General features: G+C 29.7%; 54 protein-coding genes, 1 pseudogene and 1 other annotated feature (1 of these 56 running past the window's edge). Of the genes and pseudogenes, 11 read left to right on the forward strand and 44 right to left on the reverse strand.

Translation table 11 applies throughout. The features are described from left to right. Positions 1 to 142: 142 nt before the first annotated feature. Positions 143 to 2710 carry a YhgE/Pip domain-containing protein gene (locus EDD60_RS10995; RefSeq protein ID WP_066449664.1) on the reverse strand — a complete coding sequence of 856 codons (2568 nt, stop codon included), beginning with the start codon at positions 2708 to 2710 and terminating at the stop codon, positions 143 to 145. A 153-nt stretch (positions 2711 to 2863) separates the two neighbouring features. Between EDD60_RS10995 and EDD60_RS11000 the strand changes: the two genes are divergently transcribed. The 4 genes and pseudogenes from EDD60_RS11000 (at position 2864) to EDD60_RS11015 (ending at position 7085) form a co-directional block, all read left to right on the forward strand. Further along, complete coding sequence (locus EDD60_RS11000) at positions 2864 to 3286, forward strand: Rrf2 family transcriptional regulator (RefSeq protein WP_066449668.1); 423 nt, start codon at positions 2864 to 2866, stop codon at positions 3284 to 3286. A 122-nt stretch (positions 3287 to 3408) separates the two neighbouring features. Continuing rightward, positions 3409 to 3879, forward strand: a pseudogene (locus EDD60_RS11005) (M42 family metallopeptidase); the annotation flags it as partial. Positions 3880 to 3959: 80 nt separating this feature from the next. Continuing rightward, entirely contained in the window at positions 3960 to 6134 is a 2175-nt protein-coding gene (locus EDD60_RS11010; protein ID WP_066449673.1) for a bifunctional diguanylate cyclase/phosphodiesterase, read from the forward strand. A 15-nt stretch (positions 6135 to 6149) separates the two neighbouring features. After that, positions 6150 to 7085 carry a M14 family metallopeptidase gene (locus EDD60_RS11015; RefSeq protein ID WP_066449674.1) on the forward strand — a complete coding sequence of 312 codons (936 nt, stop codon included), beginning with the start codon at positions 6150 to 6152 and terminating at the stop codon, positions 7083 to 7085. On the opposite strand, the gene EDD60_RS11020 is transcribed toward EDD60_RS11015, so the two are convergent. The 7 genes from EDD60_RS11020 to EDD60_RS11050 form a co-directional block, all read right to left on the reverse strand. After that, positions 7082 to 8056 (reverse strand): alpha/beta hydrolase, encoded by a 975-nt coding sequence (locus EDD60_RS11020; protein ID WP_229105434.1) that lies wholly within the window; start codon positions 8054 to 8056, stop codon positions 7082 to 7084. The genes EDD60_RS11015 and EDD60_RS11020 overlap by 4 nt on opposite strands. Before the next feature lie 75 nt (positions 8057 to 8131). Further along, positions 8132 to 9697 (reverse strand): ABC transporter permease/substrate-binding protein, encoded by a 1566-nt coding sequence (locus EDD60_RS11025; protein WP_066449682.1) that lies wholly within the window; start codon positions 9695 to 9697, stop codon positions 8132 to 8134. Next, positions 9697 to 10818 carry a betaine/proline/choline family ABC transporter ATP-binding protein gene (locus EDD60_RS11030; RefSeq protein ID WP_066449687.1) on the reverse strand — a complete coding sequence of 374 codons (1122 nt, stop codon included), beginning with the start codon at positions 10816 to 10818 and terminating at the stop codon, positions 9697 to 9699. Before EDD60_RS11030 ends, EDD60_RS11025 begins: the two co-directional genes overlap by 1 nt. A gap of 168 nt (positions 10819 to 10986) precedes the next feature. Further along, entirely contained in the window at positions 10987 to 12225 is a 1239-nt protein-coding gene (locus EDD60_RS11035; protein ID WP_066449688.1) for a PTS sugar transporter subunit IIC, read from the reverse strand. A gap of 137 nt (positions 12226 to 12362) precedes the next feature. Next, positions 12363 to 13118, reverse strand: coding sequence for a MurR/RpiR family transcriptional regulator (locus tag EDD60_RS11040; RefSeq protein ID WP_066449689.1), 756 nt, complete (start codon positions 13116 to 13118; stop codon positions 12363 to 12365). A gap of 103 nt (positions 13119 to 13221) precedes the next feature. Beyond that, entirely contained in the window at positions 13222 to 17442 is a 4221-nt protein-coding gene (locus EDD60_RS11045; protein ID WP_066449693.1) for a 2-hydroxyacyl-CoA dehydratase, read from the reverse strand. Positions 17443 to 17534: 92 nt separating this feature from the next. Then, complete coding sequence (locus EDD60_RS11050) at positions 17535 to 17957, reverse strand: MarR family winged helix-turn-helix transcriptional regulator (protein ID WP_066449695.1); 423 nt, start codon at positions 17955 to 17957, stop codon at positions 17535 to 17537. A gap of 211 nt (positions 17958 to 18168) precedes the next feature. Here EDD60_RS11050 and EDD60_RS11055 point away from each other — a divergent pair, with 211 nt between their 5' ends. After that, positions 18169 to 19488 carry an amidohydrolase gene (locus EDD60_RS11055; RefSeq protein WP_066449698.1) on the forward strand — a complete coding sequence of 440 codons (1320 nt, stop codon included), beginning with the start codon at positions 18169 to 18171 and terminating at the stop codon, positions 19486 to 19488. On the opposite strand, the gene EDD60_RS11060 is transcribed toward EDD60_RS11055, so the two are convergent. From EDD60_RS11060 to EDD60_RS11075, 4 genes are all read right to left on the reverse strand, one after another. Beyond that, positions 19489 to 20715 (reverse strand): DEAD/DEAH box helicase, encoded by a 1227-nt coding sequence (locus EDD60_RS11060; RefSeq protein ID WP_132226412.1) that lies wholly within the window; start codon positions 20713 to 20715, stop codon positions 19489 to 19491. A 79-nt stretch (positions 20716 to 20794) separates the two neighbouring features. Continuing rightward, entirely contained in the window at positions 20795 to 21589 is a 795-nt protein-coding gene (locus EDD60_RS11065; RefSeq protein WP_066449702.1) for a YwqG family protein, read from the reverse strand. A gap of 25 nt (positions 21590 to 21614) precedes the next feature. Further along, positions 21615 to 21857 carry a cell division protein SepF gene (locus tag EDD60_RS11070; protein WP_066449705.1) on the reverse strand — a complete coding sequence of 81 codons (243 nt, stop codon included), beginning with the start codon at positions 21855 to 21857 and terminating at the stop codon, positions 21615 to 21617. 1 nt (position 21858) lies between these two features. Then, positions 21859 to 22509 (reverse strand): YggS family pyridoxal phosphate-dependent enzyme, encoded by a 651-nt coding sequence (locus tag EDD60_RS11075; RefSeq protein WP_066449707.1) that lies wholly within the window; start codon positions 22507 to 22509, stop codon positions 21859 to 21861. A gap of 113 nt (positions 22510 to 22622) precedes the next feature. Here EDD60_RS11075 and EDD60_RS11080 point away from each other — a divergent pair, with 113 nt between their 5' ends. Then, positions 22623 to 23579, forward strand: a complete 957-nt coding sequence (locus EDD60_RS11080) for a hypothetical protein (RefSeq protein WP_066449710.1) — start codon at positions 22623 to 22625, stop codon at positions 23577 to 23579. An 11-nt stretch (positions 23580 to 23590) separates the two neighbouring features. Here EDD60_RS11080 and EDD60_RS11085 read toward each other — a convergent pair whose 3' ends face one another. From EDD60_RS11085 to EDD60_RS11115, 7 genes are all read right to left on the reverse strand, one after another. Beyond that, positions 23591 to 24127 (reverse strand): S24/S26 family peptidase, encoded by a 537-nt coding sequence (locus EDD60_RS11085; protein ID WP_066449716.1) that lies wholly within the window; start codon positions 24125 to 24127, stop codon positions 23591 to 23593. 54 nt (positions 24128 to 24181) lie between these two features. After that, complete coding sequence (locus EDD60_RS11090; protein ID WP_066449717.1) at positions 24182 to 24676, reverse strand: hypothetical protein; 495 nt, start codon at positions 24674 to 24676, stop codon at positions 24182 to 24184. A 135-nt stretch (positions 24677 to 24811) separates the two neighbouring features. Further along, the gene (locus tag EDD60_RS11095; protein WP_066449720.1) at positions 24812 to 25729 is read right to left on the reverse strand and encodes a LysR family transcriptional regulator; all 918 of its coding nucleotides are present in this window, start codon (positions 25727 to 25729) and stop codon (positions 24812 to 24814) included. 100 nt (positions 25730 to 25829) lie between these two features. After that, entirely contained in the window at positions 25830 to 26420 is a 591-nt protein-coding gene (locus tag EDD60_RS11100) for a hypothetical protein (protein ID WP_066449722.1), read from the reverse strand. Between the two features lie 72 nt (positions 26421 to 26492). After that, positions 26493 to 28415: a methionine--tRNA ligase gene (gene metG, locus EDD60_RS11105; RefSeq protein WP_132226413.1), complete on the reverse strand. Its 1923-nt coding sequence runs from the start codon at positions 28413 to 28415 to the stop codon at positions 26493 to 26495. Between the two features lie 37 nt (positions 28416 to 28452). After that, positions 28453 to 28648 (reverse strand) — a binding site (T-box leader). 588 nt (positions 28649 to 29236) lie between these two features. Next, the gene (gene pfkA / locus EDD60_RS11110; RefSeq protein WP_066449793.1) at positions 29237 to 30196 is read right to left on the reverse strand and encodes a 6-phosphofructokinase; all 960 of its coding nucleotides are present in this window, start codon (positions 30194 to 30196) and stop codon (positions 29237 to 29239) included. A 13-nt stretch (positions 30197 to 30209) separates the two neighbouring features. Beyond that, positions 30210 to 30965: a cell division protein FtsQ/DivIB gene (locus EDD60_RS11115; protein WP_066449734.1), complete on the reverse strand. Its 756-nt coding sequence runs from the start codon at positions 30963 to 30965 to the stop codon at positions 30210 to 30212. A gap of 176 nt (positions 30966 to 31141) precedes the next feature. Between EDD60_RS11115 and EDD60_RS11120 the strand changes: the two genes are divergently transcribed. The 4 genes from EDD60_RS11120 (at position 31142) to EDD60_RS11135 (ending at position 34521) form a co-directional block, all read left to right on the forward strand. Beyond that, positions 31142 to 31600 carry a hypothetical protein gene (locus EDD60_RS11120; protein ID WP_066449735.1) on the forward strand — a complete coding sequence of 153 codons (459 nt, stop codon included), beginning with the start codon at positions 31142 to 31144 and terminating at the stop codon, positions 31598 to 31600. Positions 31601 to 31613: 13 nt separating this feature from the next. Further along, positions 31614 to 32783: an iron-containing alcohol dehydrogenase gene (locus EDD60_RS11125; RefSeq protein ID WP_066449737.1), complete on the forward strand. Its 1170-nt coding sequence runs from the start codon at positions 31614 to 31616 to the stop codon at positions 32781 to 32783. After that, on the forward strand, positions 32773 to 34143 hold the full coding sequence (locus EDD60_RS11130) for an aldehyde dehydrogenase (protein WP_066449740.1): 1371 nt from the start codon (positions 32773 to 32775) through the stop codon (positions 34141 to 34143). The genes EDD60_RS11125 and EDD60_RS11130 overlap by 11 nt, the downstream gene beginning before the upstream one ends. A 75-nt stretch (positions 34144 to 34218) precedes the next feature. Beyond that, on the forward strand, positions 34219 to 34521 hold the full coding sequence (locus EDD60_RS11135) for a PTS sugar transporter subunit IIB (RefSeq protein ID WP_066449742.1): 303 nt from the start codon (positions 34219 to 34221) through the stop codon (positions 34519 to 34521). A 48-nt stretch (positions 34522 to 34569) separates the two neighbouring features. On the opposite strand, the gene EDD60_RS11140 is transcribed toward EDD60_RS11135, so the two are convergent. Continuing rightward, positions 34570 to 35982, reverse strand: coding sequence for a polysaccharide deacetylase family protein (locus tag EDD60_RS11140; RefSeq protein WP_066449744.1), 1413 nt, complete (start codon positions 35980 to 35982; stop codon positions 34570 to 34572). 195 nt (positions 35983 to 36177) lie between these two features. On the opposite strand from EDD60_RS11140, the gene EDD60_RS11145 reads away from it, so the two are divergent. After that, positions 36178 to 37380 carry a DUF401 family protein gene (locus EDD60_RS11145; RefSeq protein ID WP_132226414.1) on the forward strand — a complete coding sequence of 401 codons (1203 nt, stop codon included), beginning with the start codon at positions 36178 to 36180 and terminating at the stop codon, positions 37378 to 37380. Between the two features lie 28 nt (positions 37381 to 37408). On the opposite strand, the gene EDD60_RS11150 is transcribed toward EDD60_RS11145, so the two are convergent. The 24 genes from EDD60_RS11150 to EDD60_RS11265 all read right to left on the reverse strand — a co-directional run. Then, on the reverse strand, positions 37409 to 37786 hold the full coding sequence (locus EDD60_RS11150) for a winged helix-turn-helix transcriptional regulator (RefSeq protein ID WP_066449747.1): 378 nt from the start codon (positions 37784 to 37786) through the stop codon (positions 37409 to 37411). A gap of 97 nt (positions 37787 to 37883) precedes the next feature. Further along, positions 37884 to 38612 carry an N-acetylmuramoyl-L-alanine amidase family protein gene (locus EDD60_RS11155; RefSeq protein WP_066449750.1) on the reverse strand — a complete coding sequence of 243 codons (729 nt, stop codon included), beginning with the start codon at positions 38610 to 38612 and terminating at the stop codon, positions 37884 to 37886. 105 nt (positions 38613 to 38717) lie between these two features. Next, entirely contained in the window at positions 38718 to 39122 is a 405-nt protein-coding gene (locus EDD60_RS11160; RefSeq protein ID WP_066449753.1) for a F0F1 ATP synthase subunit epsilon, read from the reverse strand. Next, a complete protein-coding gene (gene atpD / locus EDD60_RS11165) occupies positions 39109 to 40515 on the reverse strand; it encodes a F0F1 ATP synthase subunit beta (protein WP_132226415.1) in 1407 nt (468 codons plus the stop codon). Before atpD ends, EDD60_RS11160 begins: the two co-directional genes overlap by 14 nt. Positions 40516 to 40526: 11 nt before the next feature. Next, a complete protein-coding gene (atpG, locus tag EDD60_RS11170) occupies positions 40527 to 41378 on the reverse strand; it encodes an ATP synthase F1 subunit gamma (RefSeq protein ID WP_066449755.1) in 852 nt (283 codons plus the stop codon). Between the two features lie 4 nt (positions 41379 to 41382). Beyond that, positions 41383 to 42906 carry a F0F1 ATP synthase subunit alpha gene (atpA, locus tag EDD60_RS11175; RefSeq protein WP_066449756.1) on the reverse strand — a complete coding sequence of 508 codons (1524 nt, stop codon included), beginning with the start codon at positions 42904 to 42906 and terminating at the stop codon, positions 41383 to 41385. A 9-nt stretch (positions 42907 to 42915) separates the two neighbouring features. After that, positions 42916 to 43446 carry a F0F1 ATP synthase subunit delta gene (locus EDD60_RS11180; protein WP_066449758.1) on the reverse strand — a complete coding sequence of 177 codons (531 nt, stop codon included), beginning with the start codon at positions 43444 to 43446 and terminating at the stop codon, positions 42916 to 42918. Beyond that, positions 43446 to 43949 carry a F0F1 ATP synthase subunit B gene (gene atpF, locus EDD60_RS11185; RefSeq protein ID WP_066449761.1) on the reverse strand — a complete coding sequence of 168 codons (504 nt, stop codon included), beginning with the start codon at positions 43947 to 43949 and terminating at the stop codon, positions 43446 to 43448. Before atpF ends, EDD60_RS11180 begins: the two co-directional genes overlap by 1 nt. A gap of 24 nt (positions 43950 to 43973) precedes the next feature. Then, the gene (gene atpE, locus EDD60_RS11190; RefSeq protein WP_066449764.1) at positions 43974 to 44216 is read right to left on the reverse strand and encodes an ATP synthase F0 subunit C; all 243 of its coding nucleotides are present in this window, start codon (positions 44214 to 44216) and stop codon (positions 43974 to 43976) included. A 50-nt stretch (positions 44217 to 44266) separates the two neighbouring features. Further along, complete coding sequence (locus tag EDD60_RS11195) at positions 44267 to 44953, reverse strand: F0F1 ATP synthase subunit A (protein ID WP_066449772.1); 687 nt, start codon at positions 44951 to 44953, stop codon at positions 44267 to 44269. Then, positions 44943 to 45314, reverse strand: coding sequence for a hypothetical protein (locus tag EDD60_RS11200; protein WP_066449776.1), 372 nt, complete (start codon positions 45312 to 45314; stop codon positions 44943 to 44945). The genes EDD60_RS11195 and EDD60_RS11200 overlap by 11 nt, the downstream gene beginning before the upstream one ends. Further along, positions 45307 to 45483, reverse strand: coding sequence for an AtpZ/AtpI family protein (locus EDD60_RS11205; protein ID WP_243646671.1), 177 nt, complete (start codon positions 45481 to 45483; stop codon positions 45307 to 45309). The genes EDD60_RS11200 and EDD60_RS11205 overlap by 8 nt, the downstream gene beginning before the upstream one ends. A 151-nt stretch (positions 45484 to 45634) precedes the next feature. Next, positions 45635 to 46261: a uracil phosphoribosyltransferase gene (gene upp / locus EDD60_RS11210; RefSeq protein WP_066449780.1), complete on the reverse strand. Its 627-nt coding sequence runs from the start codon at positions 46259 to 46261 to the stop codon at positions 45635 to 45637. 14 nt (positions 46262 to 46275) lie between these two features. Next, positions 46276 to 47517: a serine hydroxymethyltransferase gene (locus EDD60_RS11215; RefSeq protein ID WP_066449783.1), complete on the reverse strand. Its 1242-nt coding sequence runs from the start codon at positions 47515 to 47517 to the stop codon at positions 46276 to 46278. Between the two features lie 2 nt (positions 47518 to 47519). After that, positions 47520 to 47960: a ribose 5-phosphate isomerase B gene (gene rpiB / locus EDD60_RS11220; RefSeq protein ID WP_066449785.1), complete on the reverse strand. Its 441-nt coding sequence runs from the start codon at positions 47958 to 47960 to the stop codon at positions 47520 to 47522. After that, complete coding sequence (locus EDD60_RS11225) at positions 47957 to 48559, reverse strand: L-threonylcarbamoyladenylate synthase (RefSeq protein ID WP_066449787.1); 603 nt, start codon at positions 48557 to 48559, stop codon at positions 47957 to 47959. Before EDD60_RS11225 ends, rpiB begins: the two co-directional genes overlap by 4 nt. Positions 48560 to 48683: 124 nt before the next feature. After that, positions 48684 to 49001: a hypothetical protein gene (locus tag EDD60_RS11230; protein WP_066449792.1), complete on the reverse strand. Its 318-nt coding sequence runs from the start codon at positions 48999 to 49001 to the stop codon at positions 48684 to 48686. 145 nt (positions 49002 to 49146) lie between these two features. Then, the gene (locus EDD60_RS11235) at positions 49147 to 49698 is read right to left on the reverse strand and encodes a PD-(D/E)XK nuclease family transposase (RefSeq protein WP_132226416.1); all 552 of its coding nucleotides are present in this window, start codon (positions 49696 to 49698) and stop codon (positions 49147 to 49149) included. Between the two features lie 143 nt (positions 49699 to 49841). Beyond that, complete coding sequence (locus tag EDD60_RS11240) at positions 49842 to 51935, reverse strand: hypothetical protein (protein ID WP_132226417.1); 2094 nt, start codon at positions 51933 to 51935, stop codon at positions 49842 to 49844. Continuing rightward, positions 51925 to 53043: a hypothetical protein gene (locus EDD60_RS11245; protein WP_132226418.1), complete on the reverse strand. Its 1119-nt coding sequence runs from the start codon at positions 53041 to 53043 to the stop codon at positions 51925 to 51927. The genes EDD60_RS11240 and EDD60_RS11245 overlap by 11 nt, the downstream gene beginning before the upstream one ends. Positions 53044 to 53047: 4 nt before the next feature. After that, positions 53048 to 53896 (reverse strand): ABC transporter ATP-binding protein, encoded by an 849-nt coding sequence (locus EDD60_RS11250; RefSeq protein ID WP_165973147.1) that lies wholly within the window; start codon positions 53894 to 53896, stop codon positions 53048 to 53050. Positions 53897 to 54010: 114 nt separating this feature from the next. Beyond that, positions 54011 to 54964, reverse strand: coding sequence for a hypothetical protein (locus EDD60_RS11255; protein WP_066446009.1), 954 nt, complete (start codon positions 54962 to 54964; stop codon positions 54011 to 54013). Between the two features lie 461 nt (positions 54965 to 55425). Beyond that, on the reverse strand, positions 55426 to 57228 hold the full coding sequence (locus EDD60_RS11260; RefSeq protein WP_066446011.1) for an ABC transporter ATP-binding protein/permease: 1803 nt from the start codon (positions 57226 to 57228) through the stop codon (positions 55426 to 55428). Further along, on the reverse strand, positions 57228 to 57671 hold the end of the coding sequence (locus EDD60_RS11265; protein WP_066446019.1) for an ATP-binding cassette domain-containing protein. The gene runs 1671 nt beyond the window's last position; only the last 444 of its 2115 coding nucleotides appear in the window; the start codon falls outside the window, past its right edge; the stop codon is at positions 57228 to 57230. The genes EDD60_RS11260 and EDD60_RS11265 overlap by 1 nt, the downstream gene beginning before the upstream one ends.

Below are 57671 nucleotides of genomic sequence, written 5' to 3' on the forward strand. Positions count from 1 at the left end.
TGCAAAGTCTCATTTTTCTTCTTTTTAAGGCAAAAAAGTTGAAAAAGTTTTTGATACACTCTTATTATAGCACAAAGCAAACATTTATCAATTGCCTTAAGCAATTTTTGTATTCAAAAAATAACATGGAATTATCTCCATGTTATTCTTCATTTACTTTTTCAAAGGCTTGAGGAATGATATGTTTATCTTCTTTATGTTTAAATTGATAATAACAAATAGTTAAGATAGAACATACAACAAAGATTCCTACAAATACCCATATTTCTGTTGTTAATGATGCATTTGCCATACTAATCACTTTTCTAAATCCATCTACACTATAAGTATATGGAACAAAATAGTGAATAGATTTAAAGAATGAAGCAGATGTTTCTAATGGATAAGTTCCAGCAGAACCACCTAAGTTAATAATCATAAACACTAACAATAAGAATTCACCAATAAATCCTGTTGTTAAGTTCAATAAAACGATAATTGACATAAAGGCAGCTGATACAATAATCGCAAATAGATAAGTCATCAATAATTGTTGTGGTTCAAATCCATTAATAAACCTCAAGCAACTAATCATAACAACTGCAGCTAAAGTAGAAACAGTATACATAACTGTTGCTTTAGAAGCCCAATATTTAACACTAGACTTAGCTTCTTTAATCCCATATCTAATTGGATACATCAATGTAAAGGCTAATCCACAAACATATAATGCAACACTCATCATATATGGTGCCATTGCATGCCCGTTGTTTTCTACAACAGATATTTCTTTATGAGATGTGTCAACTGGTGATGCCATCATTTCAAATGTATCATCATTTGTTGAAATCTTACTTTGTTCAGCTCCATCTTTTAAGCTTGTATTTAATGTTGTTACACCATTTTTAACTTCATTTAATCCTGATCCTAATGTAGAAGAACCATCTGCTAATTGACCAGCTCCACTACTAATTTGTCCTGCCCCACCACTAAGTTGTGCAGAGCCACCAACTAAAGTTCGATTGTTAGATACTAACTGAGAAGTTCCCATATACAATTGACTTGCCCCAGAATCTAATGCTTTTACACCACTAATTAATGTTGGAGTTTGTTTTTGGATTTCAGCAGTTCCATTGGCTAACTGACTAGCTCCATTTATTAAAGTTGAATTATTAGCAGTAATTGTTTTTAAACCTTCATTTACTTGATTTGTTCCAGCTAAATAAGCTGTTACTCCACCAACTAAACTATCTTTTTTATCAATAGTTATTTTAATAGGCTTATTATTTTGATTTAATGTTGTAAAACTTCCACCATTTACTGAAGCATCTACTTTATCAAGTCCAGCTTGCATAGTTTGTAATGCTTGTATCAATCCCATTGTTTCAGGAGTTGTTCCTTGTTGAGTTAAAGATTTTTGGATTGATTGAATTGATTGAGATAACTGATTGATTGTTTGATTGTTTGTTACAATTAATTTTTGAGGACCTGAAACATCAAATTTCTCAATATTTTTATTAATTTCATTTGAAGTTGATAATGCTGTCATTAATTGTGTTTTTAATGTTTCATCAATTTCTGAATTATTTTTAATACTATTAATTAATTCTGTATTTAATTGACTAGAATTAGTTGCAGCCTCTTTAAGTTTATTGAGTTCGCCTAAATCTGCACTCAACTGATTATTCAATAAAACTAACGTTTGAAGCTTTTCGGCATTATCAGCTAACTCTTTACCCATTTGAGCAGATAAACCTTGAACTTTTGTTAATAGTTGTTGATTAGAACTTTTTAATAAAGTTGTTCCTTCTCCTAATTCATGAACACCTTGAGATAATTGTGCATTGTTACTTACTAATTGTTGACTACCTAAGAAAGCTTGATTAACACCTAAAGTATAAGCACTAATTCCTTTATTTAATGATTGAGCCCCTTCATTTAATTGAAGAATACCACTTTCCAAAGCACCTGTAGAACTATTTAAAGTATCTAAACCATTCTTTAATGTATAAACACCATTATGAACAGTTAAGACTCCATCAGTATAATCCTTTAGTCCTTTATTAAGTGTATCAGCACCATCTTTAAATGTTAAAGAACTTGAAGCCAAAACTTTTAAATTATCTGAAATCGTATGATTACCATCAACTAATTGATTAACCCCATCAGATAATTTATTCGTTCCATCACTTGCTTCACCTAAACCATCAGATAAAGTCCCAATTTGTTCAAAGATTGTTTGAGCATAAGTCTTTGTTACTGATGAAGAAACTTCAGCTTTAATCTTAGCAATTGCTGAATCATCCATTTTAGAAGCAATATAGTTTGTTCCTGGATTCGTTGTATAGTTGAGAATCATTTTTTGTGGTTGATCATCCAATAATGTTGTTGCATTTTTAGAGAAATTTTCTGGAATTGTAATGACCATATAATAATCACCTTTTTCCAACCCTTTATTTGCATCCTCAGCATTAACAAAATGGAAGTTCATAGAATCATTATCTTCAAGATTCTTCACAAGTTCCTCTCCAACTGCTAAAGACGAATCATTGTAAGTCACCTCTTTATCTTCGTTAACGACTGCCACAGGAATTTCTCCTGTATTTCCATATGGGTCCCACATTGATCCAAGGAAAACACATGAATAAATACTTGGAATTGCAATAATAGCTATAATAACAACGATAATCCAAGCATTGTGGAAAATGTTTTTCCATTCTTGTCTAACCATAAGAAACCTTCTTTCTATATTTTCTATAGACATTTCATATCTATGGATATATAATGTCTATAGAGTATTATAGTTAATTCAATATAAAAGTCAACTCTTTTAGATACAAATTTAAAAAAATTTGTTAAAATAAGATATGAAGGTGAAAAGGATATGAAAATAAGACAAAGTTTTGAACAAGCAATTTGTATACTATTACTCATTGGAGCAAGTGATTCTCCTATTAAAAGTCATGAATTATCTCAAAAATTAGGTGTATCTGATTCTTATTTAAAAAAAGTAACAAGACAATTAGTTGTTTCTGGATTAATTACTTCTAAAGCAAGTAAATTAGGTGGTTTTGTTTTAAATAAAAATTTAAAAGATATTTCTTTATTTAATATCTTTGAAGCTATTGAGGGAAAAGAAAAATTTGTTGAAACAACTCATTTAGTAGAAAAAGTATTTGATCCTAAACTAAAAGTTAAAGAAACAGAAGATGTTATTGTCAATTATTTAAATACCGCTGAAGAACAATATAAAGCAAAATTAAAAGAAATAACTTTAGCGCATATAATTGAAGCTGCACAAGAATAGCCCTATGGCTATTTTTCTTATATAATAAAATATTGTCTCTAAGGGTATATTATGAATAAATAATTAATAAAATTACAATTCTTTTTCTAGATAAGATATGATAAAATAAATCACAGGAGAGTGAGAAAATGAGTGTTGCTATTTTATTTGGTATGTTAAAAACATTAGCTGATAAACAAATCAAACCTAAACATAATTTATTATTAATGATTTCTACTTTTGAAGAAGTTGGTCATGGTAGCAGTTATGTTCCTGAATGCATTAGTGAATTAATTGCTGTTGATATGGGATGTATTGGTTTAGATTTAGTATGTAGTGAGTATGATGTAAGTATTTGTGCTAAAGATGGTAGTGGTCCTTATGATTATGATATCACTAGTCAATTGATTCAACTTGCTAAAGATCATCAATTACAATATGCAGTTGATATTTATCCATTCTATAGTAGTGATGTTTCTGCAGCTTTAAGAGGTGGTCAAAATATCAAAGGTGCTTTAATTGGTCCTGGGGTTGGGGCTTCTCATGGTATGGAAAGAACTCATATTCAAGCAGTAGAAAACACTTTAAAACTTATCTTAGCTTATATTGCTTAGCTCTTTCTTTTAGAAAGAGCTTTATTTTCGTGCTTTTATTGTATTTCTTCGTTATAATGATAAAGAGAGTGGTGATATAAATGAAGGTATTGTTGAAAAGATCGATTATCGTGGGACTTATTTTATTATTAGTATGTAGCGGGGTTGCAACAATATATATTAATTCCTTATCAACTAATCTTTATGATGAAACAAATGAATACTTACAAGATATTACCATCCAAACAGCAACAGCTATCAAAAATAAAATCAATGAAAATCTAACCCAACTCAAAAGTATTAGTTTGATTATTCATCAACAAGATATGAGTCAAAAAGAATTACTTAACTATCTTGATGAATTAGCTCAAAGAGATGGTCTGAAAAGATTTGGTATTGCCAACAAAGATGGTGATGTTATAACGTCTGACAATAAAACTTTTAATATTAAAGAGCGTCAGTATTTTAAAGATTCTTTAGCTGGAAAAGCAGCAACCTCTACATCTTTAATTGATTATGTTGATAATAAAAAGATTATTGTTTATTCAGTCCCTATTTATAATCAAAAAGAGATTGTAGATGGTGTATTATTTGGAACTTTTGAGACTGATAAATTATCTGATATTCTTTCTACAGCAGCTTATAATGATGTAGGATATTCTTTTATCTTTAATGAACAAGGACAAATTATTATTTGTTCTGATGATCATTTAGAATTATCAAATATTGAAGATTTAAATAAAATTTATTTAAAAGATATTGATGTAAAAGGTGATGGAATTATATCCTTTCAAGATTTAGATGAAACAGATAAGTATTTAAGTTATGCTAATATTAAAAATAACGATTGGTTAGTCGCTTCTGTTTTTCCTCGAGAAATTGCAACTAAAAAAATCCAGAACTTTATTCAAAGTGCTCTGGCAACATGGTTACTTATTGGGGTAGGTGGAGCTTTATTATTGACGTATTTCTACTTTACTCAAGGAAAAAATAAACTACGAATTACTCAATTAGCTTATGAAGATGCTGTAACTCAACATTATAATTTTAATAAGTTCTTAGAGTATTGTCATAGTACCAAACGGCTTTCTCGTTATGTATTAATTAATTGTGATATCAAGGGATTTAAATGGTTTAATGAGATATATGGTGAAGATATTGCAAATCAATTATTAAGAACAATTATTCAATGTATGGAAGAAATTTGTCATGAAGATGAATTTTGTTGTCGTGAATCAGCTGATCATTTTGCTTTATTGCTTTATAAAGATACACATGAACATCTAGAACAAAGATTATCTGATTTAACTCAATGTATTCGTGAAAAATTTACTGGTGAGTACTCAACTTCACAGTACTTCTTCCATTTTGGTATATATGAGATGAGTGAAGCTGATAATGATATTAAAAATGCTTTTAAGAAAACACAATATGTTAAAAATGATATGAAACAATTATCTAAAGATGATGTTATATTCTATCAAGAAGATGTTTTCCAAAAAGGGCTTTATAACCAACAAATTGAAAAAGAATTTGATTCTTCTCTTAAACAAGAACATTTTAAAGTTTATATTCAACCTAAAGTTAATTTAAAAACTGGTGAGGTTTCTAGTGGAGAAGCACTTGTTCGTTGGCATCATCCTCATCAGGGACTTATTGCTCCAGCGGCTTTTATTCCAATTTATGAGAAAAATGGTATGTTAGAAAAATTAGATTCTTATGTTTTAGAAAGAACTTTAAAGACCTTAGTTTATTGGAAAGAAAAGTATGATAAAGAGATTTCTATTTCTATTAATGTTTCACGTACTTATTTATTTAATGAAGGATTTGCTGAACATTTGATTGAATTAATTGAATCCTATCCAATCAATCCACAACAAATAGAAATTGAAATTACAGAAACAACTGCTTTTAATCATCAAGAGGAATTAATCCTTATCTTAAAAGAATTTAAAAAACATCATTTACGTATTGCTTTAGATGATTTTGGTAGTGGTTATTCTTCTTTAAATATGTTAAAAGATTTTCCAATTGATGTTGTAAAAATAGATCAAGAATTCTTTAGAACAAATACTTTTACGCAAATGAGAGGACATATTATTATTGAACAAGTCATTGAACTTTGTCATAGACTCAATATTGAAGTTGTTGCTGAAGGAGTAGAAACTAAAGAACAAAAAGATTTCTTAGTGAAGCATCATTGTGATTATGTTCAAGGATATTATTATTATAAACCTATGCTTATTAAGGATTTTGAGAAACATTTTATTAAGTAACAGAAGGAGATAAATATGAATATATTGGATATAACAATATCTCAAGGTGAGAAAAAACAAGTCTATATCAAACCTGATGTTGATGAGTATGAAATTCCAACAACCATAATATGTGGAAAAGAACCAGGAAAAACTTTATTAATTACTGCACAAATTCATAGTTGTGAATATCCTGCAACACCAGCAACAATTCGTTTAGCTCAGGATCTTGATCCACAAAAAGTAAAAGGACAAATTATTATTATGCATTGTGTGAATGTTAATGGGTTTTATCAACATGTTTCTGGTGTTATTCCTGAAGATCATTTTAATCTTAATAGTCATTATCCTGGTAAAAAAGATGGTACTGTGGGTGAGAGAATTGCATATTTCTTTGTTGAGAAGGTCTTTCCTCATATTGATTTTATTATTGATATGCATAGTGGTGGGATTCGTGAAACATTAACTCCATGTTTATTCTATCCAGTTGTTATGGCAAAAGAATCATTAGAAGTGGCTAGTGCTTTGAGTATTCCTTATTTGATTGCCTCACATGCCACAACGGGTGAATATAGCTATGCTGCAACATATTTCCATATTCCAGGTTTACTTTTAGAAAGAGGATTTGGTGGAAGATGTGAAGAAGAATGGATTCAAGACGACTACATAGATTTAAGATTAGCTTTAAATAAGATGGGAATGTATGAATATGAACATACTGTTGATGTTCAACAATTTAATTCTGTTGACACAATATATTTAACGAGTCATCAAAAAGGTTTATGGTATCCTCAAATCAAAGCTGGACAGCATATTAAGAAAAATCAGTTATTAGGCTGTGTAAAGGATTTTTTTGATCAAGTAATTGAAAATTATTATGCTAAGGATGATGGAATTGTTTTCTATTATACTCATTGTTTAGCGGTTAGAGAGGGTTATCCTTTAGTTGCATATGGAAAAAATAGAGATTAGTTATTAATCTCTATTTTTTGATCTATAAATTGAAATACTTTATCCCAATAAGCTTGAGGATTATAATCTTTAGCTTCGGCATGTCCTGCTTCTTCTACAAGATATAAGTCTTTAGGTGCATTGGTTGCTTTATACACTTCATAAACCATTTCAGTAGGTACAAAATCATCCTTACCTCCATGTATAAATAAAATAGGTTTATCATTCTTCTTTAATTGTTCAATACTAGAAGCTTCCTTAAAATCATAACCGGCTTTTAATCTAGCCACTAAATTAGAAATATCTAAGATTGGAAAAGTTGGTAAGTGAAAACGTTTCTCAAGTTCACTTGCAAAGATATCCCAAACACTAGTATAACCACAATCTTCAACATACCCAACAACATGTTCAAGTTGATCACCAGCACACATCATAACTGTTGCTCCACCCATTGAAACACCATGTAAAATAATTTTAGCTTGTGGATCTTTTTTTACAATCCAATCAACCCAACAAGCAATATCATCTTTATCTAACCAACCCATACCAATGAGTTCTCCTTCACTTTTTCCATGAGCACGATTATCAGGTAAAACAACATGATAACCTTTCTCATAATAAGCTGCACCATAAGACATCATATTTGAATGATTTGATTTATACCCATGTATTAAAATCGTCCACATATGATGATTTTCTTTTTGCATTAAGTATTTTCCTTTTAAAGCAATACTATCATTAGCTGCAACAATCATTGGTTTTGTTGTTTTTTCAAAATCTTCAGCTTTTTTTCCTTCAGTTTGTTTATTCAAAGCAATCTGTTTTTGTGCTCCCTCTAATATATTTATCTGTTCATCTTCATCAATTACTCTTTGATCAGAATTACTAACTGGAGATAAGGCATAATTCACAAAATAAACTCCTACACCATATCCAGCACTCAATAACAAACAAAAAATAATAAACCCTATCAAAAATCCCTTTTTTTTCATTTCTTTCAACCCTTTCATGTTTATACATTTTATATAAAATTTTTTAATTAATCAAGAAAAAAGAGTAGAAATTGTCTACTCTTTGATTAATTGATTTTTAATTAAGAAATCTTTTGCAACATCTTTAGGTTTTTGTTTTAATTCATCTACTCTATAATTTAAATCAACCATAACATCTTCATTTAAATAATTTTGCAGTTGATTTATATAAGTAATGATTTCTGGACATTCTTCTTGGATACGATCATTGATAATTGGAATAGCATGATATGGCAAGAAGAAACTTTTATCATCTTTTAAGACTTTTAAATCATATTTCTTTAATAATCCATCTGTTGAATATGCATCTATGACATCACATTCATGGCTTTCTAAAGCTGTATAACGAGGTGAATTATCAATTGGAATAATCTTTTTAAATTTTATAGGATAGGTTTTTTGTAAACCAATGAGACAATCTTTTCTTTCAACAAATGTTAATGTTGGTGAGAATATTAATTGTTTTGAAACTTTACATAAATCACTGATTGTTTCAATATTATATTTTTTAGCTGTATCTTTTCTCATAGCTAAAGTATAAGTATTATTAAAACCTAGTGGTTCTAAGACTGTTAATTGATAACGATCCTGCATTTCTTTTTTTACTGTATCATACACTTCATTAACATTACTATTTGGCTCTAAACCTAAAATACTACCATATATAGTACCCGTATAATCAACATACATATCAATACTTCCACCATTAATCGCATCCAATACAATTGAACTTGAACCAAGTGATAAAGCTTGTTCCACTGCAACATCTGTATTTCCTTCAATCAAATACTTTAACATATAATTCAAGGTTTCCTGTTCCGAAAAATCCATACTACCAATCTTAATTGTTACTGACTGACTCTTTGTTCCCATATTTGTATAAATAAAACTACCTGCTAAAGCAAAACATGTTAAAACAATAATAAGCTTATCAATAACATCTTTTATTGGACTTCTTTTCACTGAAAGCTGGAAGCTTTTTGGTGTTACCGTGCGCTCTAAGATAGAGAAAATATAATCAATTAATAAAGCAAGCAAACATGCTGGAATAGCTCCTGCTAGAATCTGATCCGTATTGGTTGTACGAATTCCTGCATAAACAAGATATCCTAAACCACCTGCACCAATGAATGCCGCTAAAGTCATTAACCCAACAGAACTTACCGCACTAATTCTAACACCAGCCATGATAACTGGAGCAGCAAGTGGAATTTGTACTTTATAAAGAACTTGTAATCGAGTTAATCCAATCCCTTTGGCTGCTTCTAGAGTTTCTTCATTAATACTATCTAATCCAGCAACTGTATTTTTAATAATTGGTAATAAAGAATAAAGTATAACCATGACAATAGCTGGTTTTGTTCCAATCCCTAATAATGGAATCATAAATCCTAATAATGCCATTGAAGGGATAGCTTGGATAATATTAGCAACTGCCATAACTGGTTTTTTAGATGGTTTAAAATAAGTTATTAATATACCAAGTGGTACTCCAATTACAATTGATATTAAAATAGCTAATACCGTTAATTGAATATGTTGAGCAAATAAACCTAATATTGATGAAAAGTTTTGGATAAAATAATTTATAAATTCACTCATTATTCTCCCTCACTTTCATCATATTTTTTAGAAAGAGTTGTTACTAAGGTACTCTTAGTTATTAAACCAGATAAAATACCATCATCTACAACTGGTATAGTATACATATCCTTTTCCTTAGCAATGTTTAAAACATCAACAATTGATTCAAGTGAGGATACCGTCACACAGTTTTGATTCATGACATCACTAACACGTTTACTCTTATTTTCTTCTAAAGCTGCCTGTGCAGCATTAATAACTCCCATAAAATGCCGATCTTTATCAATAACCATCAAACTATCAACCCGGAAGTTAAACATAATATTTAAAGCTTTAATACATTTTAAAGAATGTCGACAAACAATTGGTTCTTCAATCATAATATCATGTGCTTTAATTAATTCAGGTGAATCCCAAATACGTTTCTTTCCAACAAAGTTTAAAACAAAATCATTAGCAGGATGTTTTAAGATTTGTTCAGGAGTATCATATTGCTGAATCTTTCCATCACTCATAATACAAATACGATCAGCTAATTTAATAGCTTCAGCCATATCATGGGTTACAAAGACAATCGTTTTTTGGACATTTGCCTGTAATGTTAATAATTCATCTTGAAGTTGGCTTCTTGTAATTGGATCAAGTGCACTAAAAGGCTCATCCATTAAGATAATATCTGGTTCACTAGCAAATGCTCTAGCAACACCTACACGCTGTTGTTGACCACCACTCATCTGTTCTGGATATTTATCCATATATTCATCTGGATCTAAACCTACCATATTTAAGACATTTTTAACTTTATCTATCAAATGTTTATCTTTTTTATTTTTGAGTTTTGGAATCAATTCAATATTTTCTCTTACAGTCATATGAGGAAATAAACCTGTCTGTTGAATTACATAACCAATATTACGTCTTAAATCTATTTCATTTTCTTGACTTATATCTTTTCCATTTACAAGAATTGTTCCTTTGGTTGGTCTAATCAGCTTATTAACCATCTTTAAAGCTGTTGTCTTTCCACAACCACTAGGACCAATAATACATACAAATTCTCCATCATTTATCGTAAAAGAAATATCTTCTAATACATGCTTTTCTTTGAAGGATTTATAAATATTTTTAAATTCAATCACATCAATCACTTCCTTTTCTTTCATTCTATGCCTAAATTGTGACTGTTTCGTGAATTTTCAAACATAAAATTTATCTTTATTGTACACCTAATTTATGAATTTGTTATAGTTTGTCTTAGAATTTTTGTATTTATTAAAAAAACTGGACATAAATCCAGTTTTTGTTTATTATTTCTCTTGAATTTTTTCATCTTTGAGTAATTGTTTTTCTGCAACTTTAAAAAATGGGATATAAATAACGACTGCCATCACAATTTCAATTGCAGACCAGACAGCTGCACGCCAATCCCAGCCGGTTGCCATTAATGGGCCGATGATTGGCGGCATTGTCCATGGTACTAACGTAACGGGAGCATTCACTAATCCTACCAGCATAACGAGATAACTTGTTGCAGCAAGAATCAAAGGAACAAGTATAAATGGGATCATCATTAATGGATTCATGATGATAGGGAAGCCAAATATAACTGGTTCATTTATTTCAAACAAGCCACTTGGTAAAGAAATTTTTCCTAATTGTCGATAAGTTTTACTCTGTGATCTTAGCATCAAAAAGACTAACGCTAAAGTTGCTCCCGTTCCACCAACATTAACAAATAAACTACTAAAGCCTGCTGATGTAATGTAAGGCAAAGGTAAATGTTTTGCATAAGCCAACCCATTTGCAGTTACAAACTGCATGAAGATTGGATCAGCAACACCTTCAAGTGCCATATCTCCATGAATCCCTGCACACCATAATAGACTAACTAAAAAAGTATAAACAACAATTCCTGGTAAAGTATTTAATGCAAATAATAAAGGAGAGAATATTTGTTGAATAAACCCATTAATATTAAAATGCAATGGTACTCTGACCAACCAAAAGAGAAATAGTGTCAAAACGGCAGGAACCAATGAGATAAAAGAATTACTAACTGCTGGTGGTACACCTTCAGGCAAATGAACAACCCAATTTTTACGAATACATAAATGATAAATCTCGACTGCAACAATTCCTGAAATAATTGCAGTAAATAATCCTGTTGAATCAAATCCGGCAGCATCAATTGTAAAATCATCTGATAATTGTGTAATAATAAAAGCAACAAGTGCTAATGCTCCCCCAGAAATACCATTCAAATCATAACTAACAGCTAACTCATAACCAATACCTACAGCTGCTAATAAAGCAATAATTCCAAAAGATGCATTAACTGCAGCATTGATCATTCCCTCATATGGCTTCAAAAAATTCATCCATGCATCAATTGGAATATTTCCAACAATCAAAAACATACTTCCTGCAATGATAGCTGGTAAAGTTACAACCAAACCATTCCTAACCGCCACTAAATGACGCTGATTAGCAACCTTAGCTAGTGGAGGAATTAATTTGTTTTGAATCCAATCAAATAAATTATCCATAACAAACTCCTTTCTTTTTTATTTTAAAGACCTTTTCTATATTCATTATAGAATTGCCTTTTCTTAATGTAAATAAATTAGAAAGAAGTCGAAAGTTGTTACTAAGAGTGTTATTTTTTACAAAATAAAACACTCTGTTACATGTCTTTATGTTTTTGATAATAAACTTCACGTGCTAAGTACTCTAATAAATAAACCACTGGTAATTGTGATGTAATATTGGTTTCTTGATATGTTTCTACATTGATATAATAAGGAATATTTAAATCAGAGATTCTCGCTATGGTAGAATTAGCACTATTGGTCATTGATATAACTTTAATGTGGTGTAAACGAAAACGATTGATATAATCAACAACATCTTCATTTTGTCCACTTACAGAAAATACAATTAAACAAATATGTTCATCAAATTGTTCAGAAACATAATAAACTGGACTATTTTGTGGATCAGTTACAGCTAATGAAAACTTATATAATGAAGAAAACAAATTAGCTCCATAAGTTGCCATAATTCCTGAAGTACCTATTCCAACAAAGAATAACAATTCTGATTGTAAAATAAAATCAATAGCTTGCCCAAGTTTTCTTTGAAAATCTGGTTGCGTTGTTCTTTGTAAAAATTCTGTGAAGATTGTTTGATCAAGAGATTGAATGAGGGTATTATTTTCTTTAATACTTTTTGCATAATGGTACAGTTGAGATTTAAAATCAGCATATCCTTGACACCCAAATTTTTTACAAAACCGTAAAATAGTTGTTGTACTTACATATGTTGCATCAGCTAACTCTCTAATACGCATATAGATAACCTTATCCAAATTCGCATTAATATAATTATAAATAGCCATTTCTGTAGGCTTTAATTCTACTTCCTCCAATAAAAATAACATATCCTCACTTCCTCACGTTTTTCATCATAGCACTTCCCTTTCCTAACAACAACTATTACACTTGATTGCAAAAAGCAAAAAAACAGATACAATGCGTATCTGTTTATTCTTGCATATTCTTAAATGCTGTTGAAAGCATTAATTTAATACGATTCAATTGATTGACTTCACTAGCTCCTGGATCATAATCAACAGCCACAATATTACTTTGTGGATACTTCTTACGTAAAGCTTTAATAACCCCTTTACCCGTAACATGATTTGGTAAGCACGCAAATGGCTGCATACAAACAATATTTGGTGCTCCTTCTTCAATTAATTCAATCATTTCACCAGTTAAGAACCAACCTTCACCCGTCATATTTCCCATTGATACAATTTCAGTTGCCTTTTTAGCAATTTGATCAATTGGTGTAGGAGCATCAAAACGCTTAGAAGCTTTCAAAGCTTTAATCATATCTTTTCTTAGATAATCAACAAACCAAATTGCAAAGTTACATAACCAAACTGAAGATTTCTTGACATCAAAATGTTCATGTTCATACCAAGTATTATAGAAACAATATTGGAAGAAATCTATTAAATCCGGCATCACAGCTTCGCCACCTTCTGATTCAATGATATCAACAATTTGATTATTAGCTGTTGGATGGAATTTAACAAGAATTTCTCCAACCAAACCAACTCTAGGTTTTTTAATATCTAATAATGGTAACTCATCAAAGTCTTTAACAATTTGATAAACATTTTGTTTAAATTCTTTCATACTACCATTTTCAACATTCTTTTTACATTTTTCTACCCATGATTCATATAATTCATTAGCTGAACCTGGTGTTGCTTCATAAGGTCTTACTCGATAAAGAACACGCATGAATAAGTCTCCATACATAGCTCCAATGATAACCTTTTTAGCAACTTTATAGGTAATTTTGAAACCAGGATTACTTTCTAAACCAGAAAGATTAGCTGAGATAACTGGGATATGTTCCATTCCTGCATCTTTTAAAGCTTTTCTAATGAAAGCAATGTAGTTTGTTGCACGACATCCTCCACCTGTCTGAGATATCATTAAAGCAACTTTATTTAAGTCATACTGACCACTATTTAATGCATTCATCATTTGACCAGTGACTAAGATACTTGGATAACAAGCATCATTATTCACATATTTTAATCCCTGTTCCACAGCATCTTTATCAACTGAAGGTAAAACAACAAAGTTATATCCTTCTGAGTTCATAGCTGTTTCAACAAATTGGAAATGTAATGGTGACATCTGTGGACATAGGATTGTATATCGATCATCTTTCATTTCTTTTGTGAAAGGGACTTTCACTTGTTCATATTTTTTAGATAAATCTATAATATCTTCTTTTTTATCAACTGTTGCCTTTAAAGAACGTATACGTATACGAATAGCTCCTAAGTTACTTCCTTCATCAATCTTAATTAAAGTATAAATCTTATTTCTTGCTTTTAAGATTTCAGCAACTTGATCTGCTGTCACAGCATCTAATCCACATCCAAATGAAGTTAATTGAATTAATTGCAAATCAGATTGAGAAGATACAAAAGAAGCTGCTTTATACAAACGAGAATGATATGTCCATTGATCAACAACTCTTAACTTCAAATGTTCTTCATCCAAATAACAAACACTATCTTCACTTAATACTACAAAACCTTCACTTGTGATTAAATCAGGAATCCCATGATTAATCTCTGGATCAATATGATAAGGACGACCAGCCAAAACAATCCCTTGGATATGATGTTCACGCATATAATCCATAGCACGTTTTCCTTCTTGGCGAATATCTTGTTGACAATGCTTTAATTCTTCATAAGCTCTATCAATCGCATTATGTAATTCATTATCACTTAAATTAAATTCTTTTAATTCTTCTTTTAAGACATTGAATAATGTTTTAGGGTTATTTAATGATACAAATGGATTTTTAAAGTTAATATGATTTTGTTGTAAACTATCCACATTATTTTTAATAACTTCTGGATATGATGCAACAACTGGACAATTATAATGATTTCCAGCATCTTCGTTTTCCAATCTTTCATAGGCAACAGAAGGATAGAAAATAAATGAAATACCCTTTTGAATTAAACTTTCAATATGTCCATGAGTAATCTTTGCTGGATAACATGCACTTTCACTTGGAATAGATTCTATACCCTTTTCATAAATCGCTTTAGATGATCTTGGTGAAAGAACAACTCTAAACTTTAATTCAGTAAAGAAAGTATGCCAGAATGGATAGTTTTCATAAATATTTAAAGCTCTTGGTATACCCACTACACCTCTTGAAGCATCTTCAATAGGTAAAGAATGATATTGGAATACACGACGATATTTATAATCAAATAAATTAGGTAATGTCTTTGATTTTAAAGGTAAATTAGCTCCACGTTCACATCTATTTCCACTAATAAACTCTCTACCATCATTAAATGAAGTAATTGTCAACATACAATTATTCGTACATTTGCCACAATTGCGCATTGTATTTTCATAAGTTAAATTCTCTAACTCTGCTAATGATAAAATTGTAGAACCCTTATGATCATCTCTTTCCATGGCTATCTTAGCCATTCCATAAGCTCCCATTAACCCTGCAATATCAGGACGAATAACTTCAATATCAGCTTCTTTTTCAAAAGCTCTTAAAACAGCTTCATTATAAAAAGTTCCACCTTGTACAACAACATTCTTACCAATTTGATCTTTATTTCTTAATTTAATAACTTTATATAAAGCATTCTTAATAACTGAATAAGATAAACCCGCGGAAATATCAGCTAACGTCGCTCCTTCTTTTTGTGCTTGTTTAACCTTAGAATTCATAAAGACAGTACAACGGCTTCCTAAATCCAATGGATGTTTTGAAGTTAAGGCAAGTTCAGCAAATTCATCAATCTCATACCCTAATGAATGAGCAAATGTTTCTAGAAATGAACCACACCCTGATGAACATGCTTCATTTAACGTAATGTCTTGAATAACATCATCTTTTATTGTGATGGCTTTCATATCTTGACCACCAATATCTAAGATAAAATCAACATTTGGTTGGAAATGTTTAGCTGCTGTATAATGAGCAATTGTTTCAACTTCTCCAATATCAACTTTTAAAGCTGCTTTAATCAATGCTTCACCATATCCAGTTACCCCAGCTTTTTTAATTTCACAACCCTCTGGAATTAAGGCATATACTTCTTTCATTATTCTTATAATTAAATCTAAAGGATTTCCTTCATTTGAATTATAGAATGAATAAAGAATTGAGCCTTCATTATCAATTAATATAACCTTTGATGTTGTTGAACCAACATCAATTCCTAAATAAATATCACCTTTATATTTTTTTATATTTCTTTTCTTTGTCATTGCTTGTAAATGACGTTCTCTAAATCCTCTTAATTCATCTTCATTATGGAAAAGTGGTTCTAATGTATGACTAGATTCATTTCCTTGACTCTTTAATTCTTTTAATTGTTGAATTAAATCTTTTAATGCAATAGCTTGTTCTACTTCTTTAGCATTTAAACAAGCTCCCATAGCAACAAACAATTGAGAATTATCTGGGAAAATAATTTCATCTTCTTTTAAATTTAATGTTTCAATAAAACGTAAACGTAATTGATCTAAGAAATAAAGTGGTCCCCCTAAGAAAGCAACTTTTCCTTTGATTGGTTTTCCACATGCTAAACCACTAATTGTCTGATTAACAACAGCCTGAAAAATAGAGGCAGCAATATCTTCCTTTTGAGCTCCTTCATTAATTAATGGTTGGACATCAGTTTTAGCAAAAACACCACAACGAGATGCGATTGGATAGATACGTTTATGATTCTTAGCTAGATCATTTAAACCAGATGCATCAGTTTGAAGGAGAGTTGCCATTTGATCAATAAACGCTCCTGTTCCTCCAGCACATGTCCCATTCATTCTTTGTTCTAATGAACCTTCAAAATAGGTAATCTTCGCATCTTCTCCACCTAATTCAATAGCAACATCAGTACTTGGAATATATGTTTCAATTGTCTTAGTACAAGCAATAACTTCTTGTACGAATTTAATATGTAAAGATTCAGAAATAGATAAACCACCAGAACCAGTAATTACTGGATGAATATCCATATCAGGATACTGTTCATTGATTTCTTCTAATAAAGTTAAAATTGTATTTCTAACATCTGAATTATGTCTCACGTAATTTGAATATAAACATATATCCTTCTCATCTGTTAAATAAGCTTTAACTGTTGTTGATCCAACATCGATTCCTAAATAAAATTGACTCATACTCTTTCTCCTTCGCTTATTATCCAACCAACCACCATTTTATAAATACTAAACAAATCTTCTCTTTATTTCAAACATTATGCCCATAAATTTTATCCAATCAAACCAGATATACGTTTACAGATTCTCACATATTCTAAGGCATCCTTTTCGCCTAACTGGCTTAGCATATGACTAATATGATGAATCATTTCATCTCTACGAGTCATCGCAAATTCTTTTCCTTTATCGGTAATATAGACTTGTATTTTTCTTTTATCATTAAGATCACTTATTCTTTGAATATATTCTTTACGTGATAAGCTATTTAAAATAGCTGCCACCCTTGATGTATTGACATCTAACGCATGACTAATTTCACCAGCATTAGCACCATCTTTTTCATCAATTAAATACAGCAGGACTGCCAGTTCTCCACGTTTGATTTCAGCAATATTATATTGAACAATTCTTCCTGCCTTTTCTGTTTTTGTAATGTATTGAATAAGTTCTTCTGCATAATTTTCGTAGTTCATATTTTACCTCACACTATGAGCATTTTATACTCCTTTATATTTTTTGTCAATCCTTTTGTTTTTTTATAGAAATTTAGACAATTTGATTAGTTTTTGTTGAATTATAAATATATACGAGCAAGCTACATTGACACTATTTCAAAAAAGAGTCATCATATATTTGATGTCATTTTTTAATCTTGGTACAATAGAATAAAGGAAGTGAATTGATATGTATGAAAAAATTAAAGAGCTTTCTACTCTCTATTATCCAGATACAGTAAAAATGCGTAGAGACCTACACAAATATGCTGAAAGAGGTTGGTTAGAATTAAGAACAGCTTGTATAATAGCAAGTGAATTAGAAAGATTGGGATATCAGGTTTTAGCAGGTGAGGATATTATGAATAAAGAAGCTAGAATGGGAGTTCCACCTGAAACCATTTTACATTTAAATTATCGTCGTGCTCAAAAAGAAGGAGCTAATCCAAAATATCTTGAAAAAGTAAAAATGGGAATGAGTGGCGTTGCCGGGGTTTTGAAAAATGGAGATGGTCCAACAATTGCATTAAGATTTGATATTGATGCTTTGGGATTGATTGAAGAAAATTCATTATCTCATTTTCCTTATAAAAATGGGTTTTCATCTGTTCATTTAGGGGCAATGCATGCTTGTGGTCATGATGGACATACTGCGATTGGCCTTACAACAGCAAGAATCCTGATGGATATTAAAGAAAATATTCATGGTACTATTAAACTGATCTTTCAACCTGCTGAAGAAGGTGTAAGAGGGGCAAAATGTATTGCTGAGAGTGGTTTTTTAGATGATGTTGATTATATATTGGCAGCTCATATTATGCCACAGAATAGTCAAAAGTATGATTTGTATTTTGGGATGAATGATTCCTTTGCAACAACTAAGTTAGATGTTATTTATCATGGGGTATCAACACATGCGGCTGAATCGCCACAGTTTGGTAAAAATGCTTTGCTTTCAGCGGCTAATTGTATTATCAATCTCCATTCCATTCCTCGTAACAGTGATGGTTGTACCCGCGTCAATGTTGGAACTGTTCATGCAGGGACAGGACGAAATGTTGTTCCTGAAACAGCCAAATTAGAGATTGAAGTACGTGGGGTTACGAGTGAATTAAATCGATATATGGAAATTTATGCTCGCGATATTATTCAGGCTTCAGCACTTATGCATGATACTGTTGTTGAGGTTGAGGAAAAAGGAAAAGCTTATGCATTAAATTGTGATGAGGAATTTATGAATCAGATTAGACAGCTTTGTGAAGAATATTTATCTGATTTAAAGCTACCTAAAAAAAATCTTAGTCCACTTGGAGGAAGTGATGATTTTTCTTATATGATGGAAAGAGTTCAAGCTCATGGAGGTAAAGCCACTTATATGAAATTGTTGACACCTATGGTATCTTCACCACATAATGATTCTTTTGATTTTAATGAAAAAGTTCTAGAAAAAGGTCCTAGAATCTTTGCTAGTATTGTTTATGGTTTACAAAAAGAAAAAGATAATTTGTGATTATCTTTTTTTATTTTGACGATAATTTCGTCTATTGGGTTTATGTTTAGGTTTTGATTTTGTTTCTTTTTTTACTGGTTCACTTAAATCTTTCATTGGATAATAAGGATTATCAACAACTGGGATTTCTTGCTTAATAAATTTTTCAATCGCTTTTAAATCAGCTTTTTCATCATAACAACAAAATGTAATCGCACTTCCTTGTGCTCCAGCTCTCGCCGTTCTTCCAATCCTATGTACATAGCTCTCACTTTCATGTGGAACATCAAAATTAATGACATGAGTTAATTCATCAATATCAATCCCTCTTGCTGCAATATCCGTTGCCACCAAGATACGTGCTTTATCATTTTTAAAATTATTTAAGGCACGAACTCTAGCATTTTGAGATTTCCCACCATGAATTGTTTCAGCTGTAATCTTAGCACGATTTAATTTCTTACATAAAGTATCTGCATTTCTTTGAGTTCTTACAAAAACAATCGCATTATAAATTTCATTGCCTTCTAATAATTTTAATAACAGTTTTGCTTTATTCACTTTATCTACATAATATAAAGATTGATTAATCTTTTCTACAGTCACATTCCCTGAACTGACCATAACTTTTTTTGGATTAACTAAAATTTCATCAACCAAATGTTTAATCTCATTTGGTAAAGTTGCACTAAACATCATTGTTTGTTTTTGTCTAGGAAGCAACTTAATAATCTGTCTAATATCTCTAATAAATCCCATATCTAACATACGATCCGCTTCATCTAAAACAAAATATTCAATATGACTCAAATCTAACAACCCTTGTTTATGTAAATCTTTCAAACGACCTGGTGTTGCAACTAAAATATCAATCCCTCGATTAATCTTTGTCACTTGCTGAGATTGTCCTACACCACCAAAAATAACTGTTGACTTTAAATTAACAAAAGATCTAAATGCTTGAAATGTTTCATCTATTTGAATAGCTAGTTCTCTTGTTGGCGCTAAAATAAGAGCTTTGATTGTACGGGGATATTTATCTGCTTCATCTCTTAAATATAACTTTTGTAAAATAGGTAATGCAAAAGCAGCTGTTTTTCCAGTTCCCGTTTTTGCGCATCCAAATAAATCATGTCCTTCTAATAAAACTGGAATCGCTTGTTGTTGTATTGGGGATGCTTCTTTATAATTCATTTGATTGACAGCTTCAATCAAAGGTTCTATTAATTCTAATTCATTAAATTTCATTAAGGTCCTCTTTTCTTTTCTATTCGCCTCAGTATAACACATATTTCAGTAGAAACCTAATAAAATAATTGGGATCATTCTAACAACAATCCCAATTATATAAAACTCTACTAAAATCTAATTTTCTCAAATCTTCTAAAGTCATAAAGAAATTCGCAACACCACAATCTCCCCACATAATCTCTTGATCATCAATATTATCTGAATCTATTTGTAATAGTAACACTTGATAATCTTCCATTTCTCCCTCACGTGGATCAAACTGTGTAAAGAAAGGATATCCTCCTATTCTATGACCACTATTATTGAGTTGGTCATAAATAATATCTATATCTTGATCTTCTAAATCTTGAAAAGTTTCAATTAAATCATCTGGATAACATTCATTCCATAGTTTTGTAAATACACTATCAAATTGATAATCTGAAGGTGATAATGCTTGTTTTGTTAATTGAAAATCCAATCCAAATTCATTAGATATAGGAAAATAAAAATCTTCATTTGTTGTAATTTGATATTTACTTAAAATATCAACTTGCGTAATTGTTTCATCAATATGAGAATAATAGATAACTTCATAATCATCTGGTAATCCAACGATATCATTATCTAATGCCCAAAATTGTAACATTCCTTCTCTTGGTAAGCCTAGTTGATTTTTAGGTAAATCATCCATACGTATTTGTGCCAACAAACGATATTGTTCGTCTTTATCATTTGTAGGAACATTTTGATTTTTTGGTATATAAGGTATACCACCAAACTTACTATCTGTAATTCTTAATTGATTTGTATTTATATTAATAGAAATTGTTTCTCTTTCTGTTTTCTCTTGAAATACATTAAGAAACTCTTTTATCTTTTCTTGACTCATATATTATCCCCTATCTCTACTATATTTAAAGATTTTCATCAGGTATTTCAACTTCTGCTTTAGGAACACAAAGATATGTAAAACTATTAATTTGTTGAATCTGTCCACCAATAATATAAAGACCACCACATAAAAAATCAATCACTCTTTGAGCTTCTGTTCTTTCAACATTTTCAATATCTAATATAACTCGATATCCTTCTTGAATTTGATCTAAAACATCAACAGCTTCACTATAGCTTCTGACTTTATAGATAATCTCTTTCATCTTATTCATCCTCCTGAAACAATGCTCTACCAATTCTAACAATTGTCGCTCCTTCTTCTAAAGCAACTTTATAATCTTGTGACATTCCCATTGATAATTCATTTAATGGATATTGTGGATAAGCATTCTTTAATCTATCTAATAATTGTTTTGTCTTTTGAAAATAAATACGCGTATCTTCTACTTCAATATTTGGTGCCATCATCATTAATCCATCAACAATTAAATGCGAACAATTCTTCAAATACGCCATAACATTATCCATATCATCTTCATCAAATCCATGCTTACTTTCTTCCCTAGCAATATTCACTTGTAATAAAATATGTACCTCAATATCCCTTTTACTTGCTTGTTTCTCTAATTCATCAAGCAAACCATAATCATTAACAGAATGAATCAAATCAACTTTATCAATAATATATTTAACCTTATTCTTTTGTAAAGTCCCAATAAAATGCCAATGCCCCTGTCCATGATACTTTTCATATTTATCCATAAATGCTTGAACTCTATTTTCACCAAAATAAAAACAACCACATTTTTCTAATTCTTCTATTTCCTTTTCATCAACATATTTAGTTGCTGCTACTAATTTAGCAGGTGATACATCTTTTAATATTTCTTTTACTGCTTGTTGATTTACTTTCATGTCTTTTCACCTCTAAAGATATTATATATCTTTTTTATAATTTTACTATACTTAATCTCAAAATGTTCACATAGATATGTTACAATAGAAACCATAGAAAGGATGATTCAGATATGAATGATTTACTTGAAAGATATTTAGGTGCAGTTTGTTCGTATTTTCTAGGCTTTAAGAAAAAAAGAGTCTATGATGATTTAAAATATCATATACAATCATCAGTACATCAATATGATGACTTAGAAGATTTACTTGTTAACTATGGTCATCCTAGAAGTATTGCATTAAGCTATGGCTATAGACCTATTATCCAGCATATCTTTAATCCTAAAGTCGTCAGTATTATTGAAAGAATTGTCTTATTAATTTCTGGTATTTATCTATTCTTTTCTACACTTTTTTATCTTGAACAATTTAACTGCTTACCTTTTCAAGATTCACATCAAGTCATCGCTACTTTAAATACATCTAATATTATTGCTTTATTACTATCACATCCATTTCTAGTTATGATAAGTATTGCTGTGATTGCTATTATATCACTCATATTAGCAGATCAAAAATATAAAGTCTCTCAAGAAATAGATCCTCTATGGTCTTTACAAAAACTCTATGACTTACCACATCAATCACATTATCCTAGTCATGTTGCTGAAACAATCTTTATGATTATCTTCACAATATTCTTTATCTTTTATTCTATTTTCTTTTCAAGAGATATCATTATACAAATTCAACATGAATCCTATCAAATGATACATTTAATGACTTATTTCTTTCAACCATTCATTATGATAATCTTTGTAGATTATATCATTGATATAACTAAAAAAATATATACTAAAAAATATCTAAAATACAGTACACTCATTAACTTATTTACTTTAATTTCACTAACAATCTTTGTTGTTAATTCAGGATTCCTACATGATTACCTATTACCATTAAATATCAATATCAATTACACATTTGTTAATTTCTTTATCATAGGAGCCTTAATCATGATTTATACAATTTCATTATATAAACTCTTAAGAAACCTTAAATCATATCGTTCCTTATTTAGAAGCTAAAGGGTATTGCATCACGCAGTACCCTTTACTAATTTCTCTTTTTCTTCCCATCTTTGTTGAATTAACCTATTAACTAAATATATAACAAGTAACTCACCATATAAAATAAACCCAAACGTACTCTTTAAAAACAAAAACACTTTCCCTAAAAACGGAATATGATAAACATAAGTCCCTAAAATATCACTTCTCTTAGTTTCATAATTATCATAAAAATCTTTCCCCTCAGCCTGTGTCCTATAATAAAGATTCCCATCATTACCTATTTGTGTTTCTCTAAAATAATGTGTCAACAAAATGTCATCCCCAAAACGATTCGCTTGAAATGTTACAATCGTATTAGGTGCTATTTCTACATCTTCAGGTATCAACTTTGTTAAAACCAAAGAAAATGTAGGAATTGTTGGTTCCATACTATCCGTCATAACTGTGTATAAACGATATCCAGTTATCTTGGCAACCTTATCAGGAAAGTAAACAATTGTCACAAGACAAAAGATAAACTCTATCATAAATATTGTAGATATAAATCTCTTAATACTTCTCATTGTTTACTCTCCTTTCTTTGTTGACAAAAAAACCGTCTTAAGACGGTTTTAAAACTATTGAATTTTAGCCATTACATCAACCGATAAATCTTTACCTGCATGATTATCATCTTTAGGTGTTAACTCTATCGTATATTTATTTTCCTTTTCAACTGAAGAATCTGTTGCTGTTACTCCAGTTTGTGTAACGCCTTCATTTCCAGTAGCTCCTTTAATAGAAATTGTAAAATCATTTGCTAAATCAATTTTTTCTGTATCATCCTTTTCATATACTTTAACATTTGTAATCTCCAATGAAGTTATTGCCTTTGTAGTTACATCATTAACTTCAAATGTAACATCACTTGAATAAGTAGGAGCATCTGTACTTAATGTGTTATCTGCTGTTGTATATGTTACAGGATTTGCTGAAGAAAGTTTAACAGGACTTGCAAGACTAAGTGTTCCTGTATTAGTTGCATCTAATTGATCCCAAACTGCAAATGTGAAAGCTGATGTTCCTACAACGGCGATTGCTGTTGCTAATGAAAGTATTGTACTCTTTTTCATAATATTTTTCCTCCTCTAAATTTTATTATTATGTGGGTATTTACCGTCTTGTTTTTACACCTACATTGTATGACAAAATAGAGGGTTTGTATAATACTTATATATAGATACCTAGTTATGTGATTTTATACATAGCTACATGTGTGAATAGTTATCATAAATGATATCTAAAAAGATTTTAGCTGCATTTGATAATACTGTTCTTTTTCTTTTTATAATAACAAAGCTTTTTGTTATGTGACAATTTTTGAATTGTAGGCTTTTAATATGAGAATGTTTTAATTCTTCGATTTGCCATTTGTTTCCTAACATAATTGCATTAGCATGATTAATCATATTGATAATTGCATGGTAATTACTCATGGTAATGGTTGTTTTGAATTGTTTTAATGGGATATCATCTATGGTTAAGGAAAAGTTGAGTTCTGAAAAGAAATCATATGGTAAGTGGATAAGAGGAAAGTCTAATAAGTCTTTGACATCTATTTCTTCTTTGTGGGATAATGGATTGTTTTCATTGATATGTACATAGAGTGGTCCTGTTCCTAGGATTTCTATTTCTATGTCTTTGATTTCTGCCATTTTTTTAAAGATAGTTAATTGGATATCATTAAGAATAGTTATACCTATTTCAGATTTCATATCAATAACATTTTGTAAGACTTCTTCAGCAGTTGTTTCTAAAAATTTTATTTCTGTTTCTGCACTATTTATTCGTTTATAGAAATTTAAGATAAGATCATCTCTTAAAAAGATAGAATCTACGGATATTGATAATTGACTATAGATTTGATCTTCATCTAGTTCTTTTATTCTTTCTAAGACTTTGAATTGTTCTAAGATTGACTTTGAATAATAATATAATAGTTTCCCTGTAGGTGTTAAGGTTACGCCTCGATTATTTCTTTCTAATATCTGTTTTCCCATTTCTTCTTCTAAAGCATGTATAGAACGGCTTAGATTGGGCTGTGATATGTATAGTTTTTCTGCTGCTTTATTGATACTCCCACAATCAATAACTTCAACAAATTGAAACAATTGCTCCTTCCTCATATATTTCATCCTTTCCTTATAATAATATTCTATCATATCGATTATATCTGACAAAACAAAATCGAATATTACAAAAAAACAATGCCTTATTGACATTGTTTTAAATATTTCCTTCTTCTAATGCTCTAAAAAAGTCTTTAGCTTCATTATGGATATTAACTTTTTTTGTTTCTTCTACAACATACCATGTTAATTCATAATCTTGAATGATAATAGGAATTCTTTTTCCACATCTATATAAGAAATAATCTTCTTCTATCAATTGTTTTGCAACTTCACTTACAACTTGCAATAATTCATAATATCCAACTGGTCCTTTTCCAATATAACGCATTTTCTCATCATAACAATCAGGATCCTCATAACCAATATTTTCTATTCCCTCTTGTCTATACCATTCAAATAAAACTTCCAACCCTTCATCATCTAATATTTCTGTTTCTTCCATTTCTAAAAAAGCAAAATTCCATCTTTCTTCACTATATAAACCAGTATCATCTCCACTATAATTTTCTCTAAAAAAAGTTTCATTATTCATAGAAATATTAAATACTGATACATTAGAATATTCCTTATATTCATATGCTTCATTTGAGTAAATAAAAAATGTAATAGAATAAGCATCACTTAAATCCCACTCATCCATTGTTTTCTTAACTTTCTGATACAAATACTCCTTTAAATTAATCATTATATTGTCTCCTTTTTTTATATTTTACTATATATTTTATAAAATTGGAAAGAAAAAAGCTGCCTAAGCAGCTTATCTAATCTTTGTACCATTTGGTAAACTTTGTACTGTTGCAAGTTCAAGAACTTTTTTCTTAGATCCTGCTAAAATCATACCTTGAGATTCTACTCCTCTTAATTTAGCAGGTTTTAAATTAGCAACAACGATAACCTTTTTACCAATCATTTCTTCTGGTGTATAGAAATCAGCAATTCCTGATACAATTTGTCTTGTTTCTTTTCCAATATTAATTTGAGAAACTAATAATTTATCTGCATCTGGATGTTTTTCACATTTTTCTACTGTTCCTACAACTAATTCAACTTTTGCAAAGTCATCAATTGTAATTTGATTTTCTTCTTCTTTTGGTTCTTCTTTTTTAGGTTGTAATGCTTCAACTTTCTTTTCTACTTCTTTTGGATCTAGTCTAGCAAATAATTGTTGAGGTTTATCTGTAACTTTTGTTCCTACTTTATATAAACCAAATGTTGTTAAGTCTTTAAATTCTCTTTGATCTGTATTGATTTGATCTAAAATCTTTGTAGATGTTGAAGGCATATATGGTTCTAATGCAATAGCAGCAAAACGGATAGCTTCAATTAAGTTATAAAGAACTGTTGCTAAACGATCTTTTTTATCTTCTTCTTTAGCTAAAGCCCAAGGCATTGTATCATCAATATATTTATTTGTTCTTCTTAATAAAACAAAGATTTCATCTAATGCTTTTGATGCTTTATATTCATCCATTAAATCTTGTACCTTTTGAGGCATTGCTAAAGCAATTTCTTTTAATTCATCATCAACAGGTTCATTAACACCCGGATTTGTAACAATACCATCAAAGTATTTATTAGTCATTGCAATTGTTCTATTAACTAAGTTACCTAAGATATTTGCTAAATCAGAGTTAATACGTTCTACCAATAAATCCCAAGTAATACTTCCATCATTATCATAAGGAATTTCATGTAAAACATAATATCTTACAGCATCAACTCCAAAGATATTCACTAAATCATCAGCATAAATAACATTTCCTTTAGATTTAGACATTTTACTTTCACCTTGTAATAACCAAGGATGTCCAAAGACTTGTTTTGGTAATGGAATATCTAATGCCATTAACATAATTGGCCAATAGATTGTATGGAATCTCACAATATCTTTACCAATTAAATGTAAATCAGCAGGCCAATATTTCTTATATAATTCACCATGATTCCCATCTACATCATATCCAAGTCCAGTAATATAGTTTGTTAATGCATCAATCCATACATAAACAACATGTTTTGAATCAAAGTCTACAGGAATTGACCAAGTAAATGAAGTACGTGAAACACATAAATCTTGTAAACCTGGTTTTAAGAAGTTATTCATCATTTCATTTTTTCTAGATACTGGTTGAATAAATTCTGGATGATCTTCAATATGTTTAATTAAACGATCAGCATATTTAGATAATTTAAAGAAGTATGCTTCTTCTTTAGCATCATGAACTTCTCCACCACAGTCAGGACATTTTCCATCAACTAATTGTGATTCTGTAAAGAATGATTCACAAGCTGTACAGTATTTTCCTTCATAATGACCTAAATAGATATCTCCTTGATCATATAATTTCTTAAAGATTTTTTGAACTTGTTTCACATGATATTCATCTGTTGTTCTCATGAAACGATCATATGTTGTATTCATTAAATCCCAAATATTTTTAACGACTGCTGCTTTTTCATCAACAAATTGTTTAGGTGGGATTCCAGCTTCATTTGCTTTTATTTCAATCTTTTGTCCATGTTCATCAGTTCCTGTTTGAAAATAAACATTATACCCTTCTTGTCTTTTACTTCTTGCGATTGCATCAGCTAAAATAATTTCATATGTATTACCAATATGAGGTTTTCCTGAAGTATAAGTAATCGCTGTTGTTAAATAATAATCTTTTGGATCTTTCATTTTATCTTTCTCCTTTCAATAAAAAAACGTCCTTATATAAAAGGACGTAAATATACGCGGTACCACCTTTTTTACACCAAAGTGTCTCTCAAAACTTTAACGCAGTTAACGTTTATCCCTAACTATTCGAGATAACAGCTCCCAGACCATCTTCATAAAAGTTATGTACTGATTTACACCATCCATCAGCTCTCTTTAACGCCCTTTTAATCTTTTCTGTTCTTCGCTTTTTTCTACCATTTAACCTTAACAAATATCACTTTTAAAGTCAATATTATCTCTTATATTTTTAAAATTATCATTAATTTCTCTTGATTTTCTATAATCCATCTCACGCTTATTTTCCTATTCCTTTTATTCATCAGTATTTTAGCGTTTTTCATGAGACTTTTATAAGAAAATCATGCGTCATATTTGTCATCAACTTGAGACTCACACCATGACTTTCCATGATACAATAACCCTATCATCAGACTCGACAGTTAATGGGAAGGAGCTGTTAACCCATGTTGGAGATTTTTATTTCTTTTGGAGTTGCTGTCGTGGCAGATGTTGTTGCTGATATCATCTGTAAATGGTTAGATAGCAGAAATGATGATTAGCCAAAAAATTATACTAATTCATTGAACAATTGATATCTTTTGGAGTTACTATTATGGAAAATATTGCTGCTGATATCAGATAGCAAAAATGATGATTAACTCAATTGAAAACCAGGCTGGCGCGCCTGGTTTTCTTTTTTTCCCATGTTAGAGTTTTCTTCTCGAAAAAATAATAACATAATCTTTTCGATACTTCAAGTATAATTACTAACCAACAAATTATACTAACTCATTAAATAATTGATACATTCTTTCTTGAATTTCACTAACATCATTTAATGCATCTTCAATTTTTCTTGCAACAATATGATTATCTTTCTTACATACACAATAACCACTTTGATGATTCAATAAGAGTTCTACTGCATATTGTCCCATTTGTGAAGCAAGAATACGATCTTGAGGAACAGGACTTCCTCCTCTTTGAATATGTCCTAAAACAATTGAACGCCCAGAAAAATGGGTTTCCTTAGAAATTCTTTCTGCTAATTTTTCAACATCTATCATTTTTTCACTAGCAATAATTATAGCATGTTTCTTGCCTTGTTGTTTTTCATAATAATCCATCATCTGAATAATATAATCTTCATCATATCCTGTATTCTTAGTAATAATAAATTCACTACCACAAGCAATCCCAGAATATAAAGCCAATGAATCTTTATGATTCCCCATCACTTCAATCACAAAACAACGATGATGTGAACTTGATGTATCTCTTAATTTATTCACTGCATCAACAATATTATAAAGCGCTGTATGAAAACCAATTGTTTCATCAGTTCCATTAATATCATTATCAATTGTTCCTGGTATACCTACACAACATATTCCTTTTTGTGATAATTCTAGTGCTCCTCGATAAGTTCCATCCCCACCTATCACAATCAATCCTTCAATTCCTCTTTCTTTTAATTGATTGATAGCCTGCATCTGTACTTGATCTTCTTTAAATTCTGGTAAACGAGATGAACCCAAAATAGTTCCTCCACGACTTAAAATCTCTGAAACATCTATATTCTTTAATTTCTCTATCTTTCCATTAACCAAACCTGTATATCCATCGTAAATTCCATAAACTTCTACGCCTTTACGACTCGCCACTCGCATAATTGCACGAATCGCTGCATTCATTCCTGGAGCATCTCCACCTGATGTTAAAACGGCAATCTTTTTCATTTTCATACCTCCTTTATTGACAAGATCTTGTATATACATTTCTCCCTTCAATACTAAAATAACATGCATTTTTATGTTCATTTTTAAGTGCTTCATAACTAAATTGATGGGTATTTAATTTTGTCGCTACATCTTCTACTCTTACATAGACAACTTTGTTATCTTTCATTAAACATTTTAATCTAGTTGGATCAGCTGCTTGTGGTTCTAATATAATATCACTCATCTCATTTTGCATAAGAGTTGGTACTTTATAAAACCCTCTAGCAAATTCTTCTAACATTGTTTTTGATTGAAAGTTTTGAATATAGGGAAGGACTTTTAATTCATCTCTTTGTTTTGACTGACGAACTTCTACTATTCTTCCTATATCATTAATCGCGTAAATTTTATTATTCAAACTGGCATATGCTATAGGAGTGGCTTCTTCTACACCAATCACAACATTTCCAATTAAATCTATATCTATTGAAGCTTTTTTTATTGTAGGTAACTGCTTAATTTCTTTTATTACTTTTTCCTTATTAATAAAAAAATAATAAGATGATGGTTTGATTGATATGTGTTTTAATATTTCTTGTTGGGGAGTTTGATGGACTCCTTCAATCTTAATAGATTTCACCCTTGGATAATCACTTATCAAAAACATAGTAATCATAATGAAAATAAATAAAGATATAATAACTTTGACTTTTCTTTTGAGTTTTTTCTTTTTTCTTTGTTTATATGTCTTTTGAACAGGGTTCTCATTATATTCATTATAACTCATGAAAATCACTTCCTTTGAAAGATATTTTAACATGAATTTAATACTTTGACTATTTCATTCATATCTTTTGAATATAAGATAAAGTCATGTCATAATGATTATAGGGTTGATATTTATTGAAAATCAGTGTATATTGTTGAAAATACTTAAAATTTTGAAAGTAAGTAGGTGAAAGTATGAAAAAGATGTTAATTTGGATTATTATGCAGTTTCTATATCGTGGAATGAAAGTTCTTTATCATGAAGATAAGCGTATGAAAGAGGAATTTGATGGATGGAACAAGGATAAAGTCATTCAATTAAGAGTTAATCATGGTCCTTCAATTACAATTGCTTATGCTTATTTGAAAGGATTGTCTAAGGTTCATCGTCATCCTGATATTGTGATTACGTTTAAGAGTATTGATACAGCTTTAATGGTATTTACTGGACAAATGAGTGTAAAGCAAGCTTATTTAGAACATCGTTTTTCTTTAAAGGGAGATGTATTTGAGAGTATGCGTTTTGTAAGATGTGTTGATTTAACTGAGACTTATTTATTTCCTCGTTTTATGACGAAACGTATTTTTAATCATTATGAGAAGAAATATAAACCAAGTCTTTGGATTTATTTGAAAGCTATTTTAACTTTATAAGGAGGAATCTTTTATGTATTTTGAATTTATTAATAAGACAAAGTTATGTGCTGGGGAACATGCTTTAAGTCATTTGGAATATGAATGTCATCAATATCATATGAAACATCCATTGATTATTACTGATGAAGTGCTTTATCAATTGAAATATATTGATATAATTAAGAAATATTTGTTTGTTGATTATAGTCTTTATACACATGTACCTGTAGATTCTTCTATTCATGTTATTGAAGATATTCATAAGTTTTATATTGAAGAAGAATGTGATGGTGTCATTGCTGTTGGTGGAGGAAGTGTTTTAGATACAGCTAAAGGTGTTGTTTTGATGTTATCACATGAATGTGATTCTATTGAAGATATTTTGGGATTTGAGGATTTAAAGAAGGGACTTGATATTCCTTTCTTTGCGATTCCTTCAACAAGTGGAACTGGGAGTGAAGCTACTTGTGTAGCCGTGGTTAGTCATCCTGAAAAACAAGTAAAATTAGAAATTATATCTCAACATGTTCAAAGTGATGTTGCTTTCTTAGATCCTTTACTGACAACCAACCTCCCATTAAAAACAACTGCTTCTACTTCTATCGATGCCTTGGTTCACGCTATTGAAGCTTATAGTTGTTCACAAAAAAATCCATTAAGTGATACTTATGCCATGAGTGCCATATCACTTATATCACAAAACTTACTACCAACTATTCATAAACCTAAAGATCAAAATTTACGTTTTCAACTTTCTTTAGCTTCTTATTTAGCTGGTGCAGCTTTTTCTAATTCTATGGTGGGAATTGTCCATGCGATTGGTCATGCCTTAGGTGCTGTTTGTCATATTCCTCATGGTGATGCAATGAGTATGTTATTGATTCCTTGTATGAAGTTTAATCTTGATGTAAATCATGAATTATATGGTGATATCTTACTTTATTTAGGAGAAAAAGAACTTTATGCCAAAACACCTCATGAACAATTAGCACAACAAACAATTGAAGTCATTGAAAAATTACTTCATCAATTACATGATGAAGTTCAGTTACCTATTTCTTTATCTAGTATTTCTGATTTAAATGAACATATTGAAGATATTGCCCAAAGAGCTTTGAATGATGGAGCCTTAATAGTTAATCAAAAGTATGTAACACATGAAGATATTATAAATATATTGGAGGGTTATTATGGATATTAAAGAATTAGTTGAAATGCAAAGAAATTATTATATGACATTACAAACAAAAGATATTGATCAAAGAATAAAGACAATTGAAAATATTAAGATATGGATATTAGAACATCAAAATCGTATTATTGAAGCATTAAAGAAAGATTTAAATAAAGATGCAACTGAATCATATATGTGTGAAATAGGTTTAGTCTTAAGTGAGATCAATTATCAATTAAAACATATCAAAAAATGGTCTAAACCAAAAAGAGTGAAAACTCCATTAGCACAATTTTATGGAACAAGTTATGAAACATATGAACCTTATGGAGTCTGTTTGGTCATGAGTCCTTGGAATTATCCATTTATGTTGTCAATTGAGCCTGCAATTGGTGCTATTGCTGCTGGAAATACTGTCATCATTAAACCAAGTGCTTATGCTCCCCATGTTTCTCATATTATTAAACAGATGATTGAGGAATCATGTGATGAAAAATGGGTTGCTGTGGTTGAAGGTGGACGTGCTGAAAATACTGAGTTATTAGAACAACGTTTTGATTATATTTTCTTTACTGGTAGTGTTAATGTTGGAAAGTTAGTTATGGAAAAAGCAAGTCGTTATTTAACTCCTGTGACGCTTGAATTAGGTGGTAAGAGTCCTTGTATTGTTGATGATGATAAGAGTTTGAAATTAGCAGCGAAACGTATTGCTTTTGGTAAGTTTTTAAATGCTGGTCAAACTTGTGTAGCCCCTGATTATTTACTGATTAAAGAAGAACTTAAAGATTCTTTTATTGAAGCTATAAGGGATGTTATTTATGAGTTCTTTGGAGAAAATCCAATTGAAAATAAGCAATTAGTTAAAATTATTAATCAGAAACATTTTGAACGTTTATCTCATTTACTTGAAAATCAAGATATTGTGATTGGTGGAAAATTTGATGAAAGACATTTAAAAATATCTCCAACTGTAGTTGATCATGTTGATGGTGATAACTCTTTAATGCAAGAAGAAATCTTTGGTCCTATTTTACCTATTATAACTTATCATAATATTCATGAAGCTATCCATTTTATTAATCAAAGAGAAAAACCTTTAGCTTTCTATATTTTCTCATCACAAAAAGAAGTTCAGGATTTATTATTGAAATCTTGTAGTTTTGGTGGTGGATGTATTAATGATACAATTATTCATCTTGCGACAAGTGAATTAGGTTTTGGTGGAGTTGGTCATAGTGGTATGGGTTCTTATCATGGTAAAAAGAGTTTTGAAACATTTTCTCATACACGTTCTATCGTTAAGAAAGCAACCTGGATTGATTTACCTTTAAGATATTATCCTTATACTCCTTTAAAAGATAAAATGATTCGTTTATTTGTAAAGTAATTTCATTTTTTGAAAATCATAAGCAATTTATTCGTGGTATAGTAAAATATATAATAAATTAAGGGAGGAAAGACAATGATTAAAATCATGTTATGTTGTGCATCAGGGATGTCAACAAGTTTATTAGTTGAAAAAATGAAGAAAGCTGCTCAAGAACAAGGTGTTGAAACTGAAATTTGGGCAGTTGGAGCAAATGAAGTTAAAGCCAATGCTGGTAAAGCAGATATTATTTTATTAGGCCCACAAGTACGTTATGCTCAAAAAACAATTGAAGCAGAAGCTGGTGGAGTTCCAGTTGCTAATATTGAAATGCGTGATTATGGAACAATGAATGGTAAAGCTGTTTTAAAACAAGCTTTAGATATTGTTAATAAATAATTTAAAATGCAAGAAACAGAGTCATATCTGAATTTCTTGCATTTTTTATTAATTATTAACATGTTGATGTGGTGTAAATGAACTATCATCAATAGCTTTAAAAGTATAACCTAAAGCTTGGTAATGTTCTATGATCTTTGGCAAAGCTTGAACTGTTGTTGATTTTGCAGCTGTATCATGGGCAAGGATCATAATATTTTGAGAATGACTTGCTGTTCCATTTTTAATTAATTGACTGACTGCCACATTATTTCCTGAGGCATCTCCTGTACTCGCATTCCAATCATAATATTGATATCCTCTATTTTGTACTTCTTTAGCTAAAGTACTCATAATACCTTTACAATAATGTCTTGATACTGTATTTGATGCTCCTCCTGGAAAACGGATATACTTAGGAACAAAACCAATTTGTCCTTTAACCATTTGTCCTATTTTATCAAGGTCATTAAAATAAGCAGTTGTTGAAGCATAAATTTGTTTATAGTTATGTGTATATGTATGAAGTCCAATAGTATGTCCTTTATCATGAGCTTGTTTAATAAGATAATTATATTTCTTTCCATTTCCCGTAACAAAGAAAGTTGCTTTGGCATTGTATTTATCTAAAATATTCAAAATCTTTGCAGTATTTGCTGATGGTCCATCATCAAATGTTAAATAAACAATCTTATTACCATTTTGTCCTACTGATTGGATAGGTTTATTTTCAACAACAGTCACTTTCTTTGTATATTTATTTTGATTACCAGCTTTATCAGTAACCGTATAAATAACATCATATGTTCCTACTTTTGAAAGATTGACTTGTTTAGAATTGACTTCTATCTTAGGTTCAGGATCACGATTATCTTTTGCTTTTATACCAGAAAGATAATTTATTTTATGTCCTACTTCTACAGTTAAATCTTTTAATCCAGTTAATGTAGGTTTTTCTTCATCTTTTACAATTTTTATAGTGGCTTCTTTTTCTGTTTGATTATTTGCTTCATCACTTACAACAATTATAACTTTATATTCACCTGCTTTATTCAATGGATATTCTTCTTTAAAAGCAACAGTTGTTTTTGTTTCATCCTTAAGATTTGTTATGAAATCTTCAGGTTTTACATTTGTTCCTAAGTCAACATCTAAATCTTTAATATCAAATGTAGGTGCCTTTGTATCTACAACCTCAACATCTAAATTATATGTTTTATCACCTATTTGATATTCAATCGTATATTGACCTAAACGATGATTATCAACCTTAGAACTATTAATTTTCACATCATCTATAGAATGATGCTTCACTTCTTTAATAAAAGACTTTGCATCAAAATCATCATTAATCTCTATTTTCTCAACACTTTTCTTAAACACAATTGATGGTTGATTAAAAAAATAAAACAATCCTATACCCATCCCAATAACAACAATAATACCTATACCCATAATTATTTTTTTCTTCTGTTTTTTCATATCTATCATCCTCGTTCTCTACATCTTCATTATATCCCTTTTATATGACTTTTCTAAGACCATTTCTCTTTTTTCTTCATTTTATGACATATAACTCACAAATTCATTGGTCACTCATAAATTTCATAGTATCTTCAAATTTTATATCAAATATTTTAGAATAAATGAGAATTTGAAATAAAGGGAGGATTATTTATGTTAGTTGTTTATTTAGGGATTGTTTTTTTAACAATTGTTATACTCATAGCAATAAAAAGACCACTTTATCAAGCAATCCTTGGTGGTCTCATTATGTTAGTTATACTTTATCAAATTCCTATTGGTGATGCTTGTATCCAAGTTACTCATGTCTTTACTCATTGGGATTCTTTTCAAATTCTCATTTCTTTGTATTTAATTACTTTCTTACAAAGAATGCTAGAAACAAGACAACAGATTAAATTAGCACAACAAGATTTAAATGGTTTATTTCATAATCGACGTATCAATGCAGGTGGAGCACCTTTATTTATTGGTTTACTTCCTTCAGCTGCAGCCATGATTTTATGTGGTGATATTGTTAAAGAGGCAACAGATGGATATCTAGATTCAAAAGATCAGGCTTTTACTGCAAGTTGGTTTCGTCATATTCCTGAAAGTACCTTACCAACTTATGCAGCTGTATTATTAATGGCTAATATATCTGGGGTTCCTTTATCTGAATTTATCATTGGTATGATTGTTCCTATTTGTGCATTATCATTCATTGGTTATTTTTCTATACTACGTAAGATTCCTAAAGATCCTGGTGTAGAAAGGAGTCAAAATAGATGGTTGGATTTTATTCATTTGTTTCAACATTTATGGTCTTTACTTGCTATTATAGTTTTTATTCTTGTTTTTAAGTTATCAGTTGTTAGTGCTGTTTTGATTGTTATTGTATTGTGTATTTTTATTTATCATTTCCATATTGATGAATTGCTACCAATGGTTAAAAGTTCTTTTGAAAAGAAAATGATACTGAATACTTTTTTAGTTTTGGTATTAAAAGAATTGATTGCTTATACTGGAGTATTAGAAGTTTTACCAGAAATGCTTTTAACTTTACCTATTCCATCTTATTTAGTCTTTGTTATATTGTTCTTTGTTGGTGGTATTATTAGTGGATCTAGTGGTATTATTGCTTTAGGAACACCTATAGCATTTGCTACAATACCAGGAGGTATGCCATTAATGGTGCTATTAATGTGTATATGTCATGGAGCCAGTCAATTATCACCAACACATATTTGTTTAGTTGTTGCTGCAGATTATTTCCATGTAAGTTTAGGCGATTTGATTCGTAAAACATTACCTAAAACTTTGTTATTTTGTTTCATTGCTATTATCTATTACAATATACTTATTTTGATTTATTAAAAAAATGGCTTTTTACAAAGTCATTTTTTTATTCTTTATAATCACATTTTTGACATTGAATCATAGTATTCTCACTATCTTCTCGATAATATATACCTGACCATTTACAAATACTTTGTAGAATAGGAACCACTGATTGACCTTTAGGTGTTAGTGAGTATTCAACACGAGGTGGAATTTCATCATAAGAATGACGTTCTATCATTTGATTTTGAATTAATTCTTTAAGCATTGAAGCTAAAACAGCATCTGTAATATTTCCCATTTCTTTTCTGAGTTCACTATAACGTAAAACATCTTTTTTAGCTAATACACAAATAATACGTGATTTCCATTTACCGCCAAAGATTTCTAAACCATATTCTAAAGGACAACGAATATCTTTTTCTAATTTATGTTGATACATCTTACTCCCTCCAATACAAATCTATTATATAAGATACAACTATAAAATAACAAGATACTAAGAAATTTAATAGTAAGAAAAAAGGACTTAATGTCCTCTAATTTATGTTTTCTATAATTCCTTGAGCAATAGCTTGACCTATTTTTTCTAACTTTTGATTATCATTGAGATAATCAAAATCTTTTCCTCTTATGTAACCTAATTCAATCAATACAGAAGATACACTGTTATCTCTTAAAACAGCCAAAGAATTTCCATCTTGCATTCCTCTATTTTTAGAATAATTTAATTTTTCGATATGATTTCCTATAGAAGTAGCAAGTGCTTCACTTGCTTTATTCTTAGTATATATCTCAAAACCAGATATATTTGTTGTTTTATCATAATCATTGACATGAATTGAAACAAAATATTTGGCTTGATTTTCTTTACTCATATCACAACGTAATTTTAAATCTGTAATTTTATTATCATGTAAAGCTTCATCTTTATCCCGTGTCAAGATAGCTTTGATATCTGCTTTATCAAGTTCCTTAGCAACAGCTTTTGCAGTTGTTAAAGATATATCTTTTTCATAGAGTTCATCAATATTCGCTCCAACATCATATCCCCCATGACCAGGATCAACAATGACTGTTGCTTTATAGTTTTTTGGTTTGTCATTTTTTTGAGGAGTTATTGCTTCAGTTTCAAAGAGTGACATCACATGACTTACAGCAAAGCTTATACCTTTATATAGACCAAATAGAATAATCAAGCAAGCCACTGCTGCAATAATAACTCGATCAACTCTTAATTTTAATTTTTTCTTTTTCTTTGCAGCCATTATCTCACTCCTCACACTATGCTTATTCTATCATATTTTTATCCCAACTTAAACAACAAACAATTTACAACCATGAAAAAAAGATTTGATTATTTCAATCAAACCTTAATTTTCATTTTTAACACGAATACGTGTTATAGCCTTACGTAAAGCAACTTCTGCTCTCAAAATATCCATATCATCATTAGATTGATTATGTAATCTTTCTTCAGCTCTTGCTTTAGCTTCTTGAGCACGTCGTAAGTCAATTTCTTCAGGTGATTCTATAGCATTCGCAATGATTGTTGTTTCATCATCATTAACATAAACAAAACCACCTGCAAGTGCAAATTTATATCTTTGTCCATCTTTAATATAGTTCATTTCGGAAATATCAATGGCACTTGCTAAGGGTAAATGGTTGGCAAGAATTCCAATTTGTCCAGAAGTTGTTCTTAAATTAAGCATTTCAACTTCTGTTTCTTTGTAGATTCCTCTAGGTGTAACAATCTTTAATTTAAATGGCTTCATCGCTTAAAGTTTTAGCCTTTTCAATTGCTTCTTCAATAGAACCTACATTATGGAATGCTTGTTCAGGTAAATGATCCCATTTTCCTTCAAGAATTTCTTTAAATCCTCTAATTGTATCTTCTACACGAACATATTTCCCTTCCATTCCTGTAAATTGACTAGCTACAGTAAATGGTTGAGATAAGTAATTACGTACACGTCTTGCTCGTGCAACAGTCACTTTATCTTCTTCACTTAATTCATCCATCCCTAAGATAGCAATAATATCTTGTAATTCTTGGAATCTTTGTAGAATTTGTTGAACTCCATGAGCAACTTCATAATGTTCTTGACCAACAACTAATGGATCAAGTGCACGTGATGATGAGTTTAATGGATCAACAGCAGGATAAATTCCTAAAGCTGCAATTGAACGATCCAAAACAACTTTTGCATCAAGATGGGCGAATGTTGTTGCTGGAGCAGGGTCAGTTAAGTCATCAGCAGGGACATAAACAGCTTGTACTGATGTGATTGATCCTTTTTTTGTTGATGTAATACGTTCTTGTAATTGTCCCATTTCTGTTGCAAGTGTTGGCTGATATCCAGCTTGTGAAGGAACACGTCCTAATAAGGCTGAAACTTCTGAACCAGCTTGAGTAAAACGGAAGATGTTATCAATGAATAATAAGACATCTTGATTTTGTTCATCTCTAAAGTATTCTGCCATTGTTAAACCTGTCAAAGCAACTCTTAAACGAGATCCTGGTGGTTCATTCATTTGTCCAAAGACAAGTGTTGTTTTATCCAAAACTCCACTTTCTTTCATTTCATAATACAAATCATTACCTTCTCTTGAACGTTCTCCAACTCCAGCGAATACAGATAATCCACCATGTTGAGTCGCAATATTGTTAATCAACTCTTGAATTAAAACGGTTTTACCAACTCCAGCACCACCGAACAATCCAATCTTACCACCTTTAACATAAGGACAGATTAAGTCAATAACCTTAATCCCTGTTTCTAAGATTTCTGTTTCTGTTCTTTGTTGTGCATATGTTGGAGCACTTCTATGAATAGGCATTTTTTCTGTTGTTATTGGTAATTCAGGTTTCCCATCAATAGGTTGTCCTAAGACGTTAAACATTCTACCTAATGTATCATTTCCAACTGGAACACTAATTGGTTTTTGTGTATCAATTGCATCCAATCCTCTTGTCAAACCATCAGTTGGACCCATCGCAATACAACGTACAACATCATCGCCAATATGTTGAGCAACTTCTACAGTTAAAGGTGTTCCTTGATTATCAATTTCAATAGCTGTATTTAATGCTGGTAAATGATCAGCATCAAAAACAATATCGACAACAGGTCCAACTGCACGAACAATTTTCCCTATATTTAGCATATGTTCCTCCTTTATTGCGCATTAGCGCCTGCAACGATTTCACTAATTTCATTAGTAATCGCTGTTTGTCTTGCTTGATTATATTTCAATAATAAATCTTCAATTAAATCTTGAGCATTATCTGTTGCATTTTCCATAGATGTTCTTCTTGATGCATTTTCACTTGTAACTGATTCTACTAAATATCCATAAATAATAGATTGTAAATACATTGGAATTAAATGATTTAATACTTCAGAAGGACTTGGTTCAAAAATAGTAAATTTTTGTGTCACTTCAATATTATCAAATTCCTTAACATCTACTGGTAATAAATCAATAACGCGTGGTGTAAAAGTTAAGTTATTAACAAATTCAGTATAAATAATCTTAATCTTTGAAATTTCCTGATTACGATACATCTTTGTTAATTCACCAACAAGACGAACAACTTCTCTAAAATCTAATGTAGAATTTAAATTCAAATAATCATGATTATATTCAATTTGATGATGATTCAAATGACCAGCACCTTTACTACCAATCATATAAATCAAATCACCCTCTTGAATCGTTTGATCAACTGTTTTCAATACATTCGCATTATATCCACCACATAACCCTAAACTAGATGTAATCACAATATAAACATTCTTTCCTTTAGGATTAGCCTTTAAATATGGATTATCAATCATCCCTTGATTACTTGCTAAAATTTCTGCAACAGTTTCTTGTACCTTACTATAATAAGGTTTTAATTCCTCTAATTGATTTCTTGTTTTTCTTAATTTAGAAGTTGCAACTAATTGCATAGCTTTTGTAATTTTTTTAGTAGACTCTACAGATTTAATACGTCTTTTAATAGACTGCATATTACTAGCCATAAATCTAACCTTCCTTATTCACTTGTAAGAATTTTTCAACAAAAGCCCCAATAACTTCTTTCATTTTAACACTCAATTCATCACTAATCACTTTTTGTGTTTGAATTTCTTCAATAATATCACTATGATTTAATTTCATTTCTTGATACAATTCTTTAACAAACTCAGAAACTTTTTTAACTGCTAATTTCTTAGTAAAACCATATTTTAATGCAAATAAAGAAATAACTTGTTCTTCTACACTACGTGGAGAATATTGAGCTTGTTTTAAAACTTCACGAACTTTTTCCCCATGATCTAATGTTGCTTTTGTGGCTGCATCAAGATCACTACCAAATTGAGCAAAAGCCTGCATTTCAGCAAATTGTGCTAATTCAAGCTTTAATGTTCCTGAAACTTGTTTCATGGCTTTGATTTGTGCTGATGAACCTACACGTGATACAGATAATCCTGTATCAATGGCTGGTCTAAATCCAGCATTGAATAAATCTTGTTGTAAAAAGATTTGTCCATCTGTAATAGAAATAACATTAGTAGGAATATATGCTGAGATATCTCCTGCTTGTGTTTCAATAATTGGTAAAGCCGTAATTGACCCACCACCATTTTCTTCATTTAAACGACAAGCTCTTTCTAACAATCTTGAATGGAGATAGAAAACATCTCCTGGATAAGCTTCACGTCCTGGTGGTCTTTTTAATAATAAAGACACTGTACGATAAGCAACCGCATGTTTAGATAAATCATCATAAACAATTAAAACATCTTTTCCTTGTTCTAACCATTCTTCTGCCATTGCACATCCTGCATAAGGAGCAATATATTGAACTGGTGCTAATTCACTAGCTCCAGCTGCAACAATTGTTGTATATTCCATTGCTCCACCTTTACGTAGTTTTTCTACAATTTGTGCAACAGTGGAATTCTTTTGTCCAATTGCAACATAGATACAATAAATATTTTGTCCTTTTTGATTTAAGATTGTATCAATCGCAATAGCAGTTTTTCCAGTTTGTCGATCTCCAATGATTAACTCACGTTGACCTCTACCAATTGGAATAATTGCATCAATAGATGTAATTCCTGTTTGTAAAGGTTGATCAACCGATTTTCTTGTCATAACCCCACTGGCAACTCTTTCAATTGGTTTCGTATGAACATAACGAATTTCTCCCTGTCCATCGATAGGTTGACCTAAAGGATTAACAACACGCCCTAATAATCCATCACCTACTGGTACCTCAATAATTCTTCCAGTACGCTTTACTTCATCACCTTCCTTGATAGTTCCTTCACTACCAAGTAAAACGGCACCAACACAATCTTCTTCAAGATTCATGACCATACCATAAACATCATTAGGAAACAATAACAATTCACCTAACATAGCATTATCTAACCCATGAACAAGTGAAACACCATCTCCAACAGTCATAACTGTTCCAACATCTTTAGATTCAATTTGATCTTCAAAATGTTTAATTTGTTCTTTTATTAAAGCACTAATTTCATCTGGTCTTAGATCCACTATCTTCACCTACTTTCTTAATAATTCTTTTTTCAATGATTCCAATTTATAAGAAAGTGAATCATCATAAATATGATTATCAACTTCTACTCTAATTCCACCAATCAAAGCTGTATCAATAACCATACGTAATTTTACTTTCTTTCCAACTTTAACACTTATTGCATTTTCAATTCTTAATAATTCCTTATCTGATAACTCATAAGGTGTATAAACTTTACCCACCTTAATACCAAAATAGTCATAACATAAAGATTGAAATTCAGCACAAATTTCACGAATATAAGCAATTCTTCTTTTCTTAATTAATAAAAGCAAGAAATTATATACATATGTACCAACTTGTTTTTCAAAACTTTGCTTAAGAACACTCATCTTTAGTTCATCTGTTACCCCATAATGAGAAAAGAAACGTACAATCGATGAATCAACAAAAACTTCTTGTACTTTTTCCATATCCTCTTGATAAGCTTTAACTGCATGTTCTTCTTTTGCTATTTCAAATAAAGATTCAGCATAACGATTGGCTATGGCATTCATTAGTTCACAACCTTCTCTACAAATTCTTCAACCAATTCTTGATTTTGTTTTGTATTCATTTCTTTTTGAATAATCTTTGTTGCAACTTCAATTGCAATATCAACGATTTCTTCTTTCATTTCTGTTTTTGCTTGAACCTTTTCTGCTTCAATTTCTTTTTGAGCTTGTTCAATTTTACTAGCAGCCTCTTTACGTGCTTCAACAATAATATCATCACGTTCTTTTAAAGCATCAGATTTTGCTCTTTCAACAATTTCATGATACTCTCTAGCTGAAACACGGGCTTGTTGTTCGCTTTCTTGCATAAATTTTTTAGCTTTTTCATTCATATCTTTTGCTTCATTGATTTGTGTTTCAATAAAATCAGCTCTCTTAGCAAAATAAGCCTGCACAGGAGCCCAAAGATACTTCTTAAAAACAAACAACATGACACCAGTTGAACATAATTGAACAATAAGTGTTGTTATATTGGGGAATAATTTTCCAGCAATATCTATATCCATAATTTATTCCTCCTTAACTTTCAATTATTTAATGAAGTTAGGGAATACGAACATTAATAAGAATGAAATCAATAAACCATAGATAGCTACTGTTTCTGATAAGGCAATCCCTAAGATCATCATTGTACGAATTTTACCTTCTGCTTCAGGGTTTCTTCCTACAGCTTCTACTGCTTTACTAGCTGCAATCCCTTCTCCAATTCCTGTCCCTAAACCTGCACATACAGCAATCCCTGCTGCAATTGCAATTAAACCATAATCTGTCATTTTCTATACCTCCAAATTTTCTTTCTTTTAATTTTTTTATTCTTTACTAGTTATTCTGCTTCTATAGCAATAAGAATACTAGATAAAGTCACAAAGACTAGTGTTTGAATACATCCTGCAAAGACATCAAAATAAGCATGTAATACAGGAGCTAAGATAGGTCCTAAAAAGTTAACTGGTAAAATCATTCCAGATAGCCATCCAGTAAACTGATAGACCAATCCCATTAAAATTGTTCCACTTAATATATTACCAAATAAACGCATTGATAATGATATTAATGGTGATATTGCACTTAAGATATTGGTTGGTGGCCACACCAATTCTTTAATATAGGTTAAACCACCTTTTTTCTTAAAGGCATTATACTGAATTAAAATAAAGGTAATTAATGTCATTGCTAGAGTAATTGAATAGTTTGATGTTGGTGCATCAAATCCAATTAATCCACTTAAGTTAGCAACAATTAAATACACAAATAACATTGCAAAGTAAGGATAATAGCTCTTTTCAAATTGAGAAGGCATAATTGATTTCATATAATTATAAACCATCTCAACTCCTGTCTCACATACTAAAACAATCCCCTTTGGTTTTTCTAATGGATCAGCCGCCATGACTTTCTTTCCTGCATAGATAAAAAACAAACATAGCGCAGTTATAATAATCAAAGAAAAAACCAATTCAACTTGTAATTCTATATGTATGCCAGATAGGAACGTTGAACTAATTTTCATTTATCTCACCTCCTTTATGAATAAATCCTTCTATATAAATTGTTATTTTTATGACAAGATAGCCTAAAAACACACCAAAAATATGTATAAAATCCATCTTAACAGCAATAAAGAAACCTAAAGCATAAAATAATAATTTTAAAATAAACATAATTGCTATAATTGCTGTAGACATTGAAAACTTTAATATTCCTTCACTCATCTTTATATTCATTAAAAAGATGATGATATTTATAATATACCCCAAAATAAAACCAAATATATAAGATATATCTTGTAAACATAAACTCATTATCAATATGATTAAAGAAGCAATGAAAAAAACATGGACTGATCTTTTTAAAACTGTTTTTTCATTCATGTTTTCCAACTCCTAACAATAATTTAATAACATATATAAATGATAACAACAAACATATCAATAAAGCTATTGGCTGACTATCAAAATACTCATCTATTTTTAAACCAACCCATAAACAAAAGAGAAAAACTCCAATCACTTTTAATCCTAATTCTAAAGCAAATACCAAGTCTTTTAACATAACAAAAAAAGAGTTATATGAAAAAGATATCTTCTATTGAGAATATTGATGTCTTGATCATTCATATAACTCACTCCTTTATCAATAGTATTACATTACGATTATACCGTTATTTATCTTTTATAGCAATATGAAAACATTAATCATCAGTACCAAATAAACGATCACCAGCATCTCCCAAACCAGGAACAATATAGCCTTTTTCATTGAGCTTCTCATCTAAAGCTGCAACAATCAAATCTACATCTGGATGATTCTTTTCAATCATCTCAATTCCTTCAGGAGCAGCCACAAGACATGCCAATTTAATGTATTTAGCACCACGTTTTTTAATATTTTGAAGGGCAGCACATGCACTACCACCAGTTGCTAACATTGGATCAACAACAATCACATCGGCTTCATCTAAGCAAGCTGGAAATTTTGCATAATATTCTTCTGGTTCTAATGTTTCTTCATTACGAGCCATTCCAATATGTCCAACTTTTGCTGTTGGAATAATTGTTTTAAAACCTTCAACTAACCCTAAACCTGCTCTTAAGATAGGAACTAAAATAATAGGTCTAACTAATTGTTTTCCTGTCATTGGACAAATTGGTGTAACAATTTCAATGTTTTTTAATGGTAATCCTTTTGTAACTTCATATGCCATTAACATTGCTATTTCGTCTAAGTTTTGTCTAAACTCTTTTGTTCCAGTTTCTTTATTTCGCATAATTGTTAATTTATGCTCAATTAAAGGATGATTTAATATTGTTGTTGCCATAGTTTTCCTTCTTTCTATTTAATATAAGTTTTCCCGTTATACATTGTAACTTTATCAGTTAATGCTTTGACTCTTGCTATACATTCTGTTTTAACTTCTTCAGTTTCTTCATTCTTTAAACGATAAGCAATAATCTTTCCAACTTCTCTAAAATCATCTTCATTAAAACCTTTTGTTGTCATAGCTGGTGTTCCAACACGAATACCGCTTGCTTTAAATGGCTTTTCAGTATCAAATGGAATTGCATTTTTATTTGCAGTAATATTAATTTCATCAAGTAATCTTTCGGCTTTTTTACCACTCATACCACAACTTGCTTTTACATCAATTAATAATAAATGATTATCAGTTCCATCAGCTACCAATCTAAATCCTTCTTCTTTTAAAGATTCTTCTAAAGCTTTAGCATTTTTAATAATTTGTAAAGCATAATCTTTAAACTCTGGTTGTAAAGCTTCATAGAAACATGCAGCTTTAGCAGCTATGATATGCATAAGTGGTCCACCTTGCATACCAGGAAATACTGCTCTATCAATATCTGCAGCTAATTCCTTTTTGCACATAATAACTCCACCACGAGGTCCTCTTAATGTTTTATGTGTTGTTGTTGTTACAACATCAGCATATGGAACTGGTGAAGGATGTAAACCTGCTGCTACTAATCCTGCGATATGTGCCATATCAACCATAAATAAAGCTCCATTATCATGAGCAATTTTAGCCATATATTCAAAATCAATAATTCTTGAATAAGCACTTGCCCCTGCTACAACTAATTTAGGTTTAATTTCTTCAACTTTCTTTTTAAAATCTTCATAATCAATAGTTTCTGTATCTTTTTTGACACCGTAACTATAAAATTCATAATTCATTCCAGAATAGTTTAATGGATGTCCATGTGTTAAGTGTCCTCCATCAGCTAATGACATACCTAAAACTTTATCGCCATGCTCTAATAAAGCTAAGTATACTGCTGTATTGGCTTGAGCTCCAGAGTGTGGCTGAACATTTGCATGTTCACAACCAAATAATTCTTTTAATCTATTTCTTGCTAATTCTTCAACTTCATCAACAAATTGACATCCTCCATAATATCTTTTACCAGGATATCCTTCAGCATATTTATTAGTTAATACTGAACCAGCTAATTCTAAGATTTCTTCTGAAACAAAGTTTTCAGACGCAATCAATTCAATGTTATTTCTCTGTCTATTTAATTCTCTTTCAACACTTTCAAAGACTTCCATATCTCTCATATTTATTCCCTCTCTAATTTCATCATTTTTTCAATTCTTGCATCATGTCTACCACCTTCATAATCAGTGTGTAACCATGCATTTAAAATTTCTAAGGCTAAGCCTTCCCCAATGACTCTTTGCCCCATTGCTAACATATTTGTATCATTATGCGCTCTTGTTGCTTTTGCACTAAAAACATCATGAACTAAAGCACAACGAATACCTTTAACTTTATTAGCTGTAATAGAAACACCAATTCCTGTTCCACATACAACAACACCTTTGTCGCAATCCCCCGATGCAACTGCTTTTGCAGCTTTGGCTGCAAAGTCAGGATAATCACAGCTTTCTTCGCTATAAGTTCCAAAATCAATAACTTCATAACCTTGTTTAACCATTTCTTCCATCAATACGTTTTTTAAACGATATCCGCCATGATCACACGCAACTGCAATTTTCATTTTAATACCTCCTCTATTTCTTTCCTTGTTATTTTACCCTCACGTAATATTTTTATTTCACTACCTGTGACATCTACAACTGTACTTGCAACATTATCTGATGTTTTTCCATCAACAATAATATCAATACGTCCATCTAATTGTTCTAAGACTTCACTTGTACATGTTGTATTAGGATGATTAGATAAGTTCGCACTTGTTACTAACATTGGTCCTACTTTCTTTAATAATGAAAGAACATATTCATGATCTGGAATACGAATTCCTATGGTTTCTTTTCCATTTGTCATCACTGGATCAACACTCTCTTGTTTTTTAAAAACAAGTGTAATCATCCCTGGCATAAAAGCTTCAATAATCTTTCTAGCATCTTCACTCACATAAGCATATTTTTCTATATCTTTTTTGTCAGCTACCATTAATGTAATTGCTTTGGAATAATCCCTATTCTTTGCTTCCATTAACTTATCTAATGCATCTCTTGAACCAAATTTTACACCTACGCCATACACTGTTTCTGTTGGAAATGCTGCAACTCCATGATTTTTTATCACTTCATATACACTTTCAATATCTTTGTTTGTTACAACCTTTGTCATCTTCCATCACCCTCGGTGATATTCTACCATAATTTATATAAAAATTATAGAAATATAGGTATAAATCATTATTTTTAAAGAAAAAAAGATAATGAAATATCTTCCATTATCCTTTGCATTCATTTTATCTAATCTTTTTCTTTGCTATCTGATATATCTTTTCTAGACTTGCTTTTTCAATAAGTAAGTCAAATATCTTTTCATACTGCTCCACGGATAGATTTTCCAGAAATCCTGTTTCAGCTTGTGGATATGTCTTGATAAACAATTTTAATACAGAATATCTTAGGCCTTTAGATAATCCTTCCTGCAGCCCTTCTTCTTTTCCTTCATCACGTTCTCTTTTCATTCTTGCCTGTCTTGCTCGCTTGTTTAAATCACGGTTGAATGCCATGTCCTGTAGAATCATATCTTCATTAAAATCATCTGCCTTCTTCTCCATGATATCCACCACCTTCTTCTTTAACTTCATTATATCATCAATTCTATTTTTTTATATATGTAAGTTTTCTAATTAAACTGTTAATGGTAAAATAAAGATAACCAAAAAGGTTGGTTTAACAATTACCACTTATGGTAATGACAAACTACCAGCTGGTTATCTTTATTTTACCATTAACATTTTCCTTCTTTAGGATATTGATATAGGGTAGATATATGTAGATTCTCGTGATCAAGTTATGTTTCTCCTGATTCCCTGATTCATTCTGACTGATATACCTGTCTATCAGTACCAGATTGTCCTTATCCAGGTCATCGATGAATATCAGCTGAAACACATGATGAATGTTGGTGACATAGTCATCTCCTCTCTTTTGCTGTTCTACGAGTAGTCTTGCTCCATAAATCTGGAACCTTTGATACTGCTCCTGGTCAAGTGAGGAATTCTGCATCTCGACATCACAGATTTCACCATCTTCATTGGTGACTCTGATATCCAGAATCATATCCTTATCTTCGACATGCTGAGGATTGAGATCGGGATTCAAGACCTTGAGTGAATGGCAGTCAATGCCAGCGATGTTTTCAATAATGAGTTTAAGGAGATAGATAGAATCAGGGTCCTGATCATCTCTCAAGGTATACTTGAACAAAACATCATTTTTAAAATCAACAATTTTCTTTCTTTTCATTATCATAAAAAAGCCCTCCTACTTCTATATACGAGAGTAAGAGGGCAAATTTCTTTTTTATTTTCCACTTCACATAATTTCACATAAAATATTATATATCTATCAACAAAAAGCTCTACTTTTTGTTAAATAATTAATTAACATTATACTTATTCTTGTATTAATAAAACACTATTTTCAAAATCATTATCTGCTTTAACAATATTTACATGACTACCCTTTTCTTCAGTATAAATAATCTCTTTTTCATTAAGTACTTGTATTGTATAGATAATTCTATCCATTATATGTTTTTCTTTATGAGTAGATGTATTGTAAATCAATACCCCTTTATCTTCCTTTAAATAAAGAAGATCACCACTCACTTCATACATTTCATATACATCATCCAATATTTTTACTTCTTTATTACCATCAAAACAATAAATTCCTTTATCTTTTGCTTTAGAATAATAAATATTTTGATAAGAAGATTTGAACTGATAAATGAGATCATTTGATATAATTTTTGTTTTCTGATTTTTTATATCAAAGTCACATAAGTCAAGATTATTATTAATAAAATAGATATGACCTTCAGTAAATAAAACGGAACCATTTGCTAATGAGAAAATCATTGATGCTTGTTGAGTATTCATATCTTCTTTATAAACATATTTATCTGTTGCATAATAAATATAATGGTCATCTATATAAAATTGTCTTGCAGAATTATCAATTATTGGGGCATCTATGAAAGAATAATCTTCTTGATATGAGTAAAGTAATGATGATTGTAGATGTGTATCATGATTATAGAATAACTTAACTCGTCTTTTTGATTCATCATATTTATAAATTCGATACCCTTCTTGTTTATATACCCAAAAGTAAGTGTATTGATCATTCATATAGAAATCACTAATATAACCATCATCTGTGTATGTTGGATCTTTAATGTATTTCTCTATTTGTAACTTTGAATCAAGCGTTACTAAACTATCCATATGAGAGTAAACAATCTGTCCATTAGATTCAATATAATTACGATTTTTATAGTCAGTTTCAACAGCAATAGTCGAATCTTGACATCCTACTAAACAACAACCCAACAATACAAGTATCATTAATTTATTTCTTAATTTTCTCTGTTGATGTGTATAGTTTAAATAAAACTTTCTTAATCCAATAAGCAATATACCTATAAAAATAATAAGACCCATCCACAAAATAATATGACTACAAGCAAAAAATGTTTGAATGGCCATCTCATTTTCACTATGTTTATTAAGAAGCCTAAATTCCTGACCACGTATATATCCACTCGATAAAATGAAAGATAATGGATTAGGAATTATATAAAGTAGCTTATGACTAACAAGTAATGTTAATAAAACATAAAAGCCACCTTGAACAAAAAATGCTATAACAAAACGTTTAAATACAATTGTCAATATCCATGTTAAAACAACTATCGAATAATATCCCAATATTCTTATGATTCTTTCTACTATTACTGCTATATATAAGGAGATATGATAAGGTGCATGTTTAAATAAAGCAATATTTTGCATATATGCTGTACCATGTTCAAAAGAACCATTTATCAAATAAAATAAATCATGTGAGATTAAAAATATGAAAATGAAAATTGTACTTATAATGAGGGATAGTTTTATTTTGGTAAGAAACACTCCTTTTCTCCCTCTGATTGTTGAAATCATAACAGGATATGTTTCTTCTTCATATTCCACAACAAAAACTAAACTATTAACAATCATGAGAATAATAATCAATATAATATCAACATATTCATCTTCTATCATAGCTTGCCAACCACGACTATCAAAAATAATAAAATCTTTTTGATTTTCTTGAACATATTGGACTTGATCATAGAAATATGTAAAAGCTTCTTGTTTATCTAAATAATTCAAAGCATCATTCATTTCTTTTTTTAATTGACTGACCTGATTTGCATTAACATGATATGTTATGAGTTGATTACTAATTTCTATTCTCTTTTGTTCACAAATATTAAATTGATTTTTTTCTTGATTTATTTGTTTTATATCATCTTTACTCAAGTGACCTTGATATCTATCAATATATTCTTGATAGTATTTCTCACTATTAGGATTAGAAAACAGATAGGCTGTTTTTGTCTGAGTCAACTCAAAAACCTTAAAACAACATAACAAACAAAGAATTACCATAAATGCTTTATACTTTCTTAGTTTCCAAAACTCATATCTAAGTTTCATAAGAAACACCTTCTTTTCCTATTAGACTCATGATAGCTAAAATAAGATTGTAGCCTACACCAATAAGCATTAACCACTGATATGTAAACATACAAAGTGGTCCTATTTGAATACAATCTCTTTCTATAAACAATTGACTCTCTTGTAACAAAGCAAATGGATTGAATACCTGCGTGTCATTAGCAACAACAATTAATCCCAAAATAATCAATGCTGATAAAAAGAATGCAAGTATATAGTGTGGGATGTATTTTGATATAACCTGTATAATTTGTACAAGAAATAACATGATGATTAATCTCATTAAAACAATTAAGAAATAACATTGAAGCATATTACAACTTATTGAGGACCTATAGAAATCTTTAAGGGCGTATAAGGGTTCAAATAAACCATGAAAACCATAAAGAATAAGAAATGTTAAAAGTTCTGTTATAGAAAAAGCTATAACGACTATCAATACAAAAGATATCATATGAATAAATCGAATTTTTTGAAAATACTTTCTACCTTTAATAGATGTTTTTAAAAGAACATCCATATGTGAATCTCTTTCATTTGATATCATTAAAACAACTCCAAATATAACAACAAAACTCATCAATATAATTGTTTTATCATAATGAAATAATTGATTCCAACCAACAATATAATCATAAGTTGTTATTTGACGATCCTTGTACTCATTATAAAGAAATGTATTATATTGCTGTTCTACATTTTGATTTTTAAAGTAATCAATATTATCTGTTAAAACCTTTAAATATGTCTGCATATCCTGATGATAAGTATAACGACTGCGCATATCATCATAGATACTCTGTAATACAATAATATCTCCTTCTTTTCCCCCAGACTTATAATCTTTATTTGTTTCATTGGAAACTTGTTCAATCAACGTACTTAGTTTAGTAACCTTTTCTTTTGTAATCTTACCCGTAAATTCCAAAGCATAGTATTTTTCAGCAGTAGACAGTTGCTTATCAAGAAAATCTGTTTTATATTGAAAAGCTATTAATCCAATATTCAATAAAATAAAACCTATAAAGACAATAATAAAGATTTTTCTTACAAACAGTTTTTTCCATTCATATTTTAGTAAGTTCATATATTTACCCAAAATAATACATATAGACTTCTTCAAGCCTTGGAGCAGTCTTTTGACTTCCTTCTTCACATGTTCCAATATATCTTATACAATATTTTCCATTTTCACTTAAAACACGTGTTATTGTATGAGATTTTTCAAATTCACGAAACATAGAGTCATCAATAGTAATCTCCCAAGTTTGATCTTTGACTTCTGATAATAGATTTTCTGTTGGTAAGACTTTTAAAATTTGTCCATTTTTCATAAGAATAACTTCATTCGCAATAGATTCTACATCTTCTAAAATATGTGTTGCTAGAATAACGATTCGATTTGTTGATAATTGTGAAATAATATTTCTAAAACGCATTCTTTCTTTTGGGTCAAGACCAGCAGTTGGTTCATCTAGTATCAAAATCTTAGGATCATTCAATAATGCCTGAGCTATCCCTAAACGTTGTTTCATTCCTCCTGAAAATGTCTTAATCTTACGGTTTTTATCTTGAATAAGATTACATAATTCTAGTAATTCATCTACCTTCGATTCAATGATATCTTTCTTTAATCCTTTGAGTTCACTCATATAATATAAAAAATCAATACATTTAAATTCATCATAAAAGTGTGGATATTGAGGAAGATAACCAATACCTGAAAGATATTCATCAATCTGTGAATATATTGGTTTATGATTATAAATAATTTCACCTTCATTGGGTGATATAAGTCCAACAATTGTATTAATTAATGTTGTTTTACCTGCTCCATTAGGCCCTACTAATCCATAAACTCCATTGTTTAATGTCAGATTAACATTAATTAAAGCCTTCTTATCCTTATATGTCTTACATATATTTTTTATTTCTAACAATGTCTCCATCTTACTGTACTACAATCATACGTCTATAAAATCTTTTGAATCATTGTTATCAAATATAATCAATTAAAACGTATGATTTCCTTTCTCTATTGATTTATTCTCCTTTTATTCAACAACAATTAAACGTAATTCAGACATTAGACTTACTATCGCATATTTACTTTCACTACAATCTAAAATAAGAAAATAAAATGTATGTTTTCCTTTTTCTATATTATTTGGTAATTGAATATCAAATTGTGATAATCCATATTCTTGCCCTTTATAATCTAAACAACCAAAACCATAATCTTGATCAACAGTTAAAAATTGATTATCTACAAAGAAATATATTGCTCCTTTTTTTATGTACTCACTCTTAATCGCAAAACTCCATTTTAAATCTTCACCTTTTTTTAAAGGGATAGCTGGAGTTTTCATAACTTGCAAATCTCCATCAAATACCTGTTTTAATTTATTTTTATCTTCATAACCATAATAATTATTTTGAAAACTACTTGAATTATTTTTAACAGTTTCCCATTTTACTTTTTTTCCTTTTTTATTAGAAACAAGTGCTTTGACATCTTGAGAACATTCAAAACGTCTTACTGTATGAGCTATATTTTGACTTTTACGATAATCACTATAATCAGGGTTATCAACATTTTCTGCAACATAATTATAATTATCAATAAATATAACTGAAAAATTATATGTTTGATTTTTCTTCATACCTGTTGTTTGTACGTAAAACTTATTATCTTTAAATTGTTCAGTTTCTATTTTCATTTTCTTCTGATATTCAAAATCACCATTTTTGTCAAATGAAAATGGAACAAATTGATCATCTATTGTAACCATTATCATATGATCCAATCCAATTGGTGATCTTTCATATAAAATTGTCAATTCAACAAGATTATCAATAACTTTTATATCTTGTATACCTAATGTTGAAGAATATCCATCTGTATTAAATAATTCTTCTGTCTTTTCTTCTGGTTTATCCTCTTTAACTGGTTTTTGACATCCAACTAATAGTGATAGCAACAACGCAAAAACTATCATTCTTTTCATAACTATACCTCTTTCCCTTTTTATAATCTTAAAAAATCAAGTTTCTTATAAATATATTATATCATGGATTCATTGTTGCTCATAAAAATGTCTTAGCTAAAAAATTTTATTGTAGTAAAATTAAATTATATATATAAACAAAATATATCATTAAAAAAGTAAAATAAATGACTTCTTTTTCATAGAAATCAATAATTAGAGAAAAATCTTTAAACAATATAATTATATAAATAGCTTGAGATTTTGATTAATATGAAAACTATTCATAAATCTAGTTTTTAATCTATAGTGAATATCAAAAAGAAATATGGATATCATTTTCAATAGAATCACCATATTTCTTCATGATATCAAAGTGATTATTTCGCTACATAACTCCAACATTAAAGAAAATAAGAGCATAATGTTTATAAATCAATAATTTTTATACCTTTAAATAATAATACTTAAAATATATCTATTTAAAATCTTAATAGTTTTTCAACATCATAATGACATATTAATAATGTTGATAATATTGTTGGTGCTAGGTAGATTCCTAAAATAAAGATAATACTTAAATAAAGTGTTGTGATAGTAAATATTTTGAGATTAATGCCTAAAATATATACTATTAATTTAGATGTAAGTAATAAACATATAACTGATATTGTTGTTTTTACTATAGTTTGTAAGAATAAAATAAGCATCATTTTAAATATCTCTTTATTTGATAGGCCATTTGCTTTTAATACAGTTAATTCATATTTTTGATTATTAATTGTAAAAAATTGACTTATTACTAATATAAATATAACTAAGCTACAAACAATCGTAACAAATGTTGATAAGTTAGATGTATATATTTCTAGATTTGATATTTGAGCTAAATATTTATCTTGAGATATAATTGTTGAATATAATGGATTAATTTCGTTGATTTTATCTGTTATTCCTAGGAAGCTTTCAAAATCATTTAATTGTAATAAAACTGCGTTTGTTTCTGATTCCTGGAAATATTGATATGGAACATAGATTATATATGATTGTTGTGACTGGGTTAAGAAATAATCTTCATATAATACACCTTTTATCTTGAATTTGTTTTTAGTAAGATTCAAATTATCTAATTGGATATTTGAATCTTTATTTATTTTTAATTCTTCTGAGAGTCTGAAAGAAAGATATATATCACCTGTTTTATTTTGCCAATTGGTATGTATCTTTTCTGTTTGATAATCATAATACGATACAACTTGTATTGGTTTATTTAAAGAAATCTTTTTTTCATTTATAAGAAGCTCGTTAGTCGTATTCTTATAAACTGGATAAATATTTCTAACACCTTGAATACGACCTAATAAATCAATACCTTTATCGGAAATAAGATTAGTTTTATTTTCAACAAGTACCTCATTATTAGCAAATTGATTGAGTGACTGCTTATATTGAGAAGCTAAGCTATCCTTCATAGCATATAGAAAAATACATAAGAAAATTGAAAAAATAGGTATAACTGCAAAGATAAACTTCTCTAATTTTCCTTTACCAAATTGAAAATGAGTATACCATTTATAAAACTTTGAAGAAATCTTTGTCTCTTTTATATCTGATACAACTATATCTTTATTTATGGTTTCATCTAATAAAATCTGGTTATTTTTTAAATGATAAACAATATCACAATCTTTTAATATATTCTGATTATGTGTTGCAATAATAACCATTTTACCATCATGAGCAATACCTTTTAATAACTCAATAATAATCTTTGTATTTGTATCATCTAATGCACTCGTTGGTTCATCAGCAATAATAATATCTGGTTCTTTTATTAAGGCACAAGCAATAGCTAATCTTTGTTTTTCTCCACCTGAAAGAACTTCTGTTTTTGTTTGTGGATCAATAGTTAAATGAACTTTTTCTAGTAAAGTATTTGCTTTTTCTTGAGTGTATTCTAATCCTGCTATTAGACAATATAATTTAAGATTTTCTTCTATTGTTAAATATTCATGTAGATTCTTATCTTGAAATACAAAACCAATTTTTGACTTACGTAATGTAGACTTAAGATGATCATCAGTAATATCAATATTTCTACCATTGTAAGAATATTCATACCCTTTAGCACATGATATAAGTCCAATAATATAAAATAGTGTTGTTTTTCCTGAACCACTCTTACCATTAATTGCAGTTAATTGTCCATCTGGAATTATTATTTGACTATCTTTGAAAACAATCTGTTGATTATAGGAAACGTTAATATTCTTAATTTCAATCATTATTTAGAACGTAATTCTTTTATGACGTTTGTCTTTTTAAAATATAAATAATTTCCTATATAACAGATAATCATAATAACCAATATAACAATGACATTTATCAATAATGTTTTTAAATCATATTGATATGGAACTATCTCCTGTTCATTCATTTCTCTAAAATAATTAAATATGCATAAAGCTGTTATTGGTAATGAACATATTAATGTATAAATTAAATCAATTAATGGTAACTTGTAGCTATATGAGATTCCATTAGCCTGTAAGAATGACAATTCTTTTTTTCTTTGATGCAATGTATAAAGATATAGTAATGAAATAAGTATTATGCTTATACTTAAGATGATAATTGGTTGAGTTAAATAACTCTTTTCCATTTGTTGTTGTAAAGATTGACTTGTTTCTTTTGCAGTTATCTTTGTTTTTACATAGATTGGTTTATT

This window comes from Longibaculum muris (genome assembly GCF_004343035.1).
In the GTDB taxonomy this organism is placed as follows: Bacteria; Bacillota_I; Bacilli_A; order Erysipelotrichales; family Coprobacillaceae; genus Longibaculum; species Longibaculum muris.

Bases quoted from the DNA above. Each gene is read 5' to 3' on its own strand.
- EDD60_RS10995 (WP_066449664.1), bottom strand. From the start codon at position 2,710: ATGGTTAGACAAGAATGGAAAAACATTTTCCACAATGCTTGGATTATC.
- EDD60_RS11000 (WP_066449668.1), top strand. From the start codon at position 2,864: ATGAAAATAAGACAAAGTTTTGAACAAGCAATTTGTATACTATTACTC.
- EDD60_RS11010 (WP_066449673.1), top strand. From the start codon at position 3,960: ATGAAGGTATTGTTGAAAAGATCGATTATCGTGGGACTTATTTTATTA.
- EDD60_RS11015 (WP_066449674.1), top strand. From the start codon at position 6,150: ATGAATATATTGGATATAACAATATCTCAAGGTGAGAAAAAACAAGTC.
- EDD60_RS11020 (WP_229105434.1), bottom strand. From the start codon at position 8,056: ATGAAAAAAAAGGGATTTTTGATAGGGTTTATTATTTTTTGTTTGTTA.
- EDD60_RS11025 (WP_066449682.1), bottom strand. From the start codon at position 9,697: ATGAGTGAATTTATAAATTATTTTATCCAAAACTTTTCATCAATATTA.
- EDD60_RS11035 (WP_066449688.1), bottom strand. From the start codon at position 12,225: ATGGATAATTTATTTGATTGGATTCAAAACAAATTAATTCCTCCACTA.
- EDD60_RS11040 (WP_066449689.1), bottom strand. From the start codon at position 13,118: ATGTTATTTTTATTGGAGGAAGTAGAATTAAAGCCTACAGAAATGGCT.
- EDD60_RS11045 (WP_066449693.1), bottom strand. From the start codon at position 17,442: ATGAGTCAATTTTATTTAGGAATCGATGTTGGATCAACAACAGTTAAA.
- EDD60_RS11050 (WP_066449695.1), bottom strand. From the start codon at position 17,957: ATGAACTACGAAAATTATGCAGAAGAACTTATTCAATACATTACAAAA.
- EDD60_RS11055 (WP_066449698.1), top strand. From the start codon at position 18,169: ATGTATGAAAAAATTAAAGAGCTTTCTACTCTCTATTATCCAGATACA.
- EDD60_RS11060 (WP_132226412.1), bottom strand. From the start codon at position 20,715: ATGAAATTTAATGAATTAGAATTAATAGAACCTTTGATTGAAGCTGTC.
- EDD60_RS11065 (WP_066449702.1), bottom strand. From the start codon at position 21,589: ATGAGTCAAGAAAAGATAAAAGAGTTTCTTAATGTATTTCAAGAGAAA.
- EDD60_RS11070 (WP_066449705.1), bottom strand. From the start codon at position 21,857: ATGAAAGAGATTATCTATAAAGTCAGAAGCTATAGTGAAGCTGTTGAT.
- EDD60_RS11075 (WP_066449707.1), bottom strand. From the start codon at position 22,509: ATGAAAGTAAATCAACAAGCAGTAAAAGAAATATTAAAAGATGTATCA.
- EDD60_RS11080 (WP_066449710.1), top strand. From the start codon at position 22,623: ATGAATGATTTACTTGAAAGATATTTAGGTGCAGTTTGTTCGTATTTT.
- EDD60_RS11085 (WP_066449716.1), bottom strand. From the start codon at position 24,127: ATGAGAAGTATTAAGAGATTTATATCTACAATATTTATGATAGAGTTT.
- EDD60_RS11090 (WP_066449717.1), bottom strand. From the start codon at position 24,676: ATGAAAAAGAGTACAATACTTTCATTAGCAACAGCAATCGCCGTTGTA.
- EDD60_RS11095 (WP_066449720.1), bottom strand. From the start codon at position 25,729: ATGAGGAAGGAGCAATTGTTTCAATTTGTTGAAGTTATTGATTGTGGG.
- EDD60_RS11100 (WP_066449722.1), bottom strand. From the start codon at position 26,420: ATGATTAATTTAAAGGAGTATTTGTATCAGAAAGTTAAGAAAACAATG.
- metG (WP_132226413.1), bottom strand. From the start codon at position 28,415: ATGAAAGATCCAAAAGATTATTATTTAACAACAGCGATTACTTATACT.
- pfkA (WP_066449793.1), bottom strand. From the start codon at position 30,196: ATGAAAAAGATTGCCGTTTTAACATCAGGTGGAGATGCTCCAGGAATG.
- EDD60_RS11115 (WP_066449734.1), bottom strand. From the start codon at position 30,965: ATGAGTTATAATGAATATAATGAGAACCCTGTTCAAAAGACATATAAA.
- EDD60_RS11120 (WP_066449735.1), top strand. From the start codon at position 31,142: ATGAAAAAGATGTTAATTTGGATTATTATGCAGTTTCTATATCGTGGA.
- EDD60_RS11125 (WP_066449737.1), top strand. From the start codon at position 31,614: ATGTATTTTGAATTTATTAATAAGACAAAGTTATGTGCTGGGGAACAT.
- EDD60_RS11130 (WP_066449740.1), top strand. From the start codon at position 32,773: ATGGATATTAAAGAATTAGTTGAAATGCAAAGAAATTATTATATGACA.
- EDD60_RS11135 (WP_066449742.1), top strand. From the start codon at position 34,219: ATGATTAAAATCATGTTATGTTGTGCATCAGGGATGTCAACAAGTTTA.
- EDD60_RS11140 (WP_066449744.1), bottom strand. From the start codon at position 35,982: ATGAAAAAACAGAAGAAAAAAATAATTATGGGTATAGGTATTATTGTT.
- EDD60_RS11145 (WP_132226414.1), top strand. From the start codon at position 36,178: ATGTTAGTTGTTTATTTAGGGATTGTTTTTTTAACAATTGTTATACTC.
- EDD60_RS11150 (WP_066449747.1), bottom strand. From the start codon at position 37,786: ATGTATCAACATAAATTAGAAAAAGATATTCGTTGTCCTTTAGAATAT.
- EDD60_RS11155 (WP_066449750.1), bottom strand. From the start codon at position 38,612: ATGGCTGCAAAGAAAAAGAAAAAATTAAAATTAAGAGTTGATCGAGTT.
- EDD60_RS11160 (WP_066449753.1), bottom strand. From the start codon at position 39,122: ATGAAGCCATTTAAATTAAAGATTGTTACACCTAGAGGAATCTACAAA.
- atpD (WP_132226415.1), bottom strand. From the start codon at position 40,515: ATGCTAAATATAGGGAAAATTGTTCGTGCAGTTGGACCTGTTGTCGAT.
- atpG (WP_066449755.1), bottom strand. From the start codon at position 41,378: ATGGCTAGTAATATGCAGTCTATTAAAAGACGTATTAAATCTGTAGAG.
- EDD60_RS11180 (WP_066449758.1), bottom strand. From the start codon at position 43,446: ATGAATGCCATAGCCAATCGTTATGCTGAATCTTTATTTGAAATAGCA.
- atpF (WP_066449761.1), bottom strand. From the start codon at position 43,949: ATGGATATAGATATTGCTGGAAAATTATTCCCCAATATAACAACACTT.
- atpE (WP_066449764.1), bottom strand. From the start codon at position 44,216: ATGACAGATTATGGTTTAATTGCAATTGCAGCAGGGATTGCTGTATGT.
- EDD60_RS11195 (WP_066449772.1), bottom strand. From the start codon at position 44,953: ATGAAAATTAGTTCAACGTTCCTATCTGGCATACATATAGAATTACAA.
- EDD60_RS11200 (WP_066449776.1), bottom strand. From the start codon at position 45,314: ATGAATGAAAAAACAGTTTTAAAAAGATCAGTCCATGTTTTTTTCATT.
- upp (WP_066449780.1), bottom strand. From the start codon at position 46,261: ATGGCAACAACAATATTAAATCATCCTTTAATTGAGCATAAATTAACA.
- EDD60_RS11215 (WP_066449783.1), bottom strand. From the start codon at position 47,517: ATGAGAGATATGGAAGTCTTTGAAAGTGTTGAAAGAGAATTAAATAGA.
- rpiB (WP_066449785.1), bottom strand. From the start codon at position 47,960: ATGAAAATTGCAGTTGCGTGTGATCATGGCGGATATCGTTTAAAAAAC.
- EDD60_RS11225 (WP_066449787.1), bottom strand. From the start codon at position 48,559: ATGACAAAGGTTGTAACAAACAAAGATATTGAAAGTGTATATGAAGTG.
- EDD60_RS11230 (WP_066449792.1), bottom strand. From the start codon at position 49,001: ATGGAGAAGAAGGCAGATGATTTTAATGAAGATATGATTCTACAGGAC.
- EDD60_RS11235 (WP_132226416.1), bottom strand. From the start codon at position 49,698: ATGATAATGAAAAGAAAGAAAATTGTTGATTTTAAAAATGATGTTTTG.
- EDD60_RS11240 (WP_132226417.1), bottom strand. From the start codon at position 51,935: ATGAAACTTAGATATGAGTTTTGGAAACTAAGAAAGTATAAAGCATTT.
- EDD60_RS11245 (WP_132226418.1), bottom strand. From the start codon at position 53,043: ATGAACTTACTAAAATATGAATGGAAAAAACTGTTTGTAAGAAAAATC.
- EDD60_RS11255 (WP_066446009.1), bottom strand. From the start codon at position 54,964: ATGAAAAGAATGATAGTTTTTGCGTTGTTGCTATCACTATTAGTTGGA.
- EDD60_RS11260 (WP_066446011.1), bottom strand. From the start codon at position 57,228: ATGATTGAAATTAAGAATATTAACGTTTCCTATAATCAACAGATTGTT.